This is a genomic window from Bacillus sp. UNC41MFS5, assembly GCF_000686805.1.
In genome coordinates this window covers 288,356-346,026 of sequence record NZ_JMLP01000011.1, presented here as the reverse complement: position 1 = coordinate 346,026, position 57,671 = coordinate 288,356, and the positions used below count along the sequence as shown (strand labels likewise).

Here is a 57,671-nt window from a genome sequence, read left to right as displayed (position 1 = left end):
CGTATTTAAACGGAAGTTATGCAATCTTGAGCGGAACTTCGATGGCCACACCGCATATATCCGGTGCACTTGCCCTAATAAAAGATTTGGTCAACAAAAAATTTGAGCGAAATCTAACCGAGTTTGAGCTGTATGCCCAATTAATCAAGAGAACGGTTCCTCTAGGAAACTCGCCAAAACTCGAAGGCAACGGTTTGCTGTACTTAACAGCAGAGGACTACTTATCGGATGTGTTCAGCCAAAAATTATCTGCTCAAGCGTTGAAAATATAATGGAAAAGCTAGATTTGCTTTACAGTGAATGGGAAACAGCCAAGTCAGACTTTTTAAAGTATAAAGAAAGACCCTATTATGATGAAAAGAAAGATAAGGAAGTTAGGAATCAATACTATCAGAGCATTTCATTCACGGATGCTAATCTGTCAGACAGCCTCCATGCATTGCTTGAAAAAACACATATAGATCAGTTAAACTACAGCCCGCACCGTTATGTGTACCCTTGGGTTGATTTGCAGGAAAACGGTTCATTAAAAAGCCTTTATTCTGAAAAAGGGATGAATCCACTTTCTGTCATAGAGGAGGACATTCGGCTCCATGAAATGCAGGCAAAAGGGTTAATCGGCATCTTTACGGAAGATCTATTAAACTGTGAACATGTAGTTCCTCAATCATGGTTCGATAAAAAAGAACCGATGAGAGGAGACTTGCATCATCTATTTGCTTGCGAATCCACCTGCAATAGCAGTCGCAGCAACCATCCTTACTATGATTTCCACGATTATGTCCCTGAAGGATGGCTTCTAGGAATCAAAGATGGGTGCGGCAAGGCGGAAGAAAGTAAATTCGAACCAGAATACGGCAAAGGAATCGTTGCCAGAGCAACACTCTATTTCCTACTTCGCTATCCAAACACAATAAAAAAAGAACTAGAGAATGTCTCTTTATTGCTAGAATGGCATCAAACCTTTCCGGTCTCCATCTATGAAAAGCATCGCAACCAAGCGATCCATGAACTTCAAGGCAATCGGAACCCATTTATTGATTTTCCAGAGATGGCAGAGAGTATTGTAACCATATAAAAATGAAGTGTTTGATTGGAAACTCATTTGCAATTTTGAATTGCAAATGAGTTTTTATTCTATTTTACTATTTTCCTCTTACTCTTTATATTTACTGAAACATCCGTTGAGGGTTATGGACCCAGCCTCTCATTTTAAAAATATTGTGTAAATTTCTGCAGATGACTATCAAACTATTGTAATAACCCCACCAGCTCTTTGTATTCTCTCCTATACAGCTCCAATCTCTCCTTTACATGCACACGGGCCTTCTTGTTATAATCGTTCCAAGTATTTATGTCCATAAATTCTTCTTCCGGAAAATCATAATCAAACTCTTCTAACCAAATGCATAAATGGTAAAAATAATTTCTAATACGTTAAGAAATCAGCTTTTTTATGTACTGAATAATAATTCTAAAATACTTTTCTCTATAACGTACAGCAGGTCGTAATCTCCATTAGAATAAACTGATTAACTAAAACATTTCTGTTACATAGGTTCGAAATAACTCCGCTGACGGTGATAAAGTAATCCCATTTAACCAGGCGATTCCTATTTCTCGGTGGCAATATGGTTTGGAAATTGGAATTTGTTTGATTTTTTCCGGGCTGATTCCATGAAATGCTGGAATAATGGTAACTCCAAGCCCAGCTGAAACAAGACCTGCTATAGTGGGTACGTCTTCTCCTTCAAATTTTATTACTGGTGTGAATCCTGAATTTTTACAAAATTTATTAATTAACTCTCTCATCCCTAATCCTTCCTTAAAGCTTATAAAATTGTCATTGGATAACTCGCTAAGAGCTATTGAGGATCTTGATGCGAAACGATGATTGGCAGGTACATTTAAGAACAGCTCCTCATTCATTAATGGATGCCATGTAATATTCGGATTATGCTCAAACGAACCAATCAGGCATAAATCAACTTCTCTGGTGAGAAGCTGCTGAATGCTGGTTACTATTTTGTTCTGATAGATTTGGATCTCCACATGGGGATATTGTTTATTAAAATTGCTGATTATTTTAGGCAAAATGGTTATGCCCAATGTTTGTAGAAATGCAAGGGAAACGGTTCCTGTGTATGGATTTTTTAACTGATTAATTTCCTGGATGCCAAACGAAATCTCATTTAATCCATTTTCAACTCGTTTCAAGAAAAGTCGTCCAAACTTATTTAGATGAACGGAACGTCCAGTCCTATCAAAAAGTGTGACTCCAAGTTCCTCTTCTAGTTTATTGATAGAACGACTGAGGGCAGGCTGAGAAATTGCCAACTGCTCCGCGGATTTTCTAAAGTGTTCTGTTTTTGCAACTACACGAAAATATTCAAGTTGCTGCCATTCCATTTCATATAACCCCTTTCTATTTTATTGATAACAAAAAGGTATCGTTTTTATAATTATAATGCAATAGACGTTAACCTTTTTCAAGGGGTACACTAAAAATAGGAAAAAAAAGAGGATAGGCTGGTCTGGTAGGATATTTTTAAGCCATTTTGGATGGAGTGAAGTTATTTTTATGAGTTGCGGGCTATTAATCTCCACCAGTTTTTGTAATTGTATTAAGCCAATCACTTCGTTTAGCACGGATTGAACACTTAATTGAATCAAGGGAAAAGAGTGCATATTACATTTAAAGGGAGAGGTATTATTATGGCTTTACAGTTAGATCCACACTATTCACCTTATACATCACAACGAAATGTAGTATTTGCCAAGAATGGAATGGTCGCTACGTCTCAGCCTTTAGCTGCACAAGCAGGGTTGGATATTTTGAAAAAAGGCGGAAATGCGATTGATGCAGCCATTGCAACAGCTGCTTGTTTGACAGTAGTAGAGCCTACCTCAAACGGAATTGGTGGGGACGCCTTTGCGCTTGTATGGACAAAAGGACAATTACACGGACTAAATGCAAGCGGTCCAGCACCTATGAATATCTCCATCGAGAAGGTAAAAGAAGATGGACACGAAAAAATGCCAAAGCACGGCTGGCTGCCGGTAACTGTACCAGGTGCTCCTGCAGCCTGGGTAGAATTATCAAAACGTTTTGGACGTCTACCGCTTCTAGAAGTTATGAAGGCAGCAATTGAATATGCAGCAAACGGCTTTCCTGTTTCACCTACGCTAGGGTGCTTTTGGAAAAAAGCATTTGAACAATACAAACAGGAATGTACAGGAGCAGAATTCGAAGCTTGGTTTGAGACCTTTGCACCTAAGGAACGAGCACCTGAAGTCGGAGAAATATGGTCGTCTCTTGACCACGCTAACACACTAGAAGAAATCGCAAGAACAAACGGGGAAAGCTTTTACAAAGGTGCACTTGCAGAAAAAATTGTAGCAGCTTCTCAGGATTTTGGAGGCTATTTAACTAAAGATGATTTAGCAACCTTTAAACCAGAGTGGGTTGATCCTATTAAGGTAAACTATCGCGGCTATGATGTTTGGGAAATCCCGCCAAACGGGCAAGGTATCGTTGCTCTTATGGCTTTAAACATACTAAAAGGATTTGATTTCACAGCAAAAGAAGCAACAGACACATACCACAAACAAATCGAAGCAATGAAGCTTGCTTATACTTGCGGCAAGCAATACATTACAGACCCTAAGCATATGGCTGTAACTACAGAAGAGCTATTAAGTCAATCGTATGGCCAGCAGCGTAAAGCACTGATTGGAAGTGATGCATGCACCCCAGCTCCAGGTGTACCGCCACGCGGAGGCACCGTGTACCTTGCAACAGCAGACGGAGAGGGTAACATGGTATCGTTTATCCAAAGTAATTACATGGGCTTTGGTTCTGGGATTGTAGTACCAGGAACAGGAATTGCCTTACAAAATCGAGGTCATGATTTCAGTCTTGACCCTACTCATTATAACTGCCTTAAGTGCGGTAAGAAGACGTACCATACAATTATTCCGGGATTTTTAACGAAGGATAATCAACCTGTTGGACCATTCGGTGTAATGGGAGGATATATGCAGCCGCAAGGGCATGTTCAAGTCATTATGAATACAATCGATTTTCACTTACATCCTCAAGCAGCATTAGATGCACCAAGATGGCAGTGGAAGAACGAAAAGACAGTAGAAGTAGAAAAAACATTTCCATCCCACATTGCAGAAGAATTAGTACGAAAAGGACATGACATTAAAGTTATGGTAGACTCAGGTTCGTTTGGCCGCGGTCAAATTATATGGCGAAACCCTGAAACGGGTGTACTGATGGGTGGCACAGAATCAAGGACAGATGGGGCCATTGCCAGTTGGTAATCCAAAATAAAGGATTGATTCTATGAAACAACTAGACATTTTTATCGCATTTTTTCGCAGCAGCATGCTTGGATATGGCGGGGGACCAACAACGATTCCACTCGTTCAAAAAGAGGTAGTAGAACGGTTTAATTGGATGAACAATGAGGAATTTGGTGATGTGTTAGCGATTGGCAATACGTTGCCCGGTCCTATCGCAACAAAGATGGCGGGATATATCGGATTTCGCATTGGTGGCGTACTAGGAATGATAAATGCCATCTTTGCTACCATTTTACCTACTATCATTTTAATGATTATAATGCTCAGTACATTAATTGTGTTCAAAGATTTGAAATGGGTTCAAGGCATGACAAAGGCAGTTGTACCGGTAGTAGCAGTGATGCTTGGAGTCTTAACTTGGGAATTCGTACAGAGTTCAATTAAAGGACTCAAGTGGTTTTTTACCACATTGCACATCATTGTCGCACTAGTACTGATCGAATACTTCGGTATTCATCCTGGATTTTTAATAGGAGCTCTTTTAGTAATTGCTGTAGTGAAACCTACCAATACGTCTGAGAAAAAGAAAATGCATAAGGGACTATCAGCATGATCATTTATTTGTATATCTTTTGGGTCTTTTTCATCACTAATATTTTAGGATATGGCGGAGGACCAGCAACCATCCCTCTCATTCAAAAAGAAGTAGTAGAGCACTATAAATGGATGACAACGCAAGAATTTAATGAAGCTTTAGCGATGGGGAACGCTCTGCCCGGTCCGATTGCAACAAAGATGGCAGGCTACATCGGATTTCAAGAGGGAGGATTCCTTGGCTCATTCCTGGCAGTAATTGCAACCGTTACTCCGTCTCTTATACTCATGCTTACTCTAATGGGTATTCTGTATAAATTTAGAACGTCTCCGCAAGTTAAACGCATGACACTATACGTCAAACCGACAATTGCGGTACTTCTTGGAGTGATGGCATTTCAATCATTCTATGAATCTTACTTTCAAATAGGAATAGGACAAATTCTATTTTTAGGAATAGGCAGTTATTTATTAATGCAAAAAATGAAAGTACACCCTGGATTAGTAGTATTTGCTTCACTCCTATACGGTGCATTCAATTTGTAGTGTAAACACTAGGTAGGGTCTCTATTTAGAGGCTCTACAGATTACACAATAGGGTGCTCAAAAAATTATATATCCGTAACTTATACCATCACTAGAGTACTTTTGCCGGAATGAAAGGAGGGAGAATTCTTGAGACAGAATTACAAATGGAGATGGAAACAGTTACTTCCTCCATATTACGATTCAAGTTATCCATAGTAGGACCAGGATTAACTTTGGACAAGCAACCTAAATTGCCTCGAACTCAGGAAACCCCTATCTTATCATCATTGTGGCTCGAATCCAAGAAAAGATCGGTTTGCTCTCGGGTATTAAAGAAAATGTATGATTTATAGTAGTGGACAATTGCGTTTTATTATTCTTTAATTCATATAGGAGTATTACGTTGTTTATTTTTTAAATTTTCAAAATTAAAGCGCTTTCTTTAATGGATTTAAGCTCAAAATTTCAGCCATATTGATTTAATTATAATGTCTATTTGTGCTTCCTTTTCTAAGTAGATTAATGGAGAGTACCTATATCATTTTATTATCAAAAAAGGATGTGTTTTCTGTATGAAATTAAAATGGGTTGTTATAGCTTTTTTGTCCGTTCTTTACTTGATTAACTTTACCGATAAGGCGATTTTAGGGTACGCAGCTATACCTATTATGGAAGATTTGGATCTTAACTATAGTCAATGGGGTATCGTTGGAAGCAGCTTTTTTTGGTTGTTTTCAATTATGGGGATTGTTGGAGCTGCATTGTCAGATCGAATTGGAACAGGCAGAATGCTCGCTTTCATGGCGATTGGTTTGACAATCGTACAGTTTGGAACATTAGCAATTTACGGATTGCCAATGCTCATATTGTGTCGTGTCCTTCTAGGTGCTATTGAAGGACCATTTCATGCAACTGCTATTAGCCATATAAGCAAACATTTCAATGCTGAACAGCGAGGCCTTGCGATTTCCATTATGAATACAGGGAGCATGGTCGCTAAATTGATGGTTCCTCTTCTCATTTACATGATTGGAATTTATGGTTGGCGAATGGTTTTAGTTTTTTTAGGTGTATTAAGTCTGGTTTGGGCAGTATTATGGCTATTTACTTTTAAAGGGGAAAAAGGGAGAAATATAGTGAAGGCTGAATCTACCTTAGTTCCCGAGAAAGTGAAATGGTCAGAGATCTATCCACTTTTTCTATCTTCTACTTTTATCTTTACTTGCCTTGCTCTATTCATGTCTTACTGGATACTTACCTGGTCGTTTGTATGGATGCCGACCTATCTTGTTAAAATTGTGCATTTAACACAAACACAGATGGGTTATGCAGTTATGTTCATAGGCCTTGGTTCTGCTCTTGGTGGTGTACTTATCTCATTTATCTCAGATCGGTTACTTAAAAAAACAAAAAATATTCGAACATCCCGTGTGCTTGTTGCAGGAACATCTTTAATGTTAGCAGCTCTAAGTTTTTATTCTACAACATTTGTCCAAAGTGCATTTGGAGCAATTATTGCCCTGTTTTTGGGAATGGCGTTTGTAAATGGTATGTTTCCACTTGCACCCCAGATTGTGAATCACTTACTTCCTGAACGAAGAGGATTAATGTCAGGTGTTTTGCTAGGGCTTGCAAACTTGTCAGGCATTATTGGTCCAGCTGTAATTGGTTTTGTTGTTCAATCTGCAGGCGATAACATTAGGATCGGATTTAATTACTCTGTCATCATGTCTGCCACTTTATTATTAATTGCCAGTCTTGCTTTCTGCATTTTTACAAAACCTGATAAACAGGTTAAGAATATACCATTATCACCAAAAGTTGCGAATTTATAGATTTATAAAAGATATGGAATCAATTTAGAGGAAACAGGGAATCTATGTTTCTAGCGAGTGCTTTTTGCACCCGAACCGTATACATCGTTGAAGGAACATCTGCTTGGGTGAAAGCAGATGTTCCTTTTTTTTAAGTGTTCTATTGAGCTCTGTGTCATGCCAAATAGCACCGGTACGTTCCGGTGCTATTTGATCCAGCAAAGAAAGTTTCAGTTTCCAAACGATTTGATTTATCATTCATTTTTATAAGTTTAAAAGTTATTTATTTTGATTAAATACTACTAATTTAAGTTCCGTCATTTCCTCAATGGCGTACTTTACACCTTCTCGGCCAATTCCACTTTCTTTTACTCCCCCATATGGCATATGATCCAGACGGAATGTAGGTATATCGTTTACTATAACGCCACCTACGTGCAACTTTTGCGAGGCCACTAAAGCCGTATGGATGTTCTCCGTGTAAATTCCTGCTTGCAATCCGTAGCGAGAATCATTGACAAGCTCTATTGCTTGATCAACAGATGAGATTTTATTGATTAAAACGATAGGGGCAAACACTTCTTGGCAAGAGACTTTTTGGGACGGATCCACATCCAATAAAACAGTGGGATGCAAAATATTCCCTTCCGCTTTACCTCCTGTGGCAACTATTGCCCCTTGCTGCTTCGCTTCCTCAATCCATTCGAGGGATCGTTGGATCTCTCGGGGACTGATTAATGCCGAAACTTCTGTCATCGAATCTAGAGGATCTCCAAGTTTTAGCTTCTGAGTCGCTGCGACGAATTTTTCTACAAATAGTTCATAATGTTCTTCATGAACATAAACCCTCTGTAAGGAGATACAAACTTGCCCTTGAAAAGCAAATGCTCCAGATACACAACGTGGAATGATTTTGTCAATATCAACGCCTTTGTCGACAATGACCGCAGCGTTAGAACCCAATTCAAGTGTGACCCTCTTTAAACCGGCTTTATTCCGAATACCAATGCCTACGGCAGGACTTCCGGTAAATGATATCTTTTGAACTCTTTCATCTGTAACAAGCTTTTCACCTATCAATGTCCCGCTTCCTGTTATAACATTGAATGCTCCTGCAGGTAATCCAGCTTCTTGGATTAACTCAGCAAGAAAGAATGAAGACAATGGTGTTTGTCCTGCCGGTTTTAATATAACGGTATTACCTGACGCAAGTGCAGGTCCTACTTTATGTGCTACTAGGTTCATAGGAAAGTTAAAAGGTGTAATAGCCGCAATTACTCCTATTGGTTCCCTTACGGTATAGCCAACTCTTCCTTCTCCTCCTGGGGCAGCATCTAACGGTATAGTTTCTCCATGTATCCGTTTTGCTTCTTCTGCAGCAAATTTATATGTTTGAATCGTGCGAGCAACTTCCCCTTTTGCAGTAGAAAGGGGTTTAGCTGCCTCCCGAGCAATTATTTCTGCCGCTTCATCTGATCTTTGTTCTAATAGATTTGCAAGATTCTCTAAAATCCTTGCGCGCTGGTAACTTGGCATACCAGCCATTGTTTTTCTAGCTTCATATGCAGCAGAGAGCGCCATTTCTACTTCATCAAGAGTTGCTGCAGGAACTTCTGCAATCACCTCTCCATTGTAGGGAGATAATAAAGGAGTATAAGTTTTTGCCTCTACCCACTCTCCATTAATAAATAAGTTTTTTTTCATCATTAATCTCCTCACCTTACAATTATTTATGTTATTGACTCATTTATGTCTTTAAGTGGTTACATAGTTTGCTATAACATCTGCTTCGATAACACGGATGGAATTGTTTAGAATCTCAATCATTTTCGTGATCTCGTCTTTATTAATAGTTAACGGAGGAGCAAATACTACTATATCTTGATCATCCAAGACGACTGATCTACAAATAAGCCCTTGATTTGCAGCTTCCTTAACAATTGCAGGAGATAGAGGCGCAGCGTAACGTTCTTTTATGTGTAAATCTTGGACAATTTCAAAACCTGCCATCAATCCAAGTCCTTTTACTTTACCGACGATTTTTCGCTCTTGTTGGATTTGGTGAAGCCCTTTTAGCAGTTCCTGACCCATGGCTTCAGCATTTTCTATTAAACGTTCCTGTTCAATAATGTCCAAATTTTTTAATGCAACCGCACAGGCCATTGGATGCCCGCTATACGTGTATCCGTGCAACAAAGTGCCAGATGAAAGCTCCGTTAATTCCTGGTGGATCTTTTCTGAAATCATGACCCCTCCAAGTTGAGCATATCCACTTGTAACACCTTTGGCAAAGCACATCATATCAGGGGCAACACCGTAATGATCCATTCCAAAGTACTTTCCTGTTCGGCCAAATCCAGTTATCACTTCATCTGTAATAAATAAAACACCATATTCGTCGCAAATTTCCCGTACTTCCTTAAAATAATTTTCAGGAACTACATGAATGCCCCCCGCTCCTTGTACAGGTTCTGCAATAAAAGCTGCAATCGTTTCAGGACCTTCTGCTACAATCAATTCACGTAAAGATTTTGAGGAAAAGTTGTCTACGTATAGAAAATCAGGAGCCAGTGAGTTCGTGAAATCCCGGAAAGCTTTCAACCCAGTCGCACTTGTTGCCCCCATGGAGACTCCGTGATAGGATTTCGTTCTTGAAATAATCTTTTTCCTTCCTGGCTGCCCTTTTAGAATCCAGTAATGGCGGGCAAGTTTATAAGCTGTATCATTAGACTCCGAACCGCCAGAAGTGAAGAAGGTGGCACTTAAATCTCCAGGAGCGATTTGAGCAAGTTTTGCGGCCAATCGAATGGCAGGCTCGTTGCTATATGTAGCAAAACATGAAGTGAACCCCAGTTTTGACATCTGCTCCATCGCCGCTTTTCCTAATTCTTCACGACCATGCCCTACGTTTACATTCCAGAGAGATGACATACCATCAATGACTTTTTTTCCTGTTACATCTTGAAGATAGACTCCCTTTCCTTCCTTAAAGATAAAAGCGGGTCCCTGTTCTTGTTGCTGTTTAAGTGGGGAAGTTGGATGGATAAAATGTTTTTTATCTAAATCTCTTAATTCCTGGATTGAATTTTCAGTTTGTGTCATCATGAACACCCTTTCGTTTTGAACAAATGTCTGAAAAAAATGAGACTTATCATCTTCAATATAAATTAAGCAAGATTCGTGCCAACGGATATTTCAGGTAAAGACGACATTTTTTAGCAATCTTTTTGAAATATTGATTTAAAATTAAATCAAATTCTCGATTTTTAATTTAATTTTTGATTATTTACTCTTTTTTGATTTATATTTTAATCAACATCGATAAACATAAAAGGGGGTTACGTATTGGATGATAGAATGCTAGAGATGGAATTAAATAAAATTATCGAAACCTCGAATAATAACATAACCATTACAGACGAAGAAGGAATCATTTTAAGATCTAATCCAGAACATTGGGCTATTTATGGTATGAAACCTGATACATACATTGGTACATCGGTTTATCAATTAGAAAAAGAAGGGCTTCTTGCTCCATCTATCAATGCAATCGTTTTAAAGGAAAAAAAATTCACTCGGATTATGCAGCATACAAAAACAGGCCATGTTGTCATGTCAACCGGCTATCCGATTTTCAATCAAGAAGGTCGCCTGGTTAGAGCGATTAGCTATAGTCAGGATCAAACCGAAATATGGAAATTGCAAGAAGAATACGAACTATTACAACGCAAAGTAAAGGGCTATCAGACAGAGGTTGAGGATTTAAGAGAAAAGGAAATTGATCATCATTCGATTATCGCTAAAAGTAATCAAACTCAGCAAATTTTAAAAACTATTCATAATGTTGCTAAAACCGATGCCACGATTCTTTTATTAGGACCATCTGGCGTAGGGAAAAGTACGTTTGCACGAACTCTTCATAATAAAAGCAATCGAAATAAAGAGCCTTTTATTGAGGTGAATTGCAGTACGATTCCAGAAAGTTTGTTTGAATCAGAGATATTTGGCTATGAACCAGGATCTTTTACAGGGGCAAATAAACAAGGTAGACAGGGACTGATTGAGCAAGCCGACAGTGGTACTCTTTTTTTAGATGAAATCGGCGAACTTCCCCTAGCCATGCAAGCCAAATTATTGAAAGTGCTACAAGAAAAAAGTATTAAACGCATCGGTGGAAAAAAAGAAAGACTTATTAACTTCCGGCTAATCGCCGCAACAAATCAGGATTTAGAGAAGATGGTAGGTGAGGGGAAGTTTAGATTAGACTTGTTTTATCGTTTGAATGTGGTCCCCATCCAAATTCCGTCTTTACATGAACGTAAAGAAGATATACCTATTTTAATTCAACATTATTTAAAGAAAACCAATGATAAATACCAGACAATAAAGAAATTCCATTCCTCGACTTTTGAAGTAATGACTCATTATGAATGGCCTGGAAATATACGCGAATTAGAAAATTTAATTGAACGGCTAATTCTGACCATTGAAGAACCCACTATATATCCCAGCCACCTTCCCCTAGCCATCACAGGGGAACAGACAGAAGTTTCCTCTTCCATGGCAATCGAAAAGGAAGTAAATGGGACACACGATCTAAAGAAGGCTTTAGAAAAGGTTGAGATGCAACTGATTGCACAAGCATACAAACAGTGTAAAACCACATACGAAATGGCAGATTATTTGGGGATTAGTCAACCTTCAGTCATTTATAAATTAAAGAAATATAAGGAGCATTTTTGAATCATTACCCTATGTTTTAGGTTTTATTTTGTTAGCTAAAGGGAAAGATGGTAAGGATAACTTGGAAAGGGAGGAATGAAAAAATGGATGTTCCATTCACATCAAAGGAAGTCATTACTCAGATCCAGAACTTACAGGACCAAGGTAATTCTCTACGTAAAAAAGAGGTAAAGCAACTTTATCCTGATTTAATGCGGAGTGCTTTGTATTACTACCCAAGTTGGCAACATGCCTTAGAAGAAAGTCAAGTAGGATAGCATATCTAAAAAGAAATACCAGTAGAAGAAGTAACGGATGAAGAAATTCAAGCCCATTATGATCAATCAGCCAAGCAAGGAAGTGCCGGAGGTCAGAAACTTCCAAAGCTTGAAGAAGTAAAACCGCAAATTAAGCAACAACTTGAACAACAACAACAAAAACAGCTCACTAAACTAGTAGAAGAGCTTAAGAAAAATGATGAAATTGACATTAATATCTAATGATTTCAAAACCGTTAAAGAAAAAAGCCTATCCTTTTAATTACTATAGAAGGAATAGGCTTTTTTCGTTTAGAATAATACTGTTTTTACTTGGTTTCGTTTTAGCGGAACATGAAATTGATTATTGTCCAATGTTAATGGCGCTATTGCTTTTTCGTTCAAGTTTCCTTCTGTTGCATGGTCAACGGAACGATTCAGTGTAAACGACCCTTGCGCTTCTGCTTCTCTCGGATTGAAGAAGCGGAGAACGAAGCGATCTTCTTTTTCAGCTTTTTTCAGTGTGCTCAAAACAGTAGTCGGGCTAGTTTCTTTTAGGAAGCTAAAGGTTAATGGCGTTTTGACACCAGATGAATTTAGCTTCATTGCATTATACGGAATCTTATTATAGGTTTGGATTGGTGTAGTAAATTCCCTTGCCATTCTTCCGATGTTTGCTTGGGTCGTTGAGCCTTTATGTGTTGTAATCGCAAAATCCAGTTTGAGTTTCCCGATCATTTGGGAATCAGGTGTCGGAAGTTTAATTCCTGATGGACGACCTGGTCTTCTGAGCATTTCCTCTTTTCCTAAAAAGCCAACGCTGCGGAAAAGGGTAATCGCGATCGTATCATCATTCTCTCCGATAATTTCATACTCCCGTGTGCTGTTCGTTAATACGCTGATCCCATGCTCCTCGTCAGTTAGGCCGACGAAGGAAAGCATTGGATAAATCGAATCTGGACGCTCGTCCCAATTTTCTTTTTCCCAGTATTCCATCGCCGAATCATAGACATCGCGTTTAATAAATCCGAATTGATTGTCCGATACCGAGAAGGAAGCGGCGATACCAGTAGGAATCAAGGCACGAAGACGATGGTCGTTTGCTTGATTGTCTATTTCAGCATCCACTTTAATGATTGGCTGGTGATTTGGAATCGTTACCTTCCAATGAACATCGACAAAACGGTCCACTTTATTCATTTTTCGATGTTCTAAATCACCAGGGACCTCAAGTTTTAACTGAATGTCAATTTGGGCTTCGTAATGGTTTTGGGCGATTTTTATTTCGGCTTGTGCGTTATCGCTATAAATAAGTTTTTCATCTGGTAGAGGTGAGAAGTCGTATTCGTCTCCGTCATCTCCGCCGTTTTCGAGCAGCAGCACATGGTTGAACTCTTTTTGGAGCTGCTTATCGTATATGTTTAGTGTGCCGTTTAGATTTACGGAAACCTTGTAAAATTCCGTTTCTACCGTTTCTTTTTCCACCAGTGAATTAGTAATATTAGTCTCGGCGCCAACGACAAAGTATGTTTTATAGCCCATCGCTGGAATCGAATCTTTTAATTGAATCGTATATTGGAAAAATGGATCATAGTTTCCGTAGTGAACGATTTGACGGTCAATTAATCCAGGATCCAGGATTTCTTTTTTCAACACCTCAAAAGGAATGGTGTTTCCGTCAGCATCCTCGAGTGTAAAGGAATTCAGTTTTGAAATGACGGTAGTGGTCACCACATCCTGCCGGTCATAAGGCAGTAGGTTAAAGGCTGTTAAGCGATCTTCTTTACGGTCCGTGTCAATCGAATCCGTGATTTTACGCTTGTAAAATTCGATTAGCTGATCCGTCTTTTCCTCCGCTAGGAAGAAGCGGTTCATGATTTCACGATGAACTTTATCGGAGCAGCAGCAACCGATACTGTCATGGGCATGGTTTTTCATGATTTCTTTCCAAATTAACTGGATTAACCCGTGATGGTATTCGAAGCCTAAGGAATAAGCAATCGAAGCTAATGGTTCTAGGATGTTCGTGATTTTATTTTCAATTCGTGTGTTCGCTGCTTTAATATCCATTCGAGTCGAATAGATACTTCTGTGCACACGCATGTATTTACCATCTAAAAATTCACCTTGAAGCGTTGGCAGGGATTGATTCTTTTCGAGTTCTTCAAATACATTTTCATATTTGCTTAAGAAAAATTCACGGTCTGGATATAGGTTTTGCAACTTTTCCATTATGGTAAAGATATTTTTTTGGATTGGCATTTGATCGTGACCGTTCGGGAGAATAATGTTTTCCGTTGTGGCGCCGCGGTCAAGAATCGTAAAATATTTATCGATCCGTTCTTTTAGTTTTTCCTCATCCTCAGGGAGATATTTTCCGATGGCATAACCAAGCGGGAATAGCTGTACTAATACTTTGCTGCCATCATCACTTTCCCAGTAGAATTCGGTTTTATCCGTACCATGGCGCTCAGAAGTACCGCGCCAGAAAATGGAGTACTTAATGTCAAATCCATTTAAGATTTGCGGCATTTGCGAAGTTTGACCGAAGGAGTCGGGCAGATAGCCAATCATCATCGGCTGTCCAAATTCTGCTGTATCGTTTAATCCATACAGTAGGTTGCGGACGATGGATTCCCCGCCGACTACCATTTCATCTGTTTGGGTGTACCATGGTCCGATAATGAGCTTTCCTTCTTGAACAAGCTTTTTCACGCGCTCTCTATTCTCAGGTTTTACCGCAAAATAGTCTTCTAGGATTGAGGTTTGACCATCTAATACATAGTAAGGATAATCTGAGTTGTTCTCGAGCATTTCCATTATTTCTTCCATATTATTAACAAGTAAAATTCGAGATTCTTCTGTTGAAAAGTACCACTCTCTGTCCCAATGCATATGGGGTACGATATGAACCTTTTTCATGATGTCCTCCAAATGTCAATGGTACCTAGGGAGTTTGTCTCTAGGTACCATATGTTTTTTTATTTAACTAATCTGTTTATAAATCAATTCCACGGGTTTTAGCGATTATTCCGCGAGCTTTTGAATTAATTCCGCGTATAGTAATGTTTATTCCGATTGATTTTATAATAATCCCGTGGAGGTCACATTTAATTCCGCGAAGTTCACAATTGATAACCCTATTAAGCTGCTTTTTTTGTTGCAGCTACTTCTTTATTTTCTTTTTTTAATTTCATTTTTCTTGTAGCGATTAATAGAACCATTGAAATTGCCGCTCCGATTAGGGCTGCTCCCAGCCAAACGCTTGCTGCTAGTAACATTGGTTGTCCTTGTAATAACGCTAACGAGAAGATGCCGGCGCCAGGAACATTTAAGCCGATATTAAAGTAGGCAACAATTGCACCTGTAACGGCTGAACCGGCGATTAGTGATGGAATCACGCGTAATGGGTCGTTAATCATGAACGGGATAGCCCCTTCGGTGATACCCGCTAAGCCAAGTAGCCAAGTTTGCTTTCCAACCTCTTGTTCTTGTTTAGTAAAATACTGTTTTCCAATAATTGTTGCACCTGTAACTGAGAATGCAGAAACCATTTTTACAGAAGCAAAAGTCGCGTAAGGGATAAAGTTTCCGCTCGCCATGGCACCGATACAGAAGGTGTAGGCCGCTTTGTTGACTGGTCCCCCTAAGTCGAATGAAACCATCGCACCAAGAATCGCACCTAAAATAATGGCATTGGTACCAGACAGACTGCCAAGCCATGTGATTAAGCCTTGGTTGATCATGGCAAGTGGTTTACCGATGACGAATAGCATGATTGATCCGACGACAAGTGTTCCGACAACTGGATATACCCAGAAGCTGATAAATCCGGCGAATGTACCTTTTGGCTGGATTTTTTTCTTTAAGAATTTTAAGAAGAAACCAGCTAAGAAACCACCAAGCATACCGCCAAGGAATCCAGAGCCAATCAAGTTAGCAGCAACACCGGCCGCGAAACCAGGTCCAAGCGCTGGTTTATCCGCGATTGAGTAGGCCATATAAGCCGCTAAAATTGGAACCATCAACTGGCCAAGAAGTCCCCCGCCAAGCTGTCTTAATAACCAAAGCCAGGAACCTTCTTTCGCATACACATCCTGAAGGTCAAACGCTTGCGAGATTAGAACTGCCACCGCTAATGTCATACCGCCGGCCACAATGACCGGGATAATATAAGAAATACCTGTTAAGATCGAGTCTTTGATTTCAGTTTTAAATGATTTTTCGCCGCCCTCTTCATTGGAAGAATCAGTGGTTTGTGACGGATTGTACTGTTTTTTCTGAGTCGCTTCCGCCTTTTCTAGTGCTTGCTGAATTAAGTTTGTCGCATTTCTTAATGGAGTCGCGACAGATGTTTTTATCTTTGGCAGGTGGGCAAAACGTTCTTCGTTTTTAACGGCCACGTCATTGGCAAAAATAATTGCATCTGCTTTTTTCAAAAGGGCTGTTGTGTGGCGGTCCTCAATGCCGTTTGCCCCTTGCTTTTCAACAAAAATGTCAACACCTAGTTCTTTTCCGGCTTTCATGAGTGCTTCTGCCGCCATATAGGTGTGGGCAATTCCTGCCGGACAAGCGGTAATCGCTAGGATTGTTTTGTTCAATTTTTTTGCTGCTGCTTTTTCTTCTGCGGCTTCTGTTTTATCTAATTGGTTGAATAATTCTGTATTAGTACTTGCTTGTAAAAGTCTGTTTTTGTAGTCTTCGTTAGATAATCTTTTTACAAATTCCGAAAGCAATGCTAGATGAGTTGAACCCGCTTCATTCTCTGGAATCGCAAGCAGGATTACCAGCTGGACTTGATTGTTTGGGTCGATGCTTTCCCAGTCAGTTACCGGATTTTTAAGGGTGGCGATTGCAAATGCCGCTTCCTTGACGGCAGTTGACTTTCCGTGTGGAATTGCAAGTCCGCCTTCAAAGCCTGTTGGAGAAAGCTTTTCTCTATCTAAAACTGATTGAAGAAATTCTTGTTGTGAATGTAATTTACCAGCTTCACCTAGCTGCTTAACTAAGTACTGAATGACTTCTTGCTTAGAGCCAAAGGTCTTTCCAGTACTGATTAGGCTTGGTGAGGTAAGTGCTTGGAGTTGCATAACGTTTACCTCCTTATTTTCGTGAAAGTGTTTTCATTTCATGGGTCTATCGTAGCAAAAAAAAAATAAGAAGATCGATTCTTCTTATTTTTACACACTGGATTCTAATTTAAGCGGTTTCACGTGTATATGTACACATTTTTAAAAATGGTCCCAATAAAATTGAGATAATGTCTGCAATACAACCATAACTGGGGTTCGGTCGGTTACGTTATAGCCGTTCTTTTCTTTTTTAGGTGCATAGCAGTATAAATTAACATTGGCTGCTTCTTGAAGTGAATTCCGAGTAAAGTGGGTTAATGAAATAATCGGTATTTCTCTTTGTTGTGCTTTTTCAGCCATTTCAAGGATTTGAGGGGTTTCACCCGATAGGCTGATTAAAAAGAGAACGTCCTGTTTATTCATTTGTTCAAGCATGTGAATCATTTCATGGCGATGAATATAGTGCTCGGACGATTTTCCAACCACACGTAAATTCCGGACCATGATTTCACAGTAATCAGCTGTGTCACCAACCCCAAACCATAAGACATGCTTAGCATCATAAATCATTTTCGCTGCCGCTTCGATTCGTTCCATATCAATGAGCTCGAAGGTCTTTTGGATATAATAATAGGAACTATCCTGGGCGGGGGCTTTGGCAGATTCGAGTTCTTCCTTAATACTATTTTTCAGGTGCGAGAACCCATCATAGTCCAGCTTTTTAGAGAGTCTTGTAATCGTGTTTGGAACAGTAAATAGGCTTGCGGCTAAGCTTTGGATCGATTGGCTTACGAAGTCCTCTTTGTTTAATAAGATATATTCAATAATTTGGTCGTCCGTATCATTTAACTTATATTCAAACTTATGTATACGCTCTTCAAATTGCATATTTATTCACCTCAGTTGGTTTATTATAGCAAAAAGGAAGGGGTTTCACTACTGGGTGGCGTTCAAAGAGGGGGATTGAAAGTTGGGTTGGGAAGTCCGCAAATTCGGTGCTTTTCGCAAGGTGGAGGCGACAATCCGCAAATAAGGCGGGTATCCAAGAGTAATGAATAAACTGGGAGGAGTCAAACATGAATATTTTAATAGCGATGGATTCCTTAAAGGGAAGTCTTTCATCGAGAGAAGCCAATATGGCTATTAAAGAAGGTTTTTTACAGGCAAATTCGGATTTCAACATTCAGACCGTGCCGGTTGCTGATGGCGGGGAAGGGACAGTTGAAGCGCTCGTTCATGCGACAAATGGACGCTTCGTGGACACCACGGTGACCGGACCACTGGGCAAACCAGTTAAGGCGAGATACGGTATTTTAGGAAATCAGGTGACAGCTGTCATTGAGATTGCGGAAGCCTGTGGGCTGCCTTTATTGAAGAAGGAAGAGCGCAATCCTCTTTTCACCACAACCTTTGGTGTCGGAGAGATGATTTTAGAAGCACTTAATATTGGCTGCCGTGATTTTATAATTGGTCTTGGCGGAAGTGCTACCAATGATGCAGGAGTTGGAATGCTTCAAGCACTAGGATACCAATTTTTCAATCAGGAAGGTTTAGAAGTTGGCCATGGGGGGGCTGAGCTGAAGAATATTACCAAAATTGTTGCGAGTTCTGTACCTGAAAAGGTGAGGATGGCGAAGTTTCGGGTTGCTTGTGATGTCAATAATCCTCTCTATGGAGAAAATGGTGCTGCCTACATTTATGGACCTCAAAAAGGGGCGACTCCTGAAAGGGTAAGGGAATTGGATGCTGGCCTTCAACATTTTGCTGACGTGGTCTATAAGCAGTTATGCCATGAGCTCCAACATATTTCTGGTGCAGGTGCAGCTGGTGGTTTAGGTGCAGCTTTTGCAGGATTTTTGGAGGCAGAGTTAGAATCAGGTGTTCAGCTAATTCTTGAACAGGCTCAATTGGAGAGCAAGCTACAGGAAGTAAGCCTCGTCATCACAGGTGAGGGCAAGCTTGATGGACAAACCTCCATGGGAAAAGCGCCTGCGGGTGTGGCTCTAATGGCGAGAAAGCATGCAGTTCCAGTTATTGCACTTGCTGGTGATATATCAGAAGGCAATTCCTCCTTATATGAGTCAGGGATTACCGCTTATTTTACCATCGTGAACGGACCGGTTGATTTAGAAGTGGCGATGGACCCAGATGTAACACGGGAAAATCTAAAGACCACCGCGGAGCAGATAGGAAGGGTCTTAAGTCGCCTTCCATTGCAAATCTAACTTTATCTCAAAAATTATTTATCTAGGTAAATGCCTTGGTGAGAATAACCTCTCCCAGGGCATTTTTATTGGATTTCTCCAGTCATAAAATGTTTACTTCTGGCTCCCAAAATACGCCAATCTAACAAAGTCCAAGACGTTCAGTTATTCATTAAATCCTCGCAGTACTCCCGGATTAGTTTCGATGCTTTCGTCTGGCTTATATCAAGGTCTATTGCGACTTTCCTAGACGATTTGTGAGTTTGATAAGCTCTTCTGATTAAAAATCGCTTAGTTTCGTCAATCGCTTTATCGAGTGAAGTGGGGAGGGCGAGCTGGGTGACTTGTTCAACGTTGTCGGTGATCATATCCGGCAAGTCGGCTACCTGGATGATTGAGTCGCTAATGACGACTAACCGTTCAATCAAGTTTTCGAGCTGGCGCACATTTCCCGGCCACGAATAATGGATTAATAGATTCAAGCATTCTTCCGAGATGACTTTGTTGTCCTGGTATTTTTTATTGAATTGGTGTAAAAAGTTGTACGTGAGCGGAATGATATCTTCTTTGCGCTCACGTAGCGGCGGCAGGTGGATGTCGATCACATTCAGCCGGTAGAATAAATCTTCCCGGAATCTTTTGTCATTGACCATTTCAATTAGGTCCCGGTTTGTTGCGGCGATGATACGGATATCGACTTTTTTCATTTCGCTGCTGCCGATGGGAATGAACTGTTTATCCTGGATGACTTGTAAAAGCTTTGCCTGCAGGGCGAGTGGCATTTCCCCAATTTCATCCAGAAAAACTGTACCGCCGTTCGCAGCTTCAATCAATCCCGGTTTTCCGGTTTTGTTTGCGCCAGTAAATGCCCCTTTTGAATAGCCAAATAGTTCCGATTCGAGCAGCTCTTCCGGAATGGCCGCACAGTTAATCGTCAGGAACGCGCCGCTTTTCCGCTTGCTGATCCGGTGGATGTACTGGGCGAGTACGCCTTTTCCTGTTCCTGATTCTCCCTGAATTAAAATCGTGGAATCTGTAGGCGCCACTTTTTCGCAAAAGGCTAGGATTCGGTTGATTTTGCTGCTATTCGTAATGAACTGGCCCGCTTTATCTTCCGTTTGAGTTGTTATTGACTCATCACTCATTCCACTTGCTTTTCCCATTTTATATGTCTGCAATTCGGTCGATGTGATGACGACTAGTTCGATTTCACCCTCGTCATTTAAGATTGGAATCGCCGACGTCATCAGTTCAGCCCCGATATACGTCTGCTGCCTCATGTAGCAAGGCTTTTTTCTTTTATACACTTCCGGCACAATGGATGGTTTCCAGTAGCCTTTTTCAAATAACTCAACATTATATTTGCCGATCACATCACTCGGCTTCAGCCCATAATGGCGCTCACAGACCTGGTTCACATATAGAATCCGCTTTTCGCCGTCGAGTACGAAAATTTCATCTTTGGAATGATCGAGAATTTTTAAAAGAGTTTGTAACGTCATCTCAATATTGCCTGTTGCATCAGGACTTTTCATAGCATGATCCTCTCTTTTCTAAAGGTGATGAGTTAATTTTGACAAAAATGTGACCATATTGAGTTAATTATAACTCAATATGAAAGCGTTTTTAATAAAAATCAAAATTTTTTGTGTGTTTGCACTGTTTTGAAAAGTTGGCACGATAATTGCAATAAATAAAATTGTTAGGAAGCAAGGTAAACACGTTGTTAATGTTGTTAATCGTTGTACTATTTTTAATCTTTAATAAGGGTCTTTGCTAGCAAGTACTTAATAATCAATTATTTATGAAGGAGAATGAATTATGGCTTATAACAAAGTAGAAAATGCAACAAATCGGACATTTGATAGAACATTGACTTATGACAAATACACAGATCCGAAGGTTCTTGAAAAAGAAATGGATCTTGTTTTCTCTAAATCTTGGCAGCTTGTGGGGCATGTCAGTCAGTTAGAAAAAGTAGGTGCCTTCTTTACCACTGAAGTAGCGAATGAACCGATTATCGTGACTCGTGGCCAGGATGAAGTCATCCGCGCTTTTTATAACGTCTGCCCGCACCGTGCGACAAAACTTGAAAAAAGTGAATCAGGTAAGAAGAAAATTTTACAATGCGCATACCATGGCTGGACATTTAAGTTAGATGGGCAATTAAACAAAGCACCTAACTTTAAAGGGGAAGATGCAGCTTGTGTACAAGACGCTTGTCTACGCTCAGTCCGGATGGAAATCTTGGAATCTTTAATCTTTGTTAACTTGGACGATAACGCGAAGCCGCTTAGTGAATCTTATGGCGATTTCTTCGACCGCTTGAGTAAATATCCGTTTTTAAGCGAGTTAAAAAGAACAAACCAAACATCACGGGTGATTAAAGCGAACTGGAAAGCGTTTATTGACAATTATTTAGAGTGTGACCACTGTCATGTCGCCCATCCAAGCTTCGTTGCAGCCCTTGACATGGATGATTATCAAATCATTACCTGTGAAAATTATTCACTTCAAGGATCGATTGTTAAACCGGATAAAAATTATGGAACAGTCGATTTAAATCAGGCGGAAATGCAAGGCGGTTCTTTCTTCTGGCTGTGGCCGAACCTAATGTTGACCATTTATCCGGGTCCTGGCAATATGGCGACGATTCAATTGGTACCGATTGATCATGAAACAACTTTGATTCTTTATACTTATTATTTCCGTGATGAGAATTTGACTCAGGAAGAAAAAGACTTAGTTGCTTTTGCTGAACAAGTTCGCCTTGAGGATGTGGAACTTGTCGAGTTAGAACAAATTGGTTTCCGCTCTCGTGCATTTAACAAAGGTAGATATTCTTCTTCAGAAAAAGCAATTGTACAATTTCATGAAATGGTATTGGAGGCCCTCAATGAGTAATTTAGCGAATGAAGTAAAAGCGACAAAGCAGTTTCTGATGATCAATGGAGAAAAAGTAGAAACAGCCAATTATGCTTCTTTATATTCACCGTATTCCGGAGAAGAAATCGCTCAAATTGCGATGGCGGATAAACATCTGACAGTACAGGCAATTACAGCGGCCTACGAAGCACGCGAAAGTATGGCGAAAATGCCGGCGTATCGGCGGGCGGAGATTTTAGAAAACGTGGTGGCGCTTTTAAAAGAGAAGGCGGTCGAAGCGGCTGAAGTCATTTCTCGTGAATCATCCAAACCAATCATGTTCGCGAAAGCGGAAGTGGCGAGGACAATTGAAACGTATAAGTTTGCAGCAGAAGAGGCAAAAAGAATTCACGGAGAAACGATTCCCTTTGACGCAGCTGCAGGGGGCGTCGGCCGAATTGGTTATACGTTAAGAGAGCCAATTGGGGTCATTGGGGCGATTACCCCATTTAACTTCCCGATGAACCTTGTTGCTCATAAAGTCGGGCCGGCGATTGCGGCTGGCAATACGATTGTATTGAAGCCAGCATCCCAGACGCCTCTGTCTGCCCTCTTTATCGCGGGAATTTTTGAAGAAGCCGGTCTTCCGGCGGGTGCTTTGAATGTAGTAACTGGTCCTGGCGGCACTGTCGGGGACGCGATTGTAGAAGACGACCGCGTAAGCATGGTTACATTCACAGGTAGCCCGAGCGTCGGCATCGGCATTCGGAACAAGGCAGGCTTGAAAAAGACGACGCTTGAACTAGGTTCAAACGCCGCCTTAATTATTGATAAGGATATTGACATCGATTCGATTATTGACCGCTGCATCATGGGCGCTTTCTCTAACCAAGGGCAAGTATGTATTTCCTTGCAGCGTGTGTATGCCCATGAAGAAGTATATGAAGAATTTGTTGCGAAGTTCACTGAAGCAGCGAAGAAGTTGAAAATCGGTGACCCGTTTGATCCAGATACGTATATTTCAGCTTTAATCTCTAAAGGGGAAGCAGAACGTGTGCTGGGCTGGATCGAAGAATCGAAAGGCAGCGATGCGAGGATAGCAGCGGGCGGCAAACTGCAGGATGGCGTTCTTGAGCCAACCATTATTACCGATGCGGACCATTCATTAAAAATTTCTTGTCAGGAAGCCTTTGCTCCAGTTGTCGTTGTTAACAAAGTGCGTTCAGTTGAAGAGGCGATTGAGCAAGTGAATGATTCTCGCTTCGGATTACAGGCCGGAATTTACACAAACAATGTGAAAACTGCTTTGAAGGCGTCACAGGAATTGCATGTGGGCGGGGTCATGATTAATGACGTGCCGACCTATCGTGTTGACCAAATGCCATACGGTGGTGTAAAAGAAAGTGGGACAGGCCGTGAAGGAATAAAATACGCTGTGGAAGAAATGACTGAACTGAAATTGGTCGTTTGGAACCAGGGCTAAAAAACGAGGGAGATCATTGTGAAGCAATATAAAATAGCAGTTATCGCAGGAGACGGCATTGGCCCTGAAGTCATTAATGAAGGGATCAAAGTATTAAACAAAGTGGCAGAACTTGATTCGGGTTTTCAATTTGATTTCACTTACTTTCCATGGGGCTGCGAATTTTACGCAGAAAATGGAAAAATGATGGATGATGATGGTATCGAGCAGCTGAAAGAGTTTGATGCGATTTATTTGGGAGCGGTCGGGTTTCCTGGCGTCCCGGACCATATTTCTCTGTGGGACCTATTGTTAAAGATCCGAAAAAGCTTCGATCAGTATGTGAATATTCGGCCTGTAACCCTGTTAAAAGGGGCGCACTTACCGCTTGTCGACGTGAAACGCGAGGACATCGATATGCTATTCATTCGTGAAAATACTGAAGGTGAATATTCAGGTGCAGGCGACTGGCTGTTTAAAGGGCAGGAACACGAAGTCGTTATGCAAAACGGTGTCTTTTCCCGTAAAGGCACGGAGCGAATCATTCGATACGCGTTTGAAACGGCGAAAAAAGAAGGCAGGTCGCTGACGAGCATTTCTAAAGCAAACGCCCTGAATTACTCGATGGTTTTTTGGGATCAGGTATTTGAAGAAGTGAGCGCAGATTATCCGGAAGTTAAAACTGCAACTTACCTTGTCGATGCGGCGGCGATGCTGATGATTAAAGATCCAAAACGCTTTGAAGTCGTTGTAACTTCGAACTTGTTCGGCGATATTTTAACGGATTTGGGAGCTGCAATTGCTGGAGGGATCGGACTCGCTGCTGGAGCGAATATCAATCCGGAAAGAAACTTTCCGTCTATGTTTGAGCCGATTCACGGATCTGCTCCTGATATTGCTGGACAGCAGATTGCCAATCCGCTTGCTTCTATTTGGTCCGCAAGCCAGATGCTCGACTTTTTCGGCTATGAAGCATACGGAAAACTCGTGTTGGATGCAATCGAACAACTTCTGGTAGAAAATGAGGTTTTGACACCGGATATGAATGGCACCTCTTCTACAGCCGATGTAGGAAACCGTGTCGTAGACTTGATAAAATCTTTCGTTGATTCCCAGAAGGTGAAATGCTGATAGACTGATAGATTCATCTACGGTATTATGTATTGCATAAAAGGTCTCAAACGGCCTTTTATGTAATACCCATTATATTTTTGCTTTTAAAATGTAAAGCGTTTTCAAATTTGATGCTAAAATCACTTGTTTTTTAATAGTCTATACTCTACTCTATTAGAATTCGGAATAAGCAAAGTGTGTGAAGTCTGAAAATTCATACTAATTTTCGTGAGGGGGAATTTTTGAGTGAAAGTTTTAATTTGGATCCTTGCAATAATTCCTATCATTGGTGCGTTCACGGTCGTAAACCGGATCGAGCCTTATATATTTGGGTTACCCTTCATTGTTTTTTGGGCGACTGCCTGGCTAGTTTTAACTTCAGTATTTTTATTGATTACTAATATTTTATTAGATAGACAGGAGGAAACTAAATGATTAGCCCTATCATCATTCTCTTAGGTACTTTTCTTCTGGCTTTCTATTTAGGGATTCGTGCCCGCAAAGGACAACAACTCGAAGAATGGGCTGTAGGTGGCCGTAATTTTGGTCCAATCGTCATGTTTGTGTTAATGGCCGGTGAAATTTTTACAACGTATGTATTTCTCGGAGGAACAGGCGGAACCTACCGAATGGGAGGCCCCATCATCTATATCTTTAACGCCTTCTGTTATATTGTGCCGTTCTGGATTTTGCCTCCGATTTGGCGTTATGCCAAAAAGCATCGAGTGATCACTCAATCGGACTTTTTTGCAAAGAAGTATGACAGTAAACCACTCGGGTTATTAGTTGCCATCGTCGGGGTCGTTTCGATGATTCCTTATATCGTTTTACAGTTAAAAGGTCTTAAAATCATTGTATCAGAGGCTTCTTATGGTGCAATTTCACCGAATTTAGCTGTGTGTATTGGGGTAGTAGCCGTCACAATCTTTGTGTCATTGTCCGGTATTCACGGTTCAGCCTCAACAGCCATTTTAAAAGACATTCTCCTTCTCGGTGTTATTCTATTTTTAGGTTTCTATTTACCGTTTCATTATTATGGTGGAATTAAGCCGATGTTTGAAACATTGGATGCGGCAAAGCCGGAGTTCTTATTAATGCCTGACGAAGGCTTAAGTATATCCTGGTATATTTCAACCTGTTTAACGATCGGATTAGGACAATATATGTGGCCTCAATGTTTCGGTGCCAGTTTATCATCGAAAAATGAAAGAACATTGCGACAGAATGCAGCTATTTTACCGCTGTACCAAATCATATTGGTATTCATTTTATTCATTGGCTTCACGGCCCTTTTACAAATTCCAAATTTACAAGGAGCAGATACAGATTTATCTCTCTTTAAAATCGCTAAAGCAACATTCGATCCTTGGGTGGTCGGAGTCATAGGAGCCGCTGGTATCTTAACAGCATTGGTCCCGTGTTCGATGTTATTACTAACGGCAGCGACGATCTTAACGAAAAATATTTATAAGTCGATTAAACCGAATACCACCGACGAGCAAATTGGACGCTATACACGTATGTGTGTCCCTATCGTGGCTCTAATCGCCTTATTTTTCACTTTTTTCGGCGGAAACAGTATAATTGCCTTACTAATCATGGCTTACAGCTTTGTGCTGCAATTATTCCCACCACTGTTTTTAAGTTTATGGAAGAAAAACCCTGTTACTAAAACAGGTGCAGCTGCAGGGATTATATCCGGTGTCATCATGGTTGCTTATGTAACACTAACCAGTTCGACAATGGCGACGTTCTTTCCGAAAGCCCCTTCGTATATAAAAGATCTCGATGTCGGTATAGCGGCACTTGTCATTAACATTGTTTTCATGTTCGCGGTCAGTGCTATTAGTAGAACATCAGTAAAGGTAGAAAGAGAGATTGATACAAAAGCAGTATAAGTTTAGTTGAAAAAACTAATATGATCTCTAACTAACCTACAAAGGCTTGTTCTTTGTAGGTTTTTCTTAATGGATAGATTTAGAACCATTCGGGAGCAAGAATTGAATAAAAAAAGAGCACATTTATACATGACCTAATTTTTAAGGATAGTAAAATCCTCCGATCTAAAAGAATTTTCTGATATTATTATTTCATACTTAAATAAGAGAATGGAAGGATGCGTGATTCGTTTGATGGACCACTATGATGTTGTAATTGTAGGTGCAGGGTCGATGGGCATGGCTGCGGGGTATTACTTATCAAAACTTGGGAAAAGGACTTTATTAATAGATGCTAATGATCCTCCACATAGCTTTGGAAGTCATCATGGAGATACGAGAATCATTCGTCATGCATATGGAGAAGGAAGGCAATATGTTCCGCTTGCGCTCGGGGCCCAAGAATTGTGGCAGGAATTGGAACAAGAATCAGGAATGGAGTTGTTTTCTCCTACAGGTGTCTTGTGTGTAGGTGCAGAGGGCTCTCCCTTTATCGAAGAGGTAATCAAAAGTGCCAAGGAATTTTCTTTACCACAGGAAGTCCTAACAAGTGATGCGATTAATGATCGCTGGAAAGGCATTTCCCTACCAGAGGGCCTAGTTGGGTGTTTAGAAAAAAAATCTGGGGTGCTTTTTAGTGAAGAATGTATTCGAGCTTATCGCCGGCAAGGTTTAGAGAATGGGATGACCTTAGTACCTCATACAAAAGTGGAAAAAATAGAGAAGTTTGCCGAAGGTTCCATCGTACATACAAAACATGAACAATATGCTGCTGATTATGTGGTTGTCGCTTCAGGAGCATGGACAGGGAAAATCCTTGAGGGAACAGGGGTTGAACTTCCTCTTCAACCGATACGTAAGACCGTCTCCTGGTTTGAATGCGATGAGCGTCTCTATGACTCTAGTCATTTTCCTGCTTTTAGTATGGAAGTATCAAATGAACATTTTTATGGCTTTCCATCTATTAATGGAAGTGGATTAAAGATTGGAAGGCATGATGGAGGCGAAATGGTAGAGCCGGATAGTTTCAATCGGGAATATGGAGTGGGTTCATCAGACGAGAATGGGTGTCGAGATTTTATTAAGAAATACCTGCCGAAAGCCAATGGCCCTCTTATTAAAGGAAAGACATGTCTTTATACACTGACGCCAGATGAACATTTTATCATTGACCGTCACCCTGTATTTTCAAATATCATAATAGCTGCAGGCTTTTCCGGACATGGCTTTAAATTTTCAAGCGTCATAGGAAAAGTTATTTGTGATCTAGTTACAGATGGTCAAGCAAATTATGATATCTCGATGTTTACACTTCAACGATTTTAAAAATATTAAAGCCAGAGAGGGAGACTCTTAACGAGATTTCCTTCTTTTTTTGATGGTGAACTCACTATACAATAGCAATATTGTGCTAATAGTTCGAATGATTATCTAGAGCCTTCCTTATTTCAAAACATTATAATTTAGTTAGCTAAAGTGTAAACGCTTTAAAAAGGGTGAAAGGAAGAAAGTTATTTTTTTGGGAATATTTTTCTGAAAAATTAAAAAACATTAAAAAGGAGTTTTTTATGAGCAATCAAAAATATTTAATGGATGATGCCCCACTTAATAAATTTCACCTTCGAATTACGGCACTTACTTTCGGTTCTAATTTTTCGGATGGTTTTGCTTTAGGAATTATTGGAATGGCGCTTTCTTTATTAGGGCCAGAAATGAAACTAGGACCTATATGGGAAGGATTAATCGGAAGCTCCGCTTTAATTGGTCTCTTTTTTGGGAGCCTATTTCTAGGAGGATTATCTGATCGAATTGGCAGACAAAAAATCTACTTAGCTAATTTTCTGATTATAACGATTGCCTCTGCGTTACAGTTTTTTGTACATGACCCATGGACGCTATTCATTTTACGCTTAATGATCGGGATTGCATTAGGAGGAGACTACGCAGTTGGTTCGACATTACTTGCTGAGTTTGCCCCTAGAAAGTATAGAGGATTATTGCTTTCTTCTTTAAATGTACTCTGGACTGTCGGGTATGTCGTTTCAAATATCGTCGGTTTTTATTTACAAAAATCAGGACCGGATTCTTGGCGATGGATGCTTGTGAGTGCTGCTATTCCCGCTTTTATTGTACTAATTTTGCGTATTGGAACTCCCGAATCGCCACTCTGGTTACTTAAAATGGGACGTGCGGAAGAGGCTCGTGCCATCGTAAGAAAATATATTGGACCCAATGCCATAATGGATGAAACGATTAAAGAAAATTCCAAAACAGCTTTCCGTATGGTCGATCTTTTCAGTAAGCATCTTTGGAAGCGGACAACATTTGGATCTTTATTTTATTTATGTCAGGTTGTTCCGTATTTCGCCATCTATACCTTTCTCCCTACCATATTAAGTAAAATGGGATTTGAAGAAACGTTTAGTGTTGATATGCAGCTGAACCTTTTCCTACTAGTTGGATCCATTGTTGGGGTATGGTGTACCGAAAAGCTTACTCGAAGAAGCTTCACCATTTATACCTTTATCATTCTTACCATTTCTTTATTTATTTTAAGTGTATTGCCAAAAGAATCACATACTATAGCAATTATTGTATTTGCAACCTTCACATTTGTGATGTCTGCTGCTTCAAACCTTACATTAGTGTATCCCGCAGAACTTTTCCCGACAGAAATTCGTGGAACAGGTGTCGGCGTTACGACTGCTGTTAGCCGCATTGGTTCTGCAATCGGAACCTTTCTGTTACCTGTAAGTGTTAGTTCGTGGGGAATGGGACCTTCTATGATTGCGATGAGTGCGATTCTATTGATTGGAACGATTGTCTCAATTGCGTGGGCACCAGAAACCAAGTATCTGTCAATGAGTGAAGTAGATAACCCAGACCTTGAAACAGGGAACTCTTCAATCATAGATTCTTCGCTATCCAATAAAAGAAATTTATCATAAGCTTTTGAATAAAGAGGTGTTTTAGATGACCAAGAATGAAAACTTACACCCAAAGGACATAAAAGAGGTTATTCTTGGAGATAAGGAACTTTCGATTCATGAGGTGATAGCTGTTGCAAGATATTCAGCCCAGGTTACTTTTACAGAAACTTATTGTAACAGGGTGAAAACCTCACGTGAATTAATCGAAAAGTTTTTACAAGAAGAGCGCGCGATTTATGGAGTGACGACCGGATTTGGCAGCAATGTAACAAAAGTAATCTCGAAGAACGATGCAGAAATCCTACAACGCAATATTGTTCGATCGCATGCTGTTTCTGTCGGAGATCCGCTGGAAAAGGAAGTGGTTAGAGCTATTCAGTTCATGATCCTAAACCAGTTAGGGCATGGATTTTCAGGAGTCAGTTTAGCGGTTTTAGAACTAATGGCAGAATTATTGAACTGTGACATCTTACCGGTTGTACCTGGTGATGGCTCAGTGGCCTATCTTGCTCCTGAAGCCCACATTGCTTTAGTATTAATGGGTGAAGGGACAGCTTGGTATAATGGAGAACTCCTTTCAGGCTGTGAAGCCTTAGAAAGAGCAGGGCTGGAACCAGTGGTACTAGGCTGCAAAGAAGGACTAGCCCTTTTAAGTGGTACGACTTCAGTTACCGCGTTTGCCGCTCTCGCTTTATACAATGCGATTCAAGCTGTGAAGACCGCAGATATTTCGGGAGCTATGTCGTTTGAATCGTTAAAAGGAACCATAAAGGCTTTCGACCCTCGCCTCCATTCCTTAAAAAAGCATGAGGAACAGAGTAAAACAGCTCGAAATCTAGCAAAAATTCTTCATGGCAGTGAAATTGTTGAAAAGTACCAGGATTATCGCTTACAAGATGCACTGAGTCTACGAAGTATTCCACAAGTTCATGGTGCGGTAAAAAAGGTAATGAAAAATGCGTTGGAAAACTTGATGAATGAAATGCAGTCCACCAGTGATAATCCAGTCATCTGGCCGGAAGGGGACGATGGAATTGCCTTAATGGGTGGGAATTTCGATAGCTCTTTTGTTGGAATGGATGCAGATTCGATGTGTATCGCGATGGCGAACTTAGCCAAGATAGCGGAACGTCGGATTGATCGCCTAGTGAATTATCATGTAAGCGAACTGCCCAGCTTCTTAGTGGCCAATCCTGGCTTGAATAATGGCTACATGATTCCACAATACACGGCTGCGGGATTATTAAATGAAATCAGAGTTCTTTCACATCCTGCTACCGTTGATAATGTCTCGACTTGTGCGAATCAAGAGGATGTGGTGAGTTTTGCCTATTTTGCTGCTAAGAAAGCCTATCAAGTTTCCAAGAAGCTTCAATATATTTTAGCGATTGAACTCATGCTAGGCGCGCAGGCTTTAGATTTCCACGAATCATTGAGTCCATCACCGGTAACCGGAAAAGTTCATCAGTTTATCCGAGCGAAAGTACCAACAGTAAAAGAGGACCGTTTTTTCCATCCTGATATCGAAATCATTTTCCACCACATCCTAGAAGGAGAAATCGTTACACTAGTCGAAGAGTTAATTGGAGAAATAGAATATTGATTGTTTAAGGAGGAAGCCGCTGAAAGCTTCTTCCTTTTCTTTAACTTAGAAGACAGGACGGACGAGGGGTATAATTATGAAGCAAGATTCAAACAGCGCTGCTTTTTCCCATCTTCTACTCTCTGGAACGCTTGTTCATGAAGGGACATTTACAGAATTACAACAAAAATTCGGAATTTCTATTCATCCACATTTAGTAATGGTTATTTCAATCGACCGTTATCCAGATATGGCAAGCGGGAATTCTTTGGAGTGGAAAAAAGAGGTTGGTCAGCAGCTAGTGAGAAAAATTGAGGAAACTGTAAGTATTCCTTTTCTTTGGAATTGGATTGAAGAGGGTGTTCTTGCTCTTCTCTTAGAATTGGAAGAACAGGATTCCGTAAATGTGTTTAATAGAAAAATGGTTAATATGGCGAAAGAAATTCAACTTGCTACCAATTGTATTGATCTTTCTGTATCCATAGGTATTGGCAGATATTATCGAGATCCTTATGCGCTGTACCAATCATTTTTAGAAGCAAGGAAATCGATGTCAGGCCGCTTTTTCCAAGGGAATCAATTAATCTTTCATTACGAAATGAAACGAAATAATGAGGAGCCACTTATTAATCCGTTTAATGAAGAAAAAGCAGAATTGCTTGCACTTGTTAAAATTGGAGATATAGAAGGGATTATTCTTAATTTGAAACGACTCATGGAAAAATTAGCAGTCGCTAGTCATTTTAATGAGGATATTTTCAAAACAGAAGTAGTGTCCATCGTCTTATTATTGTCTAAACGGGTGATAGATTCAGGTGCAAATGCAATAACGATCCATTCCAATAATACTAATTTTATTCAAAACTTGTATCATATTATTCGTTACGACAAATGTGTCAAGCAGGTTTGTGAATATGCCGTTTGGCTTACGGAGCAATTAGAAAACACGAATCGAAATGAAGTAACTCCTTTAATTCAACAAGCCATCCGTTATATAAAAGAAAACCATCAGAAGAGTATTTCTCTAAATGAAGTAGCACAATATTGTTGCTTGAGTCGGCATCATTTTAGTCATTTGTTTAAGAAAGAAGTAGGGAGTAGTTTGATTGATTATTTAAATCGAATGAGAATTGACATGTCTTTATCATATTTAGAGATGACAGATTTGCCAATAAGCGAGATTGCAGCAAGAATAGGATTCGATGATGCCAATTATTTTAGCCGCATGTTTAAAAAATATATGGAGTTTAGCCCTTCCGATTATCGTATAGCAAGGAATAGGACAAAAAAATAAGAGGGGCTTCCTCCTTTATCAGGATGATGCCCGCTCTTTTTGCTATAAGAAGTCTATCGATTTCTGGAAAGATATGATCCAGGCTGGATTTTCACTGCTCCGATTTGGACTGCTGCTTAATTCGTGTAACCTGTTTTGCCTGCATAATGTTTTAATCGCATATAATTAGCAACAAATTATTGTCTGTTCACAGTGTTATGTTTCTCATCGTGGACGCTGACAAAAACGGGGTTTGAGTAAAACCAAAGATCTTTATAGTTTCGTTTGTTGATTTCGGCAAAACGAGTTTCATTGTCCTCAATATTAGTCATTGGATCAATCAATGGCTCACCATTACTTGTTTCACCAGAGACATTTACTCCTAAATTCGTTCCTCTTAGACGGAAGTATTGGTCCTTACTCACTTTCACTTTATAGGTAATCACATGGTAGCCTTGATTATCCGTATTCCAGTCTTTGCTTGTAAATCGTTTAATGACTTTAGTCGTATCGTTGGTGTTTTTACTGTATGCAGGTGTGCCTGGTACGGCTTTTCCTGTTACTTCACCGGAAATAAGATCGACATGATTCACTTGAACCGGGTCGCCATTGTTGTTTTTTTGCGGGCTTTTGAATCGGATTGTCAGTTTAACCATTTGTCCCTCTTTTACTGGCAGATTTCCACCCATTTCTGCTTTGCTGCCTCGGCTTGCTGCATGGAAATCAAGTTCGTTAATTAAGTCTCCAAATACGGAGAAAGATTTCCCTGACTTCATGCCATCAAGAACATCCTGCATCGTGTATCCGTTCACCCACGTATAATTCTTGGAATACTCGCCAGGCCAGTATCCACTAGAGTAAAGGCGATTATTGCTGATCTCAAAATGGGAATCGGAATTGGAAAAGTTCCAGAACCGTCGTCCTTCTCCGAGGAGTGCATCCCAAGTGCCGCCAACCTTCGCAAGCATGTAATCAGAACCGCCGTATGTCCGGTTTTCTGACGTTGTAAGATTTAAGCCGCCTCTGTCGGGCTCCATCTGGTTGCCGGGCATACCTTCAAAGCCGAACACGACATCTGGTGCGATATTATTGAAGTCACGGAAATCCGAAATGGTGTACACCCTTTTTCTCGAAGGATGGTTCAAGATGGCATAACTAGTATTCTTGTACTTTTTTTCAAGCCATGCTAAAGCTGTCCGAGCATCCTGAGCTGTTGTGTAGGCTCTTTGCTGCTGTGCTTTCCAGACCGCTGTATCGGCCGGATCAAACATCTTTTCATCCCGGTTTGTAAATAAATACTCAAACTGATTTCCAGCTTTTAAACTTTCCGCTGCTCCTGGGTGGTCTCCCAAAATGCCGATACCGACATGCTCATAAGTAGGCATGTCCCATTCGAATCCTGAAAAGATAATTTTATTTTTATATTTCCCTGCTTCCTGCAGTTGTTTTATCTTTGGAGCCTGAAATTGAAAGATTCCCTGAGACAGCGGAATGGGCCCGCCCGGAATCGGGTTTCCTACATCATCCCGGGAAGACATTCGCAAGTGATCAGAAATGGCCATCCAATCCATCTCATACTTATCAAACGTGTTGTCTAGTACTCTTTCAAGCGTCTGAGATCCTTCCGCATCGTCAGATTGAGCGGTATGCGCATGATATTCTCCGCTCAACCACCGGCCGCCTGAATTCCCCTCATTGTTGTCTCTTTTTTCATTTGCATTCACTGACAAACCTTGAGATAAAATCGAAAGGCTGAGCGCCAGGGCGGTTAGTGGTTTCAATTTATGTAACATTTTCGATCCCTCCAAAATAATAATATTTTCCAAAATAATAATAGGAAAGTATTATTAAGCCTTTGTTGAGGGATTATATTATTTTTGTAAAAATCCTATCTTGTTCACTAATTGCCAGATGGACTTATTTAGCTTTACTACAGTGAACCATATCATAAATAGGTGGGCAATCGAATCATTTAATAAAGTTAATGTATAAAAAAACTGCAACCCCTTGGTACTTAATGGGATTGCAGTTTTTTGTACTTAAATTGAGATTCTCAGGATAGCCTGATATTGGCCAGGTTAGTTTAATATTTTTACTTTTAATTGTTTTACCCCAAAATTAATTGCATCTTGTTGAGAAGGAATAAAGACATCAATTCGGTTTCCTTTAATGGCTCCACCAGTATCTCCGGCGGTTGCTTCACCATAGCCTTCTACATAAACTTTACTGCCAAGTGGTATAACATTTGGGTCAACTGCAATGACTTTTGCATTTGGGTTTGCTTTAAGGTTTATTCCAGTAGCCGTAGTACCTGAACATCCCTCACATGAAGCCGTATAGGCTGTAGCTTTCACAGTAATTTCCCTTGAACTTGTATTACTAGTTGATGCAGCTTCTACCTTAGGTTCACTTTCCTTTGGTGCCTGCGCTGCAGGATTTGCAGATGCTGCTTGTGCAGCTTGCTTGATTGGTTCCTCTGTTACAACCTTAGTAGTAGTATTATTTAAACCTTCATAGATTAATAGATTTAATCCAGGATGGATGAGATCGGTAGTTAATTGGTTCCATTCTTTAAGTTGCGGAACAGTTACATGATAATCTATGGAAATGTCCCATAGTGTGTCACCTTTTTTAACTGTATAATGTTTTTCCGGTGCAATGGTTAATACATCCCCGGGGTGAATAAGGTCCGTAGTAAGATGATTCAACTTTAGAATATTTTCTAAAGAAGTATTATTTGCGCGTGATAGATCCCAAAGGGTATCCCCTTTTTGTACAGTAATCGTTGCAGCTTGTACATTAGCACTTACAGTTACTGAGAGTACAGCAACTGCTAAAATTGATAGAATTCTTTTAAGCATTCTTTTACCCTCCATGTTCTTTGGTTGCTAAGTTTTCTAAATAGTAACATAGAATTTTCTGAAACAAAGAACAAGGAGGTATTAAATCGTTTACATCCGTGGCATTTATATTGCAATAATATTTCTAAGCTAATCGAAAAATCAGAAAATAATATTTTTCTAAAAGACCCATTCAAAGCAGAAAGTCCGGTAAATACACGATTCAATCTCCGTCGTTACCTGGAATTCTGTTCCATAAAAGAATTGTTTCTAGATTCATTAAAAAGCCGTAATATACAAAGGTATGAATCATATTTGTATATTACAGCAAGTTATTTACGCTCCATTTAGGTATAATGGATAAACAAGTCATGGTGAAAGACTAGCAATAAATAAATGGCAAATTCGCCAAAGAAAGGGATCCTTTTATGTCAAAACGTAAAAAATCCAACTTGAAACCTCTTATTTTGTCAATCCTATCTTTCCTTATTATTCTCGTTGTAGTTATTTATGCTATTGATAAGGACTGGGGCGGAAAACAGTCAACAAAGGTAAACTCTAAGCCACCCCAAACCTCAACAAATGTACCAACAGAATCAGTTGAAGACAAAAATCAGGATCTGCATGCCCATAGTAGTGAAATATTTTCCCAGGCAAAGGAAGGAAAAGTGGTTACCATTCCTTTCATTTCCGGTAAGACTAAGGCTAAGGAAGTACATAATAAATGGGGAGAACCGAACCAAACAACAGAAACTGCAAGTGGAAGATTCGAAGAATATGTGGATCGAAATGTCGTCATTGGATATCTGGGTGAAGTTGTCTCGGATATCAGATCATATGATCCTAAATTACAAAAAATCCGGCAAAATGAAATCAAGTTGACAGGTGGCGAACCTGATGAGATTCGGTACTTCAAAGACGATACTCATGACCAAATCATTCTGGTCTATCAGGTTACCCCTTTAACAGAGTTAAAATGGATCTTACCAAAACCAACCGATCAGGAGCCTAATCCAAAAGTGGACCATATTTCAGTCTATACAAAAGTAAAAAATCAAGTGGGTCAACCCAATCAGCCTGTCCAACAAAAGAACATATCAGATCTGATAGCAGGTATGAGTTTAGATGAGAAAATTGGGCAAATGATCATCGCAGGTATAACTGGCACCACCATGGATACAAATACAAAAAACTTAATAACGAAATACAAGGTTGGTGGGATTATTTTTTATCAGAACAATCTAGTAAACCCAACCCAAGCAGTTCAGCTTCTAAATCAAATGAAGTCTGAAAGTAATCCTAATTTGCCGCTTCTACTAAGTGTTGATCAAGAAGGTGGGCGTGTTACCAGGCTCCCTGGTGGATTGATTAATTTTCCAACCAATAAAGAAATTGGGGCAATTAATAATTCTCAGTTTTCCTATAATGTGGGGACGATGTTAGGGAAGGAGTTAAAAGAATTTGGTTTCAATCTTGATTTTGCTCCTGTGCTGGACATCAACAGCAATCCAAAAAACCCGGTTATAGGGGATAGATCATACGGGAATAATTCTGAAATTGTTAGTAAGCTTGGTATTCAAACCTTTAAAGGTATACAGTCGCAAAACATTATCCCAACCATTAAGCATTTTCCAGGTCATGGAGATACGTCTGTTGACTCCCATCTGGAGCTGCCAATTGTGAATAAAAGCCTTCAGCAACTAAAAGAGCTCGAATTAATCCCGTTTGAGCAGGCAATCAATAGCGGTGCTGATGTTGTTATGGTGGCCCATATCTTATTGCCCAAACTGGATGCTACTTTTCCATCTTCCATGTCCAAAAATATAATAACAGGAATCTTGAGGCAACAGTTGGACTATAGCGGTGTTGTAATAACTGATGACATGACAATGAAGGCGATTATTGACCATTATTCAATTGGCAGGGCAGCAGTTGAATCAGTCAGGGCTGGCAGCGATATTATTTTAGTTGGACATGATTATAACAATATAGTGGAAACCATTTCTTCTTTAAAAATCGCTGTCCAAAAAGGGGAAATTACTGAACAAAGAATAAATGAGAGTGTCAGTAGAATTTTGAAGTTAAAAAAGAAATATGAAATAAATAATGCGAAAGTGAAAGATGTGAATATAGAGGAAATAAACCAATCAATAAAAAAACTCCTGGATGAGTATTCAAAATAATTGTTAGTATATTTCAACCAGGCAAAAAAACACCGTTTGGACTAGCATAGGTCCAAACGGTGTAACTACATTAAAAGTGTTTATTTTAAGGAGCAATTATTTAGTTATGCGCCTTTTCTAAGTTTTGATTGTGCAGATTTTGCAGAATTAAACAAATACTCTTTCACAGAATTGGTTCGTTGTTTCGCTTTTGCTGCGAAAAATGGATTTAATAGAATAATGGTTAATAAGTTTGCAGATAATCCCCAAAACCCTTCATAAATTCCATGCGAGCTGTTTGTTCCGTATACTGTAAAGGTTGTTGCCAAACCGACAAGCAATCCAATCGTTGTAGCTTCTTTCGTTTGATTTTTCCAGAATAAGCTGATCACAATCGCTGGGAAAATCTGAACCATTCCTGATACACCTAAAAGCTGTAAAGATACTAACGCTGTAGGGAATAACAGTCCAAATAATAAAGCAAGGCCAATGACAACGAATACCATGGAACGAGTAACGAGTGTTAATTTGGCGCCTTTTACGTTCGGATTGATTAAATCACGATAGATGTTGTTGGCAAATAAGTTGGACGCACCGATGGCCATAATCGAACATGGAATTAACGATGCTAAGGCGATCGTTGAATACGCTAAGCCTTGTCCAATCCCGCCGTATGAAACTTGAATGAGATTTAAAAAGGCAAACCGTGGATTGCTTCCTTCCGGTAACACATGGAATGCGACAAAGCCAAGGAAAATAACCAGGATTAGGACGATATTATATAAAGGAAGGAAGATCGCATTTTTTCGAACAGCATCCGCACTTTTCGCTGTGAATACGCCTGTTGCCCCGTGGGCCCACATAAATAATGCCAAGGCTGAAACAAGTGATGCGGTCATGAACCATGGAATGCCTTTCGGGCCAGTTGTCGGAATCGTCAGTAGTTGTGGTGATTCCTTGACAAAGGTATCGATCATTGGGCTCCAGCCGCCAAAATGAATAATCGGCAGAGAAACGACAAGGAATAACATAATCGCCCAGACAAGTACATCTTTAATGATCGCTGTATAAGTCGGGCCTTTGATTCCGCTAAAAAAGGTAAACAGAGCCACCAGCAAGAAGGATGTAATCACGACTACCTTGACATTGATAAAACCTGTTCCAGCTACTTGAAGCGTATCTTGAATGCCTGCTAGCTGCAAATCAATATATGGGATTAGCATTAATACGCCGACAATAGCAATAATAGAAGATAGAAGTTTACTGCCAAAACGTTCTCGCGCATAATCCGCTAATGTGGTCAGCTTGAATTTATTCGCTACCTTCCATAGTTTAGGAAGATAAAAATAGGAAACAAAATAAGCGATGATACAATAAGGAATCGCAAAGAAGGCAAGACTTCCACCTGCATAAGCTGTACTTGTAAGTCCTAAAAAGGTATAAGCCGTATATAAATCTGCTCCTACTAAAAACCAAACCAGCAATCCGCCAAAGCGTCTACCACCAACGGACCATTCCTCTACTGAGCTTCGTGCTGTTTTATTACGCCCTGCTATAAATCCAATTAAAACAACGGTTAAGACAATGAATGCTGTGATTAACAAAGCTGTTAAATTTCCCTGTTGCATTAGTCAAGACTCCCTTCCGATTTATCGAGTTGATAGATCCCTAATGTGCATAACGGTGTTAGGATGATCCATAAAAACAGCCAAAATTGAAGAAAGGGTAATCCCAAAACAATCGGGTCGATTCGATTGACGAAAGGAAGGACCACTAACTGCGAAATTAATGGGAGTATGATTAGTAATGATTTTATGAATTTTCTGCCCATGTAAGAACCTCCTATTTGATCATTGTTGAGCAAGATTAAAATAGTAATATTGTTCAACTAATAGTATTGTTGGATAATTTTTTATGTTCGTAATAGTAACAAATTTGGTAAGAGATTACAAGAGAATTTTTTAATAATTTATAAAATTCGAATTAACGGACTATTATTTGATAGAATATCCAACGCCAATGAGTATGAGGAAAAGGAACCAAGGAGTAAAAAAATCATAGAAGAAGTTTATGAGTTACACAGAGATAATGAGTTTTTGGTTTTACAAAAAAGGTTGGTTATTTAAAAAGTAAAGACCGATTAAGAATGCCTGATTATTCATACAAAGCGACAAAAAGGACCGGGCGTGGCCCGATCCTTTTATGAGTTTGATACAACCAGGGAGACCAGTCTCCTGGTTATCGATTAGTTTTTTTAATCTTCAAGCTGGAAAGTTTGGCTGAAATGGACCTTACCGTTTTCATCGCGTATTTCGACGCCTGCTTGATTTTTGGCCGGATCTACATGGAACACACCGAAGTTGAAGAAGTTACCTTCCGCATACAAGCGTTCAGGGCCGAAGGTAGGATCCAATGTGCCAGGCTGGATTTTCACTGCTCCGATTGGACCGCTGATTAATTCGTGATAATCTGTTTTGCCGTCCTGATTTGCATCATATTTGATGACCTCGGCAAAATGGACATCGGTTGTAACAAAATAAACGTTTTTGATTCCTTTTTCAATAATAAAATCAGAGATCTTTTTGAACTCGTTCTCATATCCTGTTACATCATTAGGGTTAACTTGATTTCCATTTGCCCATCCATCCCTGGCAGTTGCCTTTCCGGTTGGAACGGAGATTGGCACTGAAGTCGCTACAAATTTCACCTTGGCATCTGATTCGAGAAGCTGTTGTTCCAGCCATTTTACTTGTTCTTCGCCGAGCATTGTTTTATCAGGCCCATCTGCCATGGTGTTTGGAGAGCGGTAGCCACGGTTGTTAAGAATGATCATATCCATGGCATTACCCCAAGAATACTTGTGATAAAGTTTGTCCGCTGAACTGCGTTCACTGGAAATTGGCCAATAATCCTTAAACGCACGCAACCCATTTGACGTCAACGGCTGGGAAGGACCTGAAAAGTCATTGGTCACTTCATGATCATCCCATATAGCAAACGTTCCTGTTTTCTGTAAAAGGCCGCGTAATCCCGGATCTGTTCGGTTCTCCTTATATTTTGCCCAGAAATCCTGAACGGTTTGAGAAGGAGGGTTAGGCACAGCCGGTGTCTTATTATCAGCATAAATGGTGTCCCCGCTGAACAGGAAGAAGTCCGGATCTAAAGATGACATCGCTTTGAAAGATTTAAACGGCGGAATTTCTCCTTGGCCGCCAGTATCTCCGCCCCATACCACTGTCATTGGTTTTAAGCTGTTTTCCTCTGGTGCGGTTTTAAATGAACCGTTCACAGAATACTTGCTGGAAACCGCATGTGCCCGGTAATAATATTTCGTATCAGCCTTTAATCCGGTGACCTCTACATTTACTGTATAATCATCTTCTACATCAGCATGGCCTGTTTTGACGATCGTATTATCTTTAAAACTGCTGTCAGTAGATAATTCAAATTTAACATTAGCTTTTCCGTTTGTACGTGCCCATAAAATCGCTGAAGAATCGGTTACATCTCCGCTGGCCACTCCATGTGAAATAAACGGCCTGTCCAATAAATCATCCAACAGGTCAGGATTGTTTGTGAACTCTCCGTCTACACCAAGAGAGAGCAAGGATACCATATCATCCTGAGAATTTACGGTCCAAGGATGGACGAGAAACTGGTTTTGATGAGCGGCTTCCATAAGCTTCGGAACAACAAGCTCCTTACTAGGGCCTACACCAGAAGCATAGTCAGAGATTCGCTTGAATTCTTGATATACATCCTTACCTGCAAGCATACCTCCTGAATAAAGCTGAATCAGCTTTACATTAGGTGCAAGAGTCTTCAACTTACGAAGGCTTTCCTCGCTAAATGATTCAAGAAATAGCTTTTTGTCATCCAAGACATTGGTTTTTTTCAAGATTTCAATTACTTTCTCTTCCATTCCTGGATATACGCTTGGTGCTTTTGTTTCCATATAAAGGCCGACTTTGCCATTTCCATGTTTTTTGACAAATTCAATGGCTTCCTCGAGCGTCGGTACATGCTGTCCAATGTATTCTGTTTTTGCCTTATCCGGATAAGCTTTGTTAAACCATGAACCTGCATCGAGACGGCTGATTTCTTCGAGAGTAAAATCCTTTACCCGCCAAGGTGCACGGTCCGGATAAAGTTCCTTTGCATTCGTTGTTCGTGCGAGCGTTTCATCATGCAAAGCGATCAATTGGCCATCCTTGGTCATTTGTAAATCGAATTCCACATAATCAGCCTTCATTGTCATAGCCTGCTTATAGGCTGTCAGTGTATGTTCCGGGCCGTAGGCAGAGGCACCGCGATGTGCGATTACGGCTACATCAGAGGTAAGAGGACGTAAGGTTGTTTGTCCATTGTCAGTAGCTGATGTTTCAATAGGGTGGGCTAAAACAGCATAAGGTGCACCTGAAGTTACCGCAAGAGACAGACAAGCTAATCCAGCAATCAAACTCTTTTTCATTCTCCATTCATCTCCTATAAGATTATGTATTTCAATTTAAAAGTATAGGAGAATTGTAAAGTCGTAATTAATAGAGTATTAATCTTCAGTAAAGCACACTAAAACAGTACCTTTTTCATAGAATGACCTATTGAAATTAGAACTATTTTTACAGGGAAAATTACCCATAATCCAGCAGAAGACTCTTTAAAAAACTGTTACTCTTTTAAAAAAGCAATATGGAAGCCTGTTCCGATTTATTCTTTTGTCCGATGTGTGGCCCAGATGATGAGTGCGATGAGGATCATTACGCCCCCAGTTAAACAAACTCCCTGCCATTTCCACCAGTTCCAAGCATAGCCTCCAAGGCTTGAACCGAGGGAACCGCCGAGAAAATAACTAACCATGTACACGGTATTTAACCGACTCCGTGCCTCCGGAATTAAACTATAGATTCTTGTTTGGTTGGAGACTTGGGCTCCTTGAACACCTAAGTCTAAGAGAACTACACCAACGATCAAGGCCCATAAGAATGTTCCAAAAAAACCGAAGAATAAATAAGATAATAGGCTAATCCCAATTAACAGACCCACCATTGCCTTGGCGTTGAATCGGTCTGCCAAACGGCCGACGATAGGTGCACCCGTTACTCCTACGATGCCTACTAAGCCAAATAATCCTGCCACTTCACTGCCATAATGATATGGTTCTCCTTCGAGAAAAAACGAAAGGGACGTCCAAAATAAACTAAAACAGCCAAACAGCATCGCACCGATTAATGAGGCTTCTCTTAAAATCGGCTCGGTCATAATTAATTGCCAGATTGATTTATAGAGATCCGGAAAGGATAAACGGGACTCAGGGTAGCTCTTCGGAAGAAATGTTCGCAAAATGACCGCTAATGCCAGCATCATCGCGGCAGCGAGCCAGTACATGGTACGCCAGCCGAGGATTCCGCCAATGAGTCCTGAGACGGTTCTTGCTAATAAAATGCCAATGAATAACCCGCTCATGATAGAGCCAATCACTTTGCCTCGTTCCATGGGAGCGGCCAGTTGGGCTGCGAGGGGAAGGATGATTTGCGGTGCTACCGTTGTCACTCCCACAGCCAAACTTGCGATGTTCATCCAGAGGAGATCTTGGGCCGTGGCAACCCCAATAAGGGAAATCGTTACGGCGATCAATAAAATCGTAATCAACTTCCGGCGCTCCTTCATGTCGCCCATTGGAACAAAAATAAACATCCCCACAGCATAGCCAATTTGGGTGAACATTGCGATATTGCTGATTTGATGAACGGTAGCATGAAAGGTTCGACCCATGTCGGCAGGGAGCGGTTGATTGTAGTAAAGATTTGCAACCGCCATCCCACAGGCAATCGACATTAATAAGATTAACTTTTTAGACAGGGCGGCATCTGTCCTCGCGATGTCATTAGTCGTGGTAACCAATCCACAATTCCCCCTTTCAATAACACCCGGAGTTTAATGATTCTACAAAAAGAATGAAAAACCTTCCAAGGATGCAAGCTGTTCCGTATAAATATTTACTTTCGATCATTAGAGTACTATTATTTAATTGCTATACGAATTCTTCTTCATGACAAGGAGTAGTGGGAATGTTGATAGCTGATTTTATAGTTGATTTAATTGGTGATTTGATTGGCGGTCTAATAGAGGCAGTGATTCCTACTCCGAAGTCAAAGCTTGAAAAAAACATCAATGAATTAAAGGAAGAAGAATGGTTTGCCGATTTGGATAAAGATGTTCGATACAATTACATCATTTGGCACAACAACAAAGTAAAACGTTTTTTGAAAAAGCCTGAAAATGTTAAGATTCTTAAAAGTAGTGAATGGGAGAGGGAAAAATTTATTCAGTTGGTGATTAAGGAGCATAAACGATTTGTGGGGATACGTTGAATTTAATTTCATGCTGTTATACATAGCTCCGAACCTATAAAAGTTAGGGGCTATTTTTATAATGGAAGGGCCTCTTTTAATTTTTAAGAGGAAATAATTAAATCTCATTGAATTTATAAATATGATCGTCTTTATTCGTTACAATGCCAATAGGATATGAAGAACATAGATTTTTTTGAGAAATTTAAATCTATTATGGGACAGGAAGGAGTACAACATGGAAGAAAAGAAGGTTACGTGGTTAGAGCTTTTTTATGATTTGTTATTTGTGGCGGCTGTTGCGGCTGCAACCCATGTTTTACTCCATGTTGAAGATGGGTATATCCATACGGAGTTTTTATTTAAGTTTGTGTTAATTTTTATTCCTATCTGGTGGGCTTGGGTAGGGCAAACCTTGTTTGTAAACCGGTTTGGACAAGATTTATTTCATCAGAGACTATTTTTGATTGTACAGATGTTCTTTGTCCTAATTATGACATCAAGCTTATCAGTTGATTTTGATCAATATTATCTTTCTTTTTTAATTGGTTATATTGGCTTAAGAGCAGTGACAGCGACCCAATATCTTATTGTCCAGCGTATAGAAGAGGGATTTCGAAAAATAGCAGCCCGATATTTGGGAAGGTATTTTTGGATTGGAATCATTATATCACTACTCTCTCTCCTTTTTGATTCTTGGCTTCGTTATGCTGTGTTATATGCGGGTATCATTATCGATATGATGGTTCCAATATCTGGACGAAAGTATTTAGTTAAGGTACCCACAAATACGGCCCACTTATTAGAGCGATTTGGTCTTTTTACCATTATTCTTTTTGGTGAAGCACTTGTCAGCACCCTTGCGGTAATTCAACCTAAACAAGGAAATTGGAATTCAATAGGCTTTTCGGCCATATCATTTATCCTAATAATATCGATGTGGTGGCAGTATTTCGATAATGTGGAGAAGAAAGTTGACAAATCGTTACAAACGATCGGACAAACCATTATTTACGGTCACCTGTTTATTTTAATGTCTTTGAGCATGATTGCAGCATCGATTAGACTATTGTTTTTACATGAAGTTCATTATTCATTTATTCTGTATTTCGTTTTTTGCTCTGTTTTGCTCTATTTCTTGTCAACTACTTTTGTTTTCCACCAATATAGACATAAGCACCACAGATTGAAAATTTATCATTTAGGGTTATTTTTGGGGATTTTAGTAGTCTTTTTTATTATTAATTTAATAGTAGTAGTTCCAAATATTGTGGTCATAGGGGAATTAGCCCTGTTCTTTGTCATCTATGCCAAATTAACAACCACTTAAATTAATTAATTTTATTAATAAAAAATAGCTAGCTAAAATAGATAAGGCTGAACCATATACCATTTATATATGTATATGGTTCAGCCTTTCATCATCAATATGCCTCCTCGGGAGTGAAATGGCCAATGCCCTTTAATTCATAATCAAAAAATTTCAGAATTAGGTCATTTTCAGTTTCAATAGCGTAATATGGATCAATGTCTGCTTTTCCGCCTTGCAGAATATTTGCAAGAATAGGGGAAAACAGCAAGAGGATCCGCTCTTATCGGTTGGGGGATCATGTTAAGCACCCGATCAGATATATAAACGGAAAAATTCCGCTTAATTAGTAAATATCATTAAAAATAGCTAAAATAGACGGAGAAATTCCGCCTATTTACTCGAAAAATGTGAAAATGGGGGATTTTGCTTTGCATAAGCGGAAAAACTCCCTTTATTTATCCCGAAACGAGCTCCATTCTGCATTTAACCGGAAAAATTCCGCTTATTTTACTTTCGCTGGTTACTTAATTAAGGACAAGAATTCTTATTTAAAAGGAAGTGAGATGGGACGGGTTTTTGAATATTTGAAGGTTGCTTTGATTTTAGCAAAAGACCTCATTTTGATGCATTACGTTGAACCATATCATAAGTAAAAGGGATTAACTATTTTAAACAATTACTTTCGTTCTTTAGGTAATAATGTTACACAAAAACCTTCCAAATCAATGACACAATCAGGAAGGTTTTTTATTAATCATTAATAATGTTGCGTGTTTCTCTTATTGCCTCTTTGTAATTCAGCTTCATTTTTTAAGCCTGTTAGCAATGAGTAGCACATGGCGAGCATGATAAAGGCAAATGGGAGTGCGGCTGCGATGGAAGCAGTCTGCAATACCTCCAAACCACCGGCGATCAGCAAAACAGCAGATAAAGCAGATTGGATGACACCCCATGTCATCTTTATTTTGTTAGAAGGATTAAACGTTCCGCCTTCACTTAGCATTCCTAATACAAAGGTGGCGGTATCGGCAACAGTTATATAATAAATAGCTACCACGGCAAAACCTAAAATGCTTAACAAGGTGCTTAATGGAAGGTGGTCGAAGAATATAAATATAGACAAGTTTATATTTTCGGCGATATGTTTTGCTAAATCACGGTTTCCGGGAACCTGAACAAGGTCAAGTGCTGAGCCGCCAAACACGGACATCCAAAGACAGGTTCCAAGTGTGGGAACAATCAATACACCAACCACAAACTCCTTTATTGTCCTCCCTCTTGAAACCCGAGCAATGAACATGCCGACGAATGGCGCCCAGGCAATCCACCAAGCCCAGTAAAACAAGGTCCATGAAGCAATCCATTTCTCACCCTTTCCAAAAGGGCTTAACCGTAAACTCATATGTAAAAAGTCACTTAAATACAGTCCCATTGTATTGAAAAACACTTTAATAACGGTTAACGCCGGACCGACAATCATAATTAGTACAAGGATTGCCACTGAAAAAATGATTGCTGCATTGGATAAGTACTTTATTCCTCTTTCCAGCCCTGTATTAAGAGAAATAATAAAAAGTATTGTTGCAACTAAAATGACAATCAGCTGGATAAATAGCGTATTAGGAATGCCAAAAATGTCATGCATACCTGCAGTAACCTGCATGGCCCCAAGCCCCAAAGAGGTGGCAATACCAAAGACTGTTGCAAAGATGGACAGGATATCGATTGTTTTGCCAATTGGCCCATGAATCCTGTCGCCCAAAATGGGATAAAACGCTGAACTGATAGATGCAGGAAGCCGTTTATTATATTGAAAAAAAGCAAGGGCTAACCCAATAACAGTGTAGATTGCCCATGGGTGCAGGCCCCAATGGAAAAACGTGTATTTCATTGCGGTGTTGGCTGCATCAATGGTATAAGCTTTTCCGTACGGAGGGGCTGTATAATGGGTTACCGGTTCGGCGACGCTCCAGTACACAATCCCGACACCCATACCAGCACCAAACAGCATGGCCAGCCAGGAAGCAGTAGAGAAATCAGGAGTGTCATTCTTCCTGCCGAGTCGGATATTTCCGTATTTTGAGAACAATAAGTATATCGAAAAAAAGACGAAAAATAGAGTAGTACCGAGATAAACCCAACCAAGGTAATCAATGGAGCCATTATAAACGGCGTTGGTGACTTTGGTAAGATTGTTTGTAAAAAAAACGCCCCAGACAATAAATATGAGGGTCAGTAATAGAGAGATAATAAATACACTATTTTCTTTAATTTTATCCATGGAAACCTCCTGGGTACTAGAAAAATACTAATGCTAGTTATTAAACGGATTGTATTGAAATTCCCACTTATCCGTATCCATCAACTCTTCATGCGGCACCTCTAATTCGCCTCCAAGATAAATAGTTTGTCCTTTAATGGCAACTACCATCGCTTCTATTAACACATCACTATCTTTCTTTTTAAAAATGTCTCCCAACTGCGTGGATAACTCGCCGTACGGATGAACAATTTGCGGCCCATCATCATCAAGGTTTTCTTCCATATTTATCATGTCTTTATAATCGATAGGATGACTGTCAGGAGCACGGCCAGGTACCATCAATAAATATTCGGTATGCTTGATACCATCCAAATCGCTTGTAATGACCCCTTTTTTATCAACCGTTTCAACCACTTCAATTTCATTTAAGGAATAGTGATCCAGGGTATCGGGGGCCGGATTGTTAATGAAAATCAAATCTCCCGCTACTGGTTTTTGATTATTCCTAAGCGTATATACCTTATGATTATAAATAAAGCTGTCATTTTCCCTTGGAATGTATTTTTCCACACTCGCTGCATTTGTTATATGCTGAGTTAAATCCCTCAACTTAATAAGATGAATAGAGAGTTTATACATTGGTTTTACTCCATACACCTTGTGTAACTCATTGTTATAGTAAACAAATTGGCCTTTTCTGACTTGATACAGTTTCACAACTTAATCTCCCTTCAATCTTAGGTGGAGTAGTATTCATAACAATCTGGAATTTAGATACATCGCTGTCATCTTTAGGATGTCTTTTTTTCTAGAAAATCATGATGTTTAAATAGAAGGATTTTTCCAGTATAGGTAAAAATAGAAAAGGCTGAATGATATACAGTTTTTATATGTATATCTCAGCCTTTAATCGAATTATTTATTTGTTTGTGGTAGTCGAAACATTAATAACGACGACAAAGTGCAAGTTATGGCAGGACCTTTGTTCAATACCTATGTCTTTTTTTCAACTAGATAAAAATCAATATGTCTCTTCTAAAGTGAACTTGCTGACGCCCTTTATATCCTTGCAGTAACTAAAAACCTTTCCGTCAACTGCCTCGAAATAATAAATATCACTAAGATTAATACGGTGAACTCTATCATTTTGGTATCCTAGTACAATCAGGTCCCCGATTTTCAACTTGTTTACGATTTCGTGTATTTCATCATCTACCTCATGGCACCTAATGAGGATTTCTTCTGCTAGTTCTTTGTTTATTTCTTCGATTGAAATTTTCATTTGATCACCTACGAAAATTCAAATTATTTTAGGATAAATCTGATCTAGGTCCTTCTTACTACATTATTTTAACACCTTTATTTACCATCTTCTTTTACATTTTATCAGATTACTTTGAAATCAACCTTCAAAATCACATGAAGTGACTGAACTTCCTTCTCATTTAAACTAAGTAAACCGACGTTTATTTTTTTACATTTTTCCAAATTGTTTTTTACAAAGTTTCAATTTTTAGAATTAATTCGCAAAAATTATAGGGAATATATAATATTGGGCATTTTTAAGAAAAATGGAAAATAATAAATTTACATTTTGTTCAATTATGTTTTAACATTTGTTCAGGATGTATGTTATATTAGAAAAGTAATTTTAGATTAATGAAAGCGCTCACGGAGAATCAGTCGTTTTAGAAAACGAGAGAAGAAAATGCAGTGATTAGATTAAGGAGGGGAATGTTGTGAAAAATACTTTTCACAGCAATTTATATGAGTAATGTTGGTTTATTTCTATCAGGTGCAGTTTTATTCCTAAACAGTCTGATGCTATTAGGAAAAGCAGATGGAAAAAGTGTGGGTATCTTTAATATTTTTGTAGGAACCCTTCAAATAATTATCCCATGTTATTTAATCGTTATTTCGGGCCAAGACCATTGGGACCTTTATAATTATGCATCTATTTTCTTATTTGGGTTAACTTATTTATATGTGGGTTCCACCTTATGGAAGGGGCTTGATGGGAGCGGGCTTGGTTGGTTTAGTCTATGGGTTGCTATTATTGGGGTGATTTATACCTTAACATCGATTATTCACTTTCATAATGTGGTCAATGCACTAACATGGGCCATGTGGGCATTCTTATGGTTTCTGTTCTTTTTATCAAATGCTCTTCATAAGAAAATTGACCATTATATTGGATTGGTTGCATTTGTTCAGTCATGGGTAACGTTGACTATACCAGCGCTTCTTTATTTTTTAGGTGTCTGGAATGAACCAATTGTTAATCAAATCTGGACCTATGTGTTAATTCTAGCTATCGTCTATTTTATTATAAGTTTTTTCAGCGTAAAGCTTTCATATAAAAAAGAGACAAGTTTTCAAGTAATCAATGCTTTGGAGGTAAAATAATATGTCAATTTTAATCGGGATTGTTGGAATCCTTGCTCTAATAGTTATTGCATGGTTAATGTCAAACGATAAGAAAAACATTAACTTTCGTGCAGTTGGTATCATGGCAGTCGTTCAGTTGTTAATCGCTTGGTTTATGCTTAATACTTCAATCGGTCAAAAAGTACTGCACAAGATCGTAGATGGCTTTAACAAAGTTCTTTCTTTCGGGAATGACGGGATTTCATTCGTATTCGGTGACCTTGCAGGAAAGAATTTATTCTTTGTAAATGTTCTAATGATGATTGTATTCGTAACAGCTATTCTCGGTATCTTAACTTATTCAAGAATATTGCCATTGGCTATTAAATACATTGGCGGTGCGGTAAGTAAAATAACAGGTCTTCCAAAAGTGGAATCATTTGTTGCGGTGAATTCTATGGTATTTGGTGATACGTCTGCTATCCTTTCTGTTAAGTCATTCATACCTAATCTTTCTGGAAACCGCTTGTTTGTTGTTGTTACTTCTTCTCTTGTTGCGGTAAGTTGTTCAATCCTAGGTGCTTACATGCAAATGATTCCACCGGAGTATGTATTGGTTGCGTTACCAATTAACGTATTCTCTGGACTTATCCTATCAACAATCGTATGTCCTGTTCGTAAAGAAGAAGATGAAGTAATCGATATTAAGGGAATGATTCCTGAGAAATCTCTTTTCGAAGCAATCGGCAACTGGACATTGCTTGGCGGGAAGACGGCCTTAATCGTAGGCGCTATGCTTATCACTTATGTAGGATTGATCGCGGCTGTTAACTGGATTTTCACTTCCATCTTCGGTATTTCTTTTACTGGCGTACTTGGATATGTATTCGCTCCCATCGCTTGGATTATGGGTATTCCTTCAAATGAGATTGTTAGAGCTGGCTCAGTCATGGGTACTAAGGTAGCTGCAAACGAATTCGTTGCTATGTTAGACTTCATGAAAATGATCCCTCATATGTCTCATAAGACGGTAGGTATCGTATCATCATTCTTAGTATCCTTCGCTAATTTCTCTTCGATTGGAATTATCTTAGGAACTGTACAGGCTATCAATAATGAAAAAGCAAGTGAATTAGCTAAGGTTGGTTTAAAGGTTTTATTAGTAGCAACAATGGGATCAGTCTTAACTGGAACTATTGTAGGGTTGTTCCTATAATCATTTCATTAGGATTGTTCAAATCCTCTTTATTACTTTATTTCCTTAATGGAAACAAACGTGATAAAGGGGATTTTTTGTGTTAATAAATAAATTATTACTAAAGGAGATTTTTTTGAAAAACCATTGACAGTAATTTACATTCAAATTATTATCATTATTAAGAATGATAATAATTAACTTAACGGATACAAAAAAGGGGAGATTGGAATGGTAAGTACGGCAACGATTATTTCGATGTTTGTTCCGATTGTGGTTTCAATTAGTTTATTTGTAGGATTGATTTTGGTATATCGAAAGAAAACGGGAATTGCTGTAAAGCCGGTGGTCATTGGCGCTATTGGGTTTGTTGTCATAACACAGATTTTAGAAAAAATATTGCACGTAGTTGTCATCACAAACTTTCCGAATTATGCAGACCACCCCTGGTTATTTGGATTATACGGCGGCATGGCAGCAGGCTTATTTGAAGAGCTGGGACGGTTTCTATTATTTATTTGGCTCCTGAAAAAATTCCATGATTACAAAGGAGGAATCTCGTTTGGAATCGGCTGGGGCGGTATTGAAGCGGTTTTGTTGGTGCTGATGACGGTTGTGCCAAACATGATCTTCGCTTTTATGATTAATTCGGGAACATTTGAGTCATCCTTAGCAGGGAGTATTCCAGCTGATCAGTTGGCAGGGATGAAAGAATCACTATTAAATCAAGGGGTTTCCTTTTATTTATTAGGCAGTTTGGAGCGGTTTTTTGCTGTATTCCTGCAAATCGCTTTTAGTTTATTGGTATTACTAGCAGTCGTGAAAAAGAAATTTTCCTATGTAATCTATGCGATCCTCGTTCACGCGGCGATTGACTTCCCACTCGTATTCTTCCAAACAGGACATCTTAAAAACTTATGGGTCATTGAATTATATATGGCAATCATCGGGCTATTATCATTTGTCTTTATTAAAAAGGGGCGGGATATGCTACCTAATGCGACGAGATAGTTTGATAGATAGAGTTATTTTACAAAAGTAAAGGGAATTGGACTCAACCAATTCCCATAATTGTGCACGGAATCCTGGAAAAAAGGAGCTAGTGGTAACAAATAGAAGCTAATTGTGCCCGTGAGCCAGAAAAAAAGGAGCCGATGGTAACAAATAGAAGCTAATTGTGCCCTGAGCCCGGAAAAAAGGAGTCGATGGTAACAAATAGAAGTTAATTGTGCCCGTGAACCCGGAAAAAAGGAGTCGATGGTAACGAATAGAAGTTATTTCGCCCGTGAGCTCGGAAAAAGAGAGTCCGAGGTATCAATTACTAGTGAACAACTTTATTTCTCCTTCGAAAAAGTTAGTTTTTTATAAAAAGCCATTTTAATAGACTCCAAAAATTCAGGCTACCCCCATAATACTTCCTGGTAGGTTCGTATTATATTGATATGAACTCACACAAAAAAGCAAGAGGGGTATAGCATGAAAAAAATGACCAAGGGTGCCTTTGCCATGGTATTAGCGGGAGCTGTTACGTTTTCTGTCGCCAACGCTTTGTTGGCTGAACAACCTCTTAAACGTTTAACAAAAGAGATTGCTTTTCCGATATCTGCAGACAGGGAAAAAGCGATTGTCGTTAACCAGCCAGAAAAAAAGGACCCAACACCAACAACTAACGTGAAAGACCATGATATTGCAGCTACTCAAGTAGCTTTAAAAAATAGCCATCCGGCTACAATAGCTGTTCAAGCAAATACAAAAAAACTCAGTACAACGAATAAGGCACCAGCTGTAACACCTGTTGCAACAACGGTATCTGTAAAAAACACGAAAGCACCGACAACAACGACTACATCCACAAAGCCAAGGACTGCTACAATAAGTACAACAACCAAGCCGAGAACTAATACAACAAGTGCAAGCACAAAGCCTGCCACAACAACGAAACCAGCGACAAGCACAAAGCCTGCCACAACAACGAAACCAGTAACAAGCACAAAACCTGTAACAACAACAAAACCAGTGACAAGCACAAAACCAACAACACCAACGACTTCAGCTGCGAAGCCAAGTTCTAAGCCAACTACTGCAGCCACAACAAAAACCAACCGTGGACAACAAGTTTCTCAAGCAGCAAAAGAAAGGGCAGCTAGTCGTAAGGCTACAAAAGAAAACAACGGAAATAAAATGTAATTCTTGCAAAAAGGATCACCAAAAACTGTAAAGGGTTCCGACTCAAGGTGCTTTTCTTAAAATACGTGCCGAAATGACAGCAAAGTAAAACTCGCCATTGGCGAGTTTCTTTATTAGGAATACAAAAACCTTATTTTTATAAAACCTCACCGTAATGCATCAAAATGAGGTTCTTTAGGAACTCACTCCTTTTTATATAAGATGTCTTGTTATTAATCGAGTAACAAGCAAAAGTAAAATAAGCGGAGATTTTCCGGTTATGCAAAGCAAAATCTCCCATTTTCACGTTTTTCGAGTCAATAGGCGGAATTTCTCCGTCTATTTAAGCTGATTTTAATAAAAATTTCAAATTAGGCGGAATTTTTCCGTCTACTGATCAGCTCGGGTACTTACCCTGATCCCCCAACCGATAAGTGCGGACCCACTGATCAGCAGCTTAAAGATCAATAAAACGGCACTGCAAATGTTCTTTTGTGTATAAAAAAAAGGTCCTCCCAAAAGGGGAAAGACCTGAACGAATTTACATATTTTCGTTAATCTTCACAATAGAAGTTTCCTGCGTTACATTGCCTTTGCGTTTCAGTTTACCCCAACCAACGGTTACTCCCTTGATTGCTGAGAAGATTGATTTTACCACCACATAAGTCATCAACTGTTTGTACAAGATTCGTTGTAGAAACAATGAAGCGAGCGGCTTGGGATTTTCTTTTTCCAATCGAAACGCATAGAGAGACGTACAGAAATCCAGCAAGTAAAATAGGATAAATCCAATCGCCGCTTTTTCAGGATGCGGGTTAAAAAGGGCGATAATGAACAATAGATCTGCAATAGGCGAAATGGTTTGATAAATATATTGGAACAGCCACATGTTTGGAAGGGCGACAAAACCTAATGAGTTATGTTTTTTATTGAATAAAGCCCCGCGATGTTTCCATAAGCATTGTAAGGTTCCATAAACCCAGCGGTAACGCTGTTTTGCCAGACTTTTAAGATCTTCGGGCACTTCTGTATAGGCATACGCCTTTTCTTCGAATTCAATCGTTTTTCCCTGGCGTAACAGAGTAAGCGTGATATCCGTATCCTCGGCAAGGGTATCTTCTTGAAAGTATCCGGCTTCTTCTACCGCCGTCTTTCTCCAGGCGCCGATGGCACCTGGTACAACCGTGATACAATTGAGTGCGGCAAAGGCCCTTCTCTCCAGGTTAAAGCCGGTCACATATTCGATATGCTGCCAGTTTGTCAGGAGGTTCCCCTTATTGCCGACTTTTACATTACCAGACACGGCTGCGACATTTTCATTTTTAAAATGGTTCACCAGCAATGAAATCGCATTTTCAGCGATGAGTGTATCCGCGTCAAGTGCCACCACGATTTCCCCGTCTGCTTCTTTAAACCCAAGGTTCACAGCGGAAGATTTTCCTCCGTTGGTCTTTTTAATTAATCTGACGAGTGGATGGTCTGCGTATGTCTCTTGAACAACAAACGCTGTATCATCCTTTGATCCGTCGTCGATAATCAGGATTTCAAAAGCTGGATAATCGCTCGCTAAAATCGAATCGACAGTTTTGCAAATGACTTTTTCCTCGTTATAGGCAGCAATCACGACACTGACATAAGGGGTAAAGTTAGGGTCAATCTCGGTCTCTTTATACCTTTTGACCTGCTTTCTCGAAAGGAAAACAAAAACAACTAGTCGCAAGATTCCTATCACGATAGCTGAGTAGAACAGAAAGCTTAATCCTGCGTTCCAGCCTTGGAGGACCTTGAATACTGCCTTGTCATAGACTAAATAAGGGTTGTCCTGATTAGCAGGAGGCATAACCTGACTATCACTTTTTCCAATAAGATCTGCAACGGTGGTAAAGGTGTAGCCGCGCTGTTTGAGCTCTTTAATCATCATCGGCAAGGCTTTTACCGTGTTCGAGCGGTCACCGCCAGCATCGTGCATCAAAATCACATTTCCATCTTGCAGCTGATTCAATACGCGCTTCAAAATTTCATTACTAGAAAGTCCTTGCCAATCATCCGAGTCAATTAATTCACCGACTGTTGTATACCCCATCTCCTGTGCTCGCAAGATTGGCTCCAGTTCGCTCTTTGTGTTTGGTTCCGCATCGGCTGCATACGGTGGACGGAAAAGGGTCATCGAATGGCCTGTAATTTCTTGATACAACCGCTGATTGGCATTGAGTTCCCTTTTTGTTTGATCCGATGTGATCGTTGCAATATTCGGATGGGTAAAGGTATGGTTGCCAATTTCATGTCCTTCTTCATACATCCTTTTCACTAGTTGCGGATGCTGCATCGCGTTCTCACCAAGGATAAAAAAGGTCGCTTTTATTTTGTTTTTATTTAAAATGTCCAATATTTGCGGTGTATAGGTTGGATCCGGACCGTCATCAAAGGAAAGGACGATTTCCTTTTGTTTCGGTTTTCCATACCGTTCTACCACCGTAGGATGTGGTAATTTAACATACGTTTCTGTTTGAATCAACCCTTGTCCATCCAAGTGAATCGTTCTGTTCCCATTTTCTGTTTGAGAAGCAATTTTTAAAATTTCGCCAGCACCTGTAAAGTGAACAGACTTAGGGCTGACTAAGGTTTTAAGGGCATTGGTTGGATCGTTTATTTCCTTTGGTTTATTCAGGTAATTCCAGATGGAAGGATCCTCAGAACCGAGGCGCCAAACCGCTATTCCTTTCGAACCGTGATCAATCGCTGCCTTCATTTGATTATAAAAGGTAGCACCATCTAAAAACCAAACGGTATGGTTTTTTCCATTTAATTTGTAGCGTAAATAAGGGTTGCCTGTTTGTTTATTCCAATGGATTTGGAGGTTGGTGCCAATTCCTAAATCCATAATATCGCCGAACGTCATTGTTTTAGCGGGCTGATTGGAGTTTTCTTCCCAGTCGTACCCGAAGCTTCCCAAACTTACAATCAATTTTTCGGAAGGAATATTGAGCTGCTTTAAGTTCTCTTCTACCCAATCCGTTGGTGCCACAGGTCCAGGTTTACTCATGGAGTGGTGCTGGTCATATAACATGACAATCATCCGATCGACACTCTTTGCTAAAACAGGATAGTTAAAACTATTGTTTTGCGGCGGAACATCCAGTGTGACCATAAGACCATGTTGATGAAAGGCCTCATACACTTTATTGATAAATTGCGTGAATTCATTTCTATCATTGGGCTGGATATCTTCAAAGTCAATATTGATTCCGTCAAAGTCATTTGTTCTCACATAAGCCAACATCTTATTTATAAAAAGATCTTCAGCACCGGGAGTGGTAAATAAGCGGTGAAGAACTTCACCATCCCATTTATTATTATTAAAATTATGGACTAATGGGAGGACCTTTATATTATGAGCTTTGGCCTGGTTAACAATCGCCTTGTCCGTGCTGGTTTTAAGCGTAAGGCCATGTGTAAGTTGCAGCCACCCTGGTACTAAGGTGGTAATCGAATCGATATTCTGTTTAAAAGAAGTGTGGCTGTTTTTGTCCCAATCGACGTAAAAACCATAAACTTCTTGTTTTTGATTCACTTGCCCGATCTTTTTTTGAGTAGCAAGGGAAGGCGTCGTTTTTTGAACTTGATTAGCGAGTTGTTCTGCACTGAAACTTGTATTAATTGGCTCAATCCCGCTCTTTGCTGCGCTGTTATCTAGTTGCAGTTCTGGAAACTCTGGGTTCGTATTAAGGCTTTCGATAAAAATCGTCGACACTAAAATCATTAATACGGCAAAGCCTGCACTCATTCGTTTGATAATGGACCAGCGTCTTTTGGCTGGATCAAGGAAAACATGTTCTTGATTTCGCTCTCTCTTTTTCAACCCTAAATTGTAAAACCAATGGAAGACAAAATAGCAGACAAGACCAATTAAGCCCCCTAGGACTGCCGGTGCAATTGATTGTGAAAGTTGCATTTTCGATTTTAGGGTCGAAATGAACCAGGTATCTTCTAATCTACTTAAATCCAGGATGGGTAAATGATTCATTTTAGGAATAAAAATAGGAATCAACGTTCCCAGGAATAAGGCGATGATATTCAGACGTAACAAAAGTGAAAGAACCACTAATAGCGGGATTCTTACACTATCTAGGGGCAAAAAACCTAAGAAAAAACCAAGTGTGCTTGCCACCGCTCCGGCATTACCAGTGACAGGGGCAAATAATGACCTAACCATCCACCTAAATATTCGATTCACATAGATTCCTCCTATAGGTGTAGTGTTGTTCTATATTAATCAATTGATTTTTTATATTAAAACTGTGGAAAGTTCATAGAAATCTCCCGCAGCAGGCGGTCAGATTTTTCGACAG

General features: G+C 39.7%; 43 protein-coding genes (1 of these 43 cut by a window edge). 26 read left to right on the top strand and 17 right to left on the bottom strand.

The window, feature by feature from the left end:
- Both BR30_RS0106505 and BR30_RS0106500 read left to right on the top strand, forming a co-directional pair.
- Positions 1 to 272: the 3' end of a S8 family peptidase gene (locus tag BR30_RS0106505; protein ID WP_026564313.1), read on the top strand. 691 nt of this gene lie to the left of the window's left edge; only the last 272 of its 963 coding nucleotides appear in the window; its start codon lies off the left edge, out of view; the stop codon is at positions 270 to 272.
- Positions 272 to 1,078: an endonuclease I family protein gene (locus BR30_RS0106500; RefSeq protein ID WP_026564312.1), complete on the top strand. Its 807-nt coding sequence runs from the start codon at positions 272 to 274 to the stop codon at positions 1,076 to 1,078. Before BR30_RS0106505 ends, BR30_RS0106500 begins: the two co-directional genes overlap by 1 nt.
- A 458-nt stretch (positions 1,079 to 1,536) precedes the next feature.
- On the opposite strand, the gene BR30_RS0106495 is transcribed toward BR30_RS0106500, so the two are convergent.
- The gene (locus BR30_RS0106495; RefSeq protein ID WP_026564311.1) at positions 1,537 to 2,409 is read right to left on the bottom strand and encodes a LysR family transcriptional regulator; all 873 of its coding nucleotides are present in this window, start codon (positions 2,407 to 2,409) and stop codon (positions 1,537 to 1,539) included.
- Positions 2,410 to 2,715: 306 nt separating this feature from the next.
- On the opposite strand from BR30_RS0106495, the gene ggt reads away from it, so the two are divergent.
- The 4 genes from ggt (at position 2,716) to BR30_RS0106475 (ending at position 7,271) form a co-directional block, all read left to right on the top strand.
- Entirely contained in the window at positions 2,716 to 4,332 is a 1,617-nt protein-coding gene (gene ggt / locus BR30_RS0106490) for a gamma-glutamyltransferase (RefSeq protein WP_035445110.1), read from the top strand.
- A gap of 22 nt (positions 4,333 to 4,354) precedes the next feature.
- Entirely contained in the window at positions 4,355 to 4,927 is a 573-nt protein-coding gene (locus BR30_RS0106485) for a chromate transporter (RefSeq protein WP_026564309.1), read from the top strand.
- Complete coding sequence (locus BR30_RS0106480) at positions 4,927 to 5,454, top strand: chromate transporter (RefSeq protein WP_026564308.1); 528 nt, start codon at positions 4,927 to 4,929, stop codon at positions 5,452 to 5,454. Before BR30_RS0106485 ends, BR30_RS0106480 begins: the two co-directional genes overlap by 1 nt.
- Positions 5,455 to 6,008: 554 nt before the next feature.
- Entirely contained in the window at positions 6,009 to 7,271 is a 1,263-nt protein-coding gene (locus tag BR30_RS0106475; protein ID WP_026564307.1) for an MFS transporter, read from the top strand.
- Between the two features lie 258 nt (positions 7,272 to 7,529).
- Here the strand turns inward: BR30_RS0106475 and BR30_RS0106470 are convergent, their stop codons facing one another.
- Both BR30_RS0106470 and BR30_RS0106465 read right to left on the bottom strand, forming a co-directional pair.
- Complete coding sequence (locus BR30_RS0106470; RefSeq protein WP_231507638.1) at positions 7,530 to 8,954, bottom strand: aldehyde dehydrogenase family protein; 1,425 nt, start codon at positions 8,952 to 8,954, stop codon at positions 7,530 to 7,532.
- A gap of 51 nt (positions 8,955 to 9,005) precedes the next feature.
- The gene (locus BR30_RS0106465) at positions 9,006 to 10,352 is read right to left on the bottom strand and encodes an aminotransferase family protein (protein ID WP_026564305.1); all 1,347 of its coding nucleotides are present in this window, start codon (positions 10,350 to 10,352) and stop codon (positions 9,006 to 9,008) included.
- Positions 10,353 to 10,607: 255 nt separating this feature from the next.
- Between BR30_RS0106465 and BR30_RS0106460 the strand changes: the two genes are divergently transcribed.
- Positions 10,608 to 11,993: a sigma-54 interaction domain-containing protein gene (locus tag BR30_RS0106460; RefSeq protein WP_026564304.1), complete on the top strand. Its 1,386-nt coding sequence runs from the start codon at positions 10,608 to 10,610 to the stop codon at positions 11,991 to 11,993.
- Positions 11,994 to 12,076: 83 nt separating this feature from the next.
- Positions 12,077 to 12,250: a hypothetical protein gene (locus BR30_RS37275; RefSeq protein WP_197032294.1), complete on the top strand. Its 174-nt coding sequence runs from the start codon at positions 12,077 to 12,079 to the stop codon at positions 12,248 to 12,250.
- A gap of 291 nt (positions 12,251 to 12,541) precedes the next feature.
- Here BR30_RS37275 and mngB read toward each other — a convergent pair whose 3' ends face one another.
- From mngB to BR30_RS0106440, 3 genes are all read right to left on the bottom strand, one after another.
- A complete protein-coding gene (gene mngB / locus BR30_RS0106450) occupies positions 12,542 to 15,151 on the bottom strand; it encodes a mannosylglycerate hydrolase (RefSeq protein WP_035445108.1) in 2,610 nt (869 codons plus the stop codon).
- Between the two features lie 221 nt (positions 15,152 to 15,372).
- Positions 15,373 to 17,319: a PTS 2-O-a-mannosyl-D-glycerate transporter subunit IIABC gene (mngA, locus tag BR30_RS0106445; protein WP_026564302.1), complete on the bottom strand. Its 1,947-nt coding sequence runs from the start codon at positions 17,317 to 17,319 to the stop codon at positions 15,373 to 15,375.
- Between the two features lie 141 nt (positions 17,320 to 17,460).
- A complete protein-coding gene (locus tag BR30_RS0106440; protein ID WP_026564301.1) occupies positions 17,461 to 18,189 on the bottom strand; it encodes a MurR/RpiR family transcriptional regulator in 729 nt (242 codons plus the stop codon).
- Positions 18,190 to 18,377: 188 nt separating this feature from the next.
- On the opposite strand from BR30_RS0106440, the gene BR30_RS0106435 reads away from it, so the two are divergent.
- Positions 18,378 to 19,526, top strand: a complete 1,149-nt coding sequence (locus BR30_RS0106435; RefSeq protein WP_026564300.1) for a glycerate kinase family protein — start codon at positions 18,378 to 18,380, stop codon at positions 19,524 to 19,526.
- Positions 19,527 to 19,666: 140 nt separating this feature from the next.
- On the opposite strand, the gene BR30_RS0106430 is transcribed toward BR30_RS0106435, so the two are convergent.
- A complete protein-coding gene (locus tag BR30_RS0106430) occupies positions 19,667 to 21,040 on the bottom strand; it encodes a sigma-54 interaction domain-containing protein (RefSeq protein ID WP_026564299.1) in 1,374 nt (457 codons plus the stop codon).
- Between the two features lie 286 nt (positions 21,041 to 21,326).
- On the opposite strand from BR30_RS0106430, the gene BR30_RS0106425 reads away from it, so the two are divergent.
- The 9 genes from BR30_RS0106425 to BR30_RS0106385 all read left to right on the top strand — a co-directional run bounded on the left by BR30_RS0106425 (position 21,327) and on the right by BR30_RS0106385 (position 32,688).
- Complete coding sequence (locus BR30_RS0106425; protein ID WP_026564298.1) at positions 21,327 to 22,409, top strand: aromatic ring-hydroxylating oxygenase subunit alpha; 1,083 nt, start codon at positions 21,327 to 21,329, stop codon at positions 22,407 to 22,409.
- Positions 22,402 to 23,853, top strand: a complete 1,452-nt coding sequence (locus tag BR30_RS0106420) for an aldehyde dehydrogenase family protein (RefSeq protein ID WP_026564297.1) — start codon at positions 22,402 to 22,404, stop codon at positions 23,851 to 23,853. Before BR30_RS0106425 ends, BR30_RS0106420 begins: the two co-directional genes overlap by 8 nt.
- An 18-nt stretch (positions 23,854 to 23,871) precedes the next feature.
- Entirely contained in the window at positions 23,872 to 24,963 is a 1,092-nt protein-coding gene (locus BR30_RS0106415) for a tartrate dehydrogenase (protein ID WP_026564296.1), read from the top strand.
- Between the two features lie 228 nt (positions 24,964 to 25,191).
- Positions 25,192 to 25,380: a DUF3311 domain-containing protein gene (locus BR30_RS0106410; RefSeq protein WP_026564295.1), complete on the top strand. Its 189-nt coding sequence runs from the start codon at positions 25,192 to 25,194 to the stop codon at positions 25,378 to 25,380.
- Positions 25,377 to 26,843, top strand: coding sequence for a sodium:solute symporter family protein (locus tag BR30_RS0106405; protein ID WP_026564294.1), 1,467 nt, complete (start codon positions 25,377 to 25,379; stop codon positions 26,841 to 26,843). Before BR30_RS0106410 ends, BR30_RS0106405 begins: the two co-directional genes overlap by 4 nt.
- 234 nt (positions 26,844 to 27,077) lie before the next feature.
- Complete coding sequence (solA, locus tag BR30_RS0106400) at positions 27,078 to 28,208, top strand: N-methyl-L-tryptophan oxidase (RefSeq protein WP_026564293.1); 1,131 nt, start codon at positions 27,078 to 27,080, stop codon at positions 28,206 to 28,208.
- A 242-nt stretch (positions 28,209 to 28,450) separates the two neighbouring features.
- On the top strand, positions 28,451 to 29,830 hold the full coding sequence (locus tag BR30_RS32790; RefSeq protein ID WP_051633489.1) for an MFS transporter: 1,380 nt from the start codon (positions 28,451 to 28,453) through the stop codon (positions 29,828 to 29,830).
- Positions 29,831 to 29,855: 25 nt separating this feature from the next.
- On the top strand, positions 29,856 to 31,415 hold the full coding sequence (gene hutH, locus BR30_RS0106390) for a histidine ammonia-lyase (protein WP_026564292.1): 1,560 nt from the start codon (positions 29,856 to 29,858) through the stop codon (positions 31,413 to 31,415).
- A gap of 76 nt (positions 31,416 to 31,491) precedes the next feature.
- Positions 31,492 to 32,688, top strand: coding sequence for a helix-turn-helix domain-containing protein (locus BR30_RS0106385; protein WP_026564291.1), 1,197 nt, complete (start codon positions 31,492 to 31,494; stop codon positions 32,686 to 32,688).
- A 176-nt stretch (positions 32,689 to 32,864) separates the two neighbouring features.
- On the opposite strand, the gene BR30_RS0106380 is transcribed toward BR30_RS0106385, so the two are convergent.
- Entirely contained in the window at positions 32,865 to 34,460 is a 1,596-nt protein-coding gene (locus BR30_RS0106380) for a CehA/McbA family metallohydrolase domain-containing protein (protein ID WP_026564290.1), read from the bottom strand.
- A gap of 285 nt (positions 34,461 to 34,745) precedes the next feature.
- A complete protein-coding gene (locus BR30_RS0106375) occupies positions 34,746 to 35,528 on the bottom strand; it encodes a 3D domain-containing protein (protein ID WP_026564289.1) in 783 nt (260 codons plus the stop codon).
- A gap of 407 nt (positions 35,529 to 35,935) precedes the next feature.
- On the opposite strand from BR30_RS0106375, the gene nagZ reads away from it, so the two are divergent.
- Positions 35,936 to 37,690, top strand: coding sequence for a beta-N-acetylhexosaminidase (gene nagZ / locus BR30_RS0106370; protein WP_026564288.1), 1,755 nt, complete (start codon positions 35,936 to 35,938; stop codon positions 37,688 to 37,690).
- A gap of 104 nt (positions 37,691 to 37,794) precedes the next feature.
- Here nagZ and BR30_RS0106365 read toward each other — a convergent pair whose 3' ends face one another.
- The 4 genes from BR30_RS0106365 to BR30_RS0106350 all read right to left on the bottom strand — a co-directional run bounded on the left by BR30_RS0106365 (position 37,795) and on the right by BR30_RS0106350 (position 43,570).
- On the bottom strand, positions 37,795 to 39,297 hold the full coding sequence (locus BR30_RS0106365; protein WP_026564287.1) for a sodium:solute symporter family protein: 1,503 nt from the start codon (positions 39,295 to 39,297) through the stop codon (positions 37,795 to 37,797).
- Positions 39,297 to 39,500, bottom strand: coding sequence for a DUF3311 domain-containing protein (locus BR30_RS0106360; RefSeq protein ID WP_026564286.1), 204 nt, complete (start codon positions 39,498 to 39,500; stop codon positions 39,297 to 39,299). Before BR30_RS0106360 ends, BR30_RS0106365 begins: the two co-directional genes overlap by 1 nt.
- Before the next feature lie 423 nt (positions 39,501 to 39,923).
- Positions 39,924 to 42,140 carry a glycerophosphodiester phosphodiesterase family protein gene (locus BR30_RS0106355; protein WP_026564285.1) on the bottom strand — a complete coding sequence of 739 codons (2,217 nt, stop codon included), beginning with the start codon at positions 42,138 to 42,140 and terminating at the stop codon, positions 39,924 to 39,926.
- Between the two features lie 236 nt (positions 42,141 to 42,376).
- Positions 42,377 to 43,570 (bottom strand): MFS transporter, encoded by a 1,194-nt coding sequence (locus tag BR30_RS0106350; protein ID WP_051633488.1) that lies wholly within the window; start codon positions 43,568 to 43,570, stop codon positions 42,377 to 42,379.
- 167 nt (positions 43,571 to 43,737) lie between these two features.
- Between BR30_RS0106350 and BR30_RS32785 the strand changes: the two genes are divergently transcribed.
- The 3 genes from BR30_RS32785 to BR30_RS0106330 all read left to right on the top strand — a co-directional run bounded on the left by BR30_RS32785 (position 43,738) and on the right by BR30_RS0106330 (position 45,984).
- A complete protein-coding gene (locus BR30_RS32785; RefSeq protein WP_051633487.1) occupies positions 43,738 to 44,040 on the top strand; it encodes a hypothetical protein in 303 nt (100 codons plus the stop codon).
- Between the two features lie 217 nt (positions 44,041 to 44,257).
- The gene (locus tag BR30_RS0106340; protein WP_026564283.1) at positions 44,258 to 45,349 is read left to right on the top strand and encodes a low temperature requirement protein A; all 1,092 of its coding nucleotides are present in this window, start codon (positions 44,258 to 44,260) and stop codon (positions 45,347 to 45,349) included.
- A gap of 410 nt (positions 45,350 to 45,759) precedes the next feature.
- Positions 45,760 to 45,984, top strand: a complete 225-nt coding sequence (locus tag BR30_RS0106330; protein WP_026564282.1) for a hypothetical protein — start codon at positions 45,760 to 45,762, stop codon at positions 45,982 to 45,984.
- A gap of 104 nt (positions 45,985 to 46,088) precedes the next feature.
- On the opposite strand, the gene BR30_RS0106325 is transcribed toward BR30_RS0106330, so the two are convergent.
- From BR30_RS0106325 to BR30_RS32780, 3 genes are all read right to left on the bottom strand, one after another.
- Positions 46,089 to 47,612, bottom strand: coding sequence for a glycine betaine uptake BCCT transporter (locus tag BR30_RS0106325; RefSeq protein ID WP_026564281.1), 1,524 nt, complete (start codon positions 47,610 to 47,612; stop codon positions 46,089 to 46,091).
- A gap of 33 nt (positions 47,613 to 47,645) precedes the next feature.
- A complete protein-coding gene (locus BR30_RS0106320) occupies positions 47,646 to 48,311 on the bottom strand; it encodes a hypothetical protein (RefSeq protein ID WP_026564280.1) in 666 nt (221 codons plus the stop codon).
- A 304-nt stretch (positions 48,312 to 48,615) separates the two neighbouring features.
- Positions 48,616 to 48,876, bottom strand: a complete 261-nt coding sequence (locus BR30_RS32780) for a LytTR family transcriptional regulator DNA-binding domain-containing protein (protein WP_231507637.1) — start codon at positions 48,874 to 48,876, stop codon at positions 48,616 to 48,618.
- Positions 48,877 to 49,361: 485 nt separating this feature from the next.
- Here BR30_RS32780 and BR30_RS0106310 point away from each other — a divergent pair, with 485 nt between their 5' ends.
- The 4 genes from BR30_RS0106310 to BR30_RS0106295 all read left to right on the top strand — a co-directional run bounded on the left by BR30_RS0106310 (position 49,362) and on the right by BR30_RS0106295 (position 53,343).
- Positions 49,362 to 50,000, top strand: a complete 639-nt coding sequence (locus tag BR30_RS0106310; RefSeq protein WP_026564279.1) for an AmiS/UreI family transporter — start codon at positions 49,362 to 49,364, stop codon at positions 49,998 to 50,000.
- A gap of 1 nt (position 50,001) precedes the next feature.
- Positions 50,002 to 51,177 (top strand): NupC/NupG family nucleoside CNT transporter, encoded by a 1,176-nt coding sequence (locus tag BR30_RS0106305; RefSeq protein WP_026564278.1) that lies wholly within the window; start codon positions 50,002 to 50,004, stop codon positions 51,175 to 51,177.
- 210 nt (positions 51,178 to 51,387) lie between these two features.
- A complete protein-coding gene (locus BR30_RS0106300; protein ID WP_035445107.1) occupies positions 51,388 to 52,167 on the top strand; it encodes a YhfC family intramembrane metalloprotease in 780 nt (259 codons plus the stop codon).
- A 465-nt stretch (positions 52,168 to 52,632) separates the two neighbouring features.
- The gene (locus BR30_RS0106295; RefSeq protein WP_026564276.1) at positions 52,633 to 53,343 is read left to right on the top strand and encodes a hypothetical protein; all 711 of its coding nucleotides are present in this window, start codon (positions 52,633 to 52,635) and stop codon (positions 53,341 to 53,343) included.
- Between the two features lie 520 nt (positions 53,344 to 53,863).
- On the opposite strand, the gene BR30_RS32775 is transcribed toward BR30_RS0106295, so the two are convergent.
- Positions 53,864 to 57,556, bottom strand: a complete 3,693-nt coding sequence (locus tag BR30_RS32775; RefSeq protein WP_081825367.1) for a polysaccharide deacetylase family protein — start codon at positions 57,554 to 57,556, stop codon at positions 53,864 to 53,866.
- Positions 57,557 to 57,671: the final 115 nt, after the last annotated feature.

Bases quoted from the DNA above. Each gene is read 5' to 3' on its own strand.
- BR30_RS0106500 (WP_026564312.1), top strand. From the start codon at position 272: ATGGAAAAGCTAGATTTGCTTTACAGTGAATGGGAAACAGCCAAGTCA.
- BR30_RS0106495 (WP_026564311.1), bottom strand. From the start codon at position 2,409: ATGGAATGGCAGCAACTTGAATATTTTCGTGTAGTTGCAAAAACAGAA.
- ggt (WP_035445110.1), top strand. From the start codon at position 2,716: ATGGCTTTACAGTTAGATCCACACTATTCACCTTATACATCACAACGA.
- BR30_RS0106485 (WP_026564309.1), top strand. From the start codon at position 4,355: ATGAAACAACTAGACATTTTTATCGCATTTTTTCGCAGCAGCATGCTT.
- BR30_RS0106475 (WP_026564307.1), top strand. From the start codon at position 6,009: ATGAAATTAAAATGGGTTGTTATAGCTTTTTTGTCCGTTCTTTACTTG.
- BR30_RS0106470 (WP_231507638.1), bottom strand. From the start codon at position 8,954: ATGAAAAAAAACTTATTTATTAATGGAGAGTGGGTAGAGGCAAAAACT.
- BR30_RS0106465 (WP_026564305.1), bottom strand. From the start codon at position 10,352: ATGACACAAACTGAAAATTCAATCCAGGAATTAAGAGATTTAGATAAA.
- BR30_RS0106460 (WP_026564304.1), top strand. From the start codon at position 10,608: ATGCTAGAGATGGAATTAAATAAAATTATCGAAACCTCGAATAATAAC.
- BR30_RS37275 (WP_197032294.1), top strand. From the start codon at position 12,077: ATGGATGTTCCATTCACATCAAAGGAAGTCATTACTCAGATCCAGAAC.
- mngB (WP_035445108.1), bottom strand. From the start codon at position 15,151: ATGAAAAAGGTTCATATCGTACCCCATATGCATTGGGACAGAGAGTGG.
- mngA (WP_026564302.1), bottom strand. From the start codon at position 17,319: ATGCAACTCCAAGCACTTACCTCACCAAGCCTAATCAGTACTGGAAAG.
- BR30_RS0106440 (WP_026564301.1), bottom strand. From the start codon at position 18,189: ATGCAATTTGAAGAGCGTATACATAAGTTTGAATATAAGTTAAATGAT.
- BR30_RS0106435 (WP_026564300.1), top strand. From the start codon at position 18,378: ATGAATATTTTAATAGCGATGGATTCCTTAAAGGGAAGTCTTTCATCG.
- BR30_RS0106430 (WP_026564299.1), bottom strand. From the start codon at position 21,040: ATGAAAAGTCCTGATGCAACAGGCAATATTGAGATGACGTTACAAACT.
- BR30_RS0106425 (WP_026564298.1), top strand. From the start codon at position 21,327: ATGGCTTATAACAAAGTAGAAAATGCAACAAATCGGACATTTGATAGA.
- BR30_RS0106420 (WP_026564297.1), top strand. From the start codon at position 22,402: ATGAGTAATTTAGCGAATGAAGTAAAAGCGACAAAGCAGTTTCTGATG.
- BR30_RS0106405 (WP_026564294.1), top strand. From the start codon at position 25,377: ATGATTAGCCCTATCATCATTCTCTTAGGTACTTTTCTTCTGGCTTTC.
- solA (WP_026564293.1), top strand. From the start codon at position 27,078: ATGGACCACTATGATGTTGTAATTGTAGGTGCAGGGTCGATGGGCATG.
- BR30_RS32790 (WP_051633489.1), top strand. From the start codon at position 28,451: ATGAGCAATCAAAAATATTTAATGGATGATGCCCCACTTAATAAATTT.
- hutH (WP_026564292.1), top strand. From the start codon at position 29,856: ATGACCAAGAATGAAAACTTACACCCAAAGGACATAAAAGAGGTTATT.
- BR30_RS0106385 (WP_026564291.1), top strand. From the start codon at position 31,492: ATGAAGCAAGATTCAAACAGCGCTGCTTTTTCCCATCTTCTACTCTCT.
- BR30_RS0106380 (WP_026564290.1), bottom strand. From the start codon at position 34,460: ATGTTACATAAATTGAAACCACTAACCGCCCTGGCGCTCAGCCTTTCG.
- BR30_RS0106375 (WP_026564289.1), bottom strand. From the start codon at position 35,528: ATGCTTAAAAGAATTCTATCAATTTTAGCAGTTGCTGTACTCTCAGTA.
- nagZ (WP_026564288.1), top strand. From the start codon at position 35,936: ATGTCAAAACGTAAAAAATCCAACTTGAAACCTCTTATTTTGTCAATC.
- BR30_RS0106365 (WP_026564287.1), bottom strand. From the start codon at position 39,297: ATGCAACAGGGAAATTTAACAGCTTTGTTAATCACAGCATTCATTGTC.
- BR30_RS0106360 (WP_026564286.1), bottom strand. From the start codon at position 39,500: ATGGGCAGAAAATTCATAAAATCATTACTAATCATACTCCCATTAATT.
- BR30_RS0106355 (WP_026564285.1), bottom strand. From the start codon at position 42,140: ATGAAAAAGAGTTTGATTGCTGGATTAGCTTGTCTGTCTCTTGCGGTA.
- BR30_RS32785 (WP_051633487.1), top strand. From the start codon at position 43,738: ATGTTGATAGCTGATTTTATAGTTGATTTAATTGGTGATTTGATTGGC.
- BR30_RS0106340 (WP_026564283.1), top strand. From the start codon at position 44,258: ATGGAAGAAAAGAAGGTTACGTGGTTAGAGCTTTTTTATGATTTGTTA.
- BR30_RS0106325 (WP_026564281.1), bottom strand. From the start codon at position 47,612: ATGGATAAAATTAAAGAAAATAGTGTATTTATTATCTCTCTATTACTG.
- BR30_RS32780 (WP_231507637.1), bottom strand. From the start codon at position 48,876: ATGAAAATTTCAATCGAAGAAATAAACAAAGAACTAGCAGAAGAAATC.
- BR30_RS0106310 (WP_026564279.1), top strand. From the start codon at position 49,362: ATGAGTAATGTTGGTTTATTTCTATCAGGTGCAGTTTTATTCCTAAAC.
- BR30_RS0106305 (WP_026564278.1), top strand. From the start codon at position 50,002: ATGTCAATTTTAATCGGGATTGTTGGAATCCTTGCTCTAATAGTTATT.
- BR30_RS0106300 (WP_035445107.1), top strand. From the start codon at position 51,388: ATGGTAAGTACGGCAACGATTATTTCGATGTTTGTTCCGATTGTGGTT.
- BR30_RS0106295 (WP_026564276.1), top strand. From the start codon at position 52,633: ATGAAAAAAATGACCAAGGGTGCCTTTGCCATGGTATTAGCGGGAGCT.